Below are 46,801 nucleotides of genomic sequence, written 5' to 3'. Positions count from 1 at the left end.
CTTGGTGGTATTACGGCACTTGTTGGAGCTGGATATTTGCTCTACAAAAATTGGGATACGGTAGTAAGCTTCATAAGCAACTTGTGGAATTCTTTTGCCAACTTATGCCGTAATATTTTCAGTAACCTCTTTACACTCTTTAAAAACTTTTCACCGCTCTCTTGGATTGCAAAAAAAATCAATGCATTAATTGATTGGCTGTTTGGGGTCAATCTCATGGAAGCAGGAGCCAATCTGATTAACGGGCTTTGGGAGGGGATCAAAAGCCAGTGGCAAGCCCTGTCCGAATGGTTTAGCGGCATGATAAGCACATTAACCAGTTGGATGCCCAATTGGGTGAAAGAAAAGTTAGGCTTTAATGTCTCGATCAACAAAACTTCAACCCAAACGATTAAAACCTTTACCGAGGAAACCAATGCTCGGGCAAAAAGAATGGTTGATACAGTAGTGGTTACAAATACCCCGCCTGAAAAACACAAGAGTGGTTTTAATACAAGTGTCGTTGAAACAGGACAAATGCAGGCTACAAATGCAAAAGTGGCTGCCTTTAAAGCTCCAAAGCCCATTACGGTTCATAAACCCGTTGAAGTAGACGCCCGTGTCACCATTACAAATCTCAATATTTCAGTACCAAATGGTCTCAAGGACGAAATCAGAGACGCTGTCAATCAAGCACTTGAACGCTATGCAAAACAGCAACGTTTAGCCATAGCCTCTAGCCTTTCGGATTAAATACCATGATGTTAGCTTTGGGTGTTTTTATTTTTTCCATTGAAACAGCAGCATATCAAACACTCGATATGTCTTATGGCGTTCCATGGGTAGAGCAAGGGCGATTGGGGCGGAAAGCTGCTCTTCAATTGCCAGCTGTTGCAAATGCGGAATTTTCTCTAACTGGTGTGATTTATCCAGATTTTAAAGGTGGTCACAGGCAGATCGAATATTTACGGCAAATGGCACATGAGGGACCTCATATTCTTGTAACAGGTCAAGGCAGGATTTTAGGCAAATTTGTCATTCTTTCTGTGGAGGAAAAACAAAGCGTTTTTCATCATAACGGCACCCCCAAAAAACAAGAATTTACGATAAAATTGAGAGAATATGGGGAAGACCAATGAGTGATCTTTACAGAACCAAAGAGGGCGATATGGTGGATGCCATTTGCTGGAGATATTATGCCAAAGGTCAACAAGCACTTGCTGTTGAACGCGTCTATGCAGCGAATTTTGGGCTTGCAGACTATGGTCCCATTTTAAAAGCAGGTATCACAATTGTTTTGCCTTCTTTGCCTTATCCTAAAGCTACACCAGTAATCAGACTTTGGGGCAGCAAGAAATGAAACCTTTTTGCACGGTTTTGGCAAATGGAGAAGACATTACAAGAACTCTCATGGACTATGTTTTGTCGATTGAAATTACCGATGAAGCAGAAGACAAAAGTGACCGTATCACCATAGAACTTGATGACCGCGCACGTGACAGTGATAATGGCTTTTTAGACATTCCTCTTATCGGAACAGTCATTTCCATAACACTTGGCTATGAAGGCGGCAAAAACCGCGATATGGGAGCCTATTTGATTGATGAAATCTCTGTGAGCAGCCCACCACAAAGCTTAAACGTTACAGGGCGCGCCGCATCAATGAATACATCCTACCGAACACCTAAAAGCCAATCCTATCACCAGCAAACCCTTGGCAGTATTGTTCAAGAGATAGCGCAGCGTAATGGCTATACCCCCAAAGTTGATCCTGCTCTTGCAAAAATTGTTGTGCGTCACATTGATCAAACTGCTGAAAGCGATATGGCTTTTGCCACACGTCTTGCAGGAGAATATGATGCGGTGGCAAAGCCTGTTGATGGCAACCTTGTACTTGCCAAACGGGGGGAAGGCAAAGCCATTACCGGCGAAACACTCCCCATTGTTGTAATCCATGAAAAACATTGTACCTCTTGGGATTTTAAATACAGCGCACGGGATGAAGCAGGTGCGGCAAATGGCTTAGAAACGGATGTGGGGGACGACCAAAAAGCCGCAGCTAATGCACGAGAACCAGAAGAAATGGATGATGATGAAAACTTTATCCATATGGATGACAGTGACAGAGCACCATCACCATCTGAATCGGAAAAAGCAGAAACAACACCTGAGAAAGAAGAAGACAAAGAGAAAAAAGGTGGTGTTATCGCAACCTATTACGATGTACGCAGTGGTGAAAAAAAAGAAGTAAAATCTGGTAACCCGCCGTTTCATGAACTCAAATACACTTATCACAATCAGGCAGAAGCTGTTGCGGCCATTGCCGCTTATCGCAATAAGTCATCACGCGGTAAATCTTCTTTCTCATGTGATATTGGTGGTGATCCCTTTGTGCAAGCAGAAGCAAAGCTTGTTCAAGAGCCGCCTTTCCGACCTTACATTCCGGCAGAATGGCGCATCAAAAGCGTCAAGCACAAACTTGATAAAACAGGTGGTTACACCACAAAAATAGAGTGCGAACTTTTTGATGCATCACAAGAAGATGCGGCTGGAAACGTAGCCAATACCACACCAGATAAAGACGACACCCTTGATTCAAACGCCCCACCCGACGCCTCATACAACGAAGGCGATGGCGTCATCCATATGGATAAAGAAGATATATGAACAAAACTATCTGATAATGATAAAAGCATATTTCTATCCGGAAGAAAAAGAAATCCAATTTTTATTTTACTATTCCTAAAAATACAGCCAAACAACGTTCAATCTCTAGCATTTGCTTTGCTTGAAGAGAGCCAAAAATGGAACTCATTTTGTCACATCTTATCGTCATAATCTTATCAATCATTACTTGCGAAGGCTTTTGCAAACCATTTTTAGCGTTTGGCTGAATCGTAATGCGGAGTAATGGTGCATCAACAAGTGTACTTGTAATTGGTAAAACCGTCATGCTGGTATGTTCACTAAATTGATTAGCTTGAATGATCAATGCGGGTCTTGGTTTACCAAAATCGCCTTGCATAGCTATTGTTACGAGAGAGCCGCGCATCATTCTGTCCAGCCATCAACATCCATTAAAGATTGATCCATAAACAACTGCATAGATGTATCTGTTTTATCCATTTTTGCCACTAAGCGACACTGATGGCGGCATTCTTCTGCAAAATTCGGCTGGCGTGTATCTGGTACCCAAATTTGCATTAAGCGCAATCCCGCTTTCCTTTGTGCGTTGCGATGTTTTTGAACACGTTCATTAACGTGCATTGTAGCCATAATAAAATCTCCTCTTGTTTCATGTAACGTATAACACAGAAAAAAGTTACATGAAACGAGATTTTTAATAAAAGGCAATAATTGCAATTTTTAATATTCACTCATCCCCGCCTTGTGTGGGGATTTTTTTATGGAGCAACATATGAGAAAAATATCACAAGAAGGACTAGCACTCATAAAACAATGGGAAGGTTTGCGTTTAAACGCCTACAAAGACGCCATTGGTGTGTGGACAATCGGTTATGGACATACAAACAGTGCTGGAAAACCTTTTGTTCACAAAGGCATGACAATCACGGAAAAGCAAGCAGAAGAACTGCTTTGCCAAGATTTGCAACAATTTGAAAATGTCGTTGAACGCGCTGTTACAGTTTCATTAACAAATGAACAATTCGCAGCATTAGTGTCCTTTTGTTATAATGTAGGAACAAGAGCCTTTTGTAACTCTACACTATTAAAGAAGCTTAATAGTGGTGAATATGAAGCAGTCCCCTTCGAATTACAAAAATGGACCAAAGCAGGCGGTAAGCGTCTTGAAGGTCTCGCACACCGGCGTGCAGCAGAAGCAGGCTTATGGGCTAAAGGGGCTTATGTTTCCTCCAATTATCAAACAGTAGAAACGCAAGAACCAACGGGGGGCTTCAAAGCAGAAGCCCTTGCACCGATTATTGGTTCTTTTTCAGGGCTTGGTGGTTTGTTAGCAGGCAATGGACCCACCCAATGGGCACTAGCCGCCATTATGGTTTTAGCCGCATGTGCGGGTATTTTCTTTGTTGCTAAACGCTTTCAGGAGCACCGCCTATGATCTTATGGATGAAAAGAAATCTGATGATAACAGCTGCGGCTTTAGCCGCTTTTTTTATTGCATTAGCTAGAGCTTTTACTCTTGGGAAAAAAGCAGAGCAGCAAAAGCAAACAGAAAAAGCTTTAAAAGCAGCAACAACACGACTGGAGGTGGAAAGTGAAATTAATCAAAAAAGTGATGCTGATGTGCGTGCTGCTCTCTCTGATTGGTTGCGCAACAAATAAATACGCTTCTTCTTGTGTTGGCTGGTTGCCAATTTATTTAAAACAGCAAGATCTGAATGCCATCAGTTCCAACTTAGCAAGAGAGATCTTAAAGCACAATAAACAGGGTGAACGCGTGTGTGGGTGGAAACATGGCTAGAAAAAAAACACAAGACGATATAGAACTCACAGAAGCAGAAAAAGAAATACTTCAAGAAATCATCATGACCTACAAGAGTGTAAAAGTGATGTCGCGTTATACGAAATGGATTGTATTCATTATACTCTTATTAGCGCTTGATTTTTCACGTCTTATAGATGCTGTAGGAAATATTTTTACACAAAAACCAAATATCCGACTCTAAACATACTCTGAGACGCGCGAAATCCTTTAGCAAATGGTTTCTTAAATTTTCTCATCTCATGGAGGCTATCAATAATAGCTTTACACATTTAAAATAGTGGCTAACCAAAAACTGAAAGCTTTATCCCCTCCCCGCTTTCAAAGCGGGGAGATGAATCGTGTTTTAAGCTAAGCAGCTTTTACGACAGATCTTGCTAAAACGCGCTTAGCTTCTTTTGTAACTGATTTGTAATGATCAAGCTCTTTTTCGAGTTCATCTATTTTCAAAAGACGACCAAAGATGATACCCATGATTTTAGGATAATTTGTCAAAACATATTGGCGAAAATAGTTAAAATCATCAAAGCGTGTATCACGATCATAATCAACAGATTGGCTTTTTAGTTTCTTTTCACATTCAATAAAGTAACGACGAGCTTGACGTCCTTTCTCATTGCGTTCAACCATTGAAAGCTCTTTCGCCATGTCTAGAGTGAGATGGTACTCTGTCATGTTTACATTTTGACGCTCCCCCGTTTTGGGGAACGTTAAAATATAGTCTTTTGTGTGAACAAATTTATATGTTTTTATGCGGTTTTTAATCCATGTTGTAAAATCGCGACCTACTTCTAAAAATGTATGTAACTCACGTGCATTAACGGTTTGAACAGTTTCCTGATCAATGATTTGTTCCGATATTTCTATAAGAGTGTTCATTGTAAACTCCTGTTGGTTAGAGGTTTTTCATTGACACCCACTAAAGGATGCCGGGCGCTGAAAAACACGGCCAACAGTCCGTCGTTACACTTTTCCCATAAGGGTATTGTATAGCGCAACTACACCCGACAAGGCTATTATACGCACGTGGCATATAATGAGTCAAAGTCTTTAATGTGCGGAAAAGAGATTGTTTCGGCAATCTATCCGCTGCTGGTTTAAGGCGTTTTTCAGGCACCTAATTTGATAGTAGACATACTCATAGTACATTGTCAAGCCTCTCCTGATATAAAAGACGCCCATTGTTCTAAGAGGATACGGCGTTGCTCTAAAAAATCCGTCCGCATGTAGGCTTTTATCACTGAATTCCCGACTGTATGCGCAAGAATAGATTCTGCAATTTCAAATGGTGTTGACGTTGTCTCTGCTATCCAGTCACGTAAGCTTGAACGAAAACCATGGGGACGATAAGTCAAACCGCAAAGTGTCATATATTTTGCCATGGTAGCATCTGAAATCGGTTTGCCTTTAAGACCAGAAAAGAGAAAACCATCCTTTTCAAAGGGGAGAGTTTTTTTCAATAACTCTCAAAGCTTCATCACTTAGTGGCACGCGAAAGTCTGAAACTTTCCCTACAATACCTTTCATGTTTTCTTTTGGTATCATCCATATATTTTTGTCAATTTGTTCAAGGCGAAAATAGCGCAATGGATATGACCGTGCTCCCGTCAAAATGAGTAACTTCAGGGCTAAGTTTGAAAGGATATCATCCTTTAAGTTTTGATAAAAAACCGGCACTTCTTGCCATGGCATAGCAGGAATATTTATTGATGTAGCAGGTGGTTTTCCTAAAAGAGCGCGTGCTTTCATACAAGCCTGTAAATCAACATTTAAACCAAGAGCCGCAGCATATTTCAAGCAAATATTGATACGGTTAAGTGCTTTTCGCGCTGTGTCTGCTTTTTCATGCCAAAGAGGTGCGAGAACATTGCGAATGATATTGGCTGTTAATTTTTCTATAGGTAATTTGCCTATGTGTGGAATAACGTGCAACTGGAGTGGAGAAAACCAGCGGCCGTTTTTGCCTTCATTCTTTAACTCTGCTTTTTTGCTTTCAAAAGCCACTTTTGCAATTTCTTGGAAGATATTGCTTTGCTGTTTTAAAATAGTTTGTTCTCGAAAGACAATAGGATCATTGCCTTCTTTGAGAATATCACTATAATGTCTAGCAAGTTCGCGCGCCTCTTTTAAAGAGAGTTTTGTAACAGGACCAAGTCCCATTTCACGACGCTTATGGTGGTGCGTATAGCGAAAAAACCAAGAACGTGTATTGTCTTTTCGAACATTTAACCATAGCCCTGCCCCGTCACAATATTTACCCTGCAAAGACGACTTTACGAATGATGCTGATAACCGATGAATCGCCCTCACTTAACGTCCCCTCTCGTCCACCTTTTCAGGCATTGCTCGTCCACCTTTTTTGGTCCACCTTTAATTTCTGATTTGAAATTTTTTCTTTAATACTTAATTTTTTATTGAATCATAAAAAGCTATAGACATCAATAAGTCCTTGCGCTTCTTGATACAACTTGATTCTTGTTGCTAAAGCCTGATTCGCCCTCTGGGGGCACCATGCTCTTTTTTATCAAAAATAATTTATTGATTTTCCATATGTTTTTTTAAGTGAGGGATGTGTAAATAAAAGTGAAGGAATAGGATTTTCTAACATTTCTCTATAAAGCACGCTTCGCACAATGTTTCTAATATTTCTTTGAAGTCTGCTAACGTTTCTTGATGTAAGCTATCTAAAAGTCTCATAAACGCAACAACAGTTTCGCGTTGCAACGGAGTAGAAGGCTTTATTATGATGCTTTTTCGACAAGAATAGGCTGCTTTTTTTAAGAGAGAAGCCATAGCTTTATCTAAACCATAGAGCTCTATGATCTTTTCCTCCAGTCCTACAGGAACAGATCTTTTGCCAATTTCTACAGAAGATAAAAATGCTACAGATATGTCTAATTTCTTAGCCATATCTAAGAGACGTTCTGAGTGATCAATGCGAAGTTTGCGTAAAATTTTACCAAAGGATGTAAGTACCAAAAAAATCCTATTAGAGAAGAAATATTTCTTCTGATTCTAACAAATCTTTTTATGATTTTCCTCAATTATTACGAATCAAGAGTTCTTTTCGGGGAGTTTTTTTAGCAAAACCAGAGGTCCAAATGGTCTCTAATTCTAAAAAATCAAAATCTTTAAAGATCTCTCGCACTACATCACAATCATTCAGACTCAAAACAAATTTGCCTTGGAGATCTTTAAGAATGCTTGCCATCTTTACAAAATCATCTTCAACAAAATTCCTAGAGCTGTAACACTTCTTCTTTACAAGATAAGGTGGATCTAGGTAAAACAAACTGTCTGGTGCATCAAAAAGTTCAACAACCCGTTCCCTTTAACAAAAGAAATATATGCACTCCCTAAAAAAGGCGGCGGCATAATCCCTGTTGTTTCTATCGACGGTTGGATAAAGATCATCAAATCAAATCCTGACTTTGATGGTATGACCTTTCAAGATCAACTCGATAAGGACGGTAATCTCATTGCTATCAAATGTGCTATTCGTCTCAAAGGCATTAAGGACCCTATCGAAGTCACCGAATATCTCAAAGAATGCAAGCAAGAAAACAGTGAACCTTGGAAAAAATACCCAGCACGTATGTTGCGCCATAAAGCCACTATACAATGTGCTCGCTATGCTTTCGGGTTTTCCGGTATTTATGAAGAAGATGAAGCCGCACGTATCAATGAAACAAATCATAGCATCCAAAAACAATTGGTTTCTCAAGATATACTTATGAAAATCAGAGAATTAATCGAACAAACACAAACGGATAAAAGTAAGCTTCTCTCTTATGCAAGAGTAGAAAAACTAACAGATATGTCTTGTGAAACAGCAGACGCGGTGTTGAAAATATTAGAAAGCAAGCCAAAAATTCAAAGAAACGGCGCACTAGAATTTCTCCCACAACAAGAGCAAACAGACGTTCCTATACAAGATACCGAATATATTCACGTCCAAGATATCGAATATGCACCAACACAACAACAACAGGCGGTGTGAGATGGAACAAAGAACAGCAGAATGGTTTCAAGCGCGCTTGGGTAAAGTCACCGCATCAAACATTTACAACATACTCAGTAAAACTACAAAAGGATTGCCTACAAGCAAATATGAGGACTACAAAATCAAACTCATAACAGAACGTTTAACAAGGGAAATAAGCCCCTATTATGAAACTGAAGATATGCGTTGGGGCGTTGAACATGAGGATGATGCCTTGAAAGAATATGCATTCATTTATGATGCCGATATAACAAAATGCGGGTTTATCCAACACCCCACAATAGAAATGGCGGGGGCTAGCCCTGATGGTCTTATTGGAGAAGATGGATTAATCGAAGTCAAATGCCCGAGATCAGTAAACCATATGCGCTTTTGTATAAGTGACGAAATCAAGCCTGAATATCACGCACAAATGCAATTCCAAATGGCTTGTACAGGACGAAAGTGGTGTGATTTTGTAAGCTATGACCCACGTTTTGCGGGAGCATCATTTAATTTGCGCATGAAAGTCAAGCGTGTTCACCGTGATGAGAAACAAATTGAAGAGATTAATAAAGCTGTTGAAGCCTTTTTAGCAGAAATAGAACGAGAGATACAACAACTCTCAACAAAAGTTGCTTAAACAACTAAGGGGGTGCTTTTCCCCTCGCACCACCGCCCTTTCATAATTATAATAAAAAGGATCACTTTAAATGAATGAAGAAAAATTAAAAACCTCAATAGAAAAAGTAAGTTTATTTGAACAAGCTTTACTATCAATGCGCTTACAAAGGCTCGACAATATACAAGATCTCTCGATTTATCTTGGAATGTCTATGACCTATATTAGAAAGCTTGTAAAAGCTGGAATTTTTCTTAAACCAATATAAGAAGGACGATACTGAAAATGGGATATCGTTGAAATTTACCGATATATTGAAAGCAAAAAAGCCGAAAGAGACTCTATAGAACTACCACCACTATCGTAACAATCAACGCCCAGTCACAAAAGATGACCATTGCGCTAAAAGAATACGACTCTGTTCTAAAAAGTCAGTCCTCATATAGGCTTTTGTGACTGAATTCCCCACTGAATGAGACAAAGTAAAATCCGCAATTTCAAATGGTGTTGATGTTGTCTCTGCTATCTAATCATGAAGACTAGATCTAAATCCGTGAGGTCGATAAGCAATCCCTCTATTTTTCATAAATTTAGAAAGCATCATATCAGATATAGGCTTTCCAGAATTTCCAACAAACAAAAATCCATTTTTTTTCGATTCTTTTTGCTTTTGCAATGATAGTAATCGCTTCACCTGTAAGCGGCACACGAAAATCAAAAAACTTTCCAACTATCCCCTTCATATTTTTTTTGGAATTATCCATATTGATTGATTAATCTCCTCCAACCGTATACGCTTAATTGGCATTGAACGAACACCTGTTAAAATTAAAAGCTTTAAGGCTAAATTTAATACAATATTATCATCTAAGGGCTGATAAAATTCAAAAACTTCTTTCCATGGCATAGCCGGAATATTTTGAATAAATTTTCCCAATGAAGCTTTTGCTTTTGGTACCAATTGCATATCCACATCTATGCCACGTGTTGCGGCATGTTTTATTAGCAATATTCAAACGCGATAAAGCCTTGCTTGCTGTTTCGTTTTTAGTTTTCCAAATAGGGGATAAGCACTCTTTTATATCAATCTGCGTCAATTCAGTAATTGCTATATCTTCATGCTCAGGAAAAACATGCAATGTAAGAGGTGTTACCACCTTTCTGCTGTTCCTTCATTCTTCAATTCACTTTTCTTAGCTTCAAAAGCGCTTAAAACAATTTCTCTTCAAAAAATACTATCAACCGCCCGCCGTAATTTTTCATTTTCCCTTTTACGAATCGGGTCAATACCTTTGTTTAAAAGATCACGGCAAGCTGTAGTCTTAAACCTTGCTTTTTCAAAGATACAACGCTATAAGATCCTAATCCCATTTCACGACATTTTTTATTGAAAGCGAATCGAAAAACCCAACGCCCTTGATTCTGTGCTGTTTTGATAAACCATAGCCCAGCTCCATCTGCATATTTACCTTTAGGTAAATTTTTACAGATAAGGCGGATAATCTATCACGCGTCCTTGTTTTCTTATTACTTTTTAAACCACCTTTTGAATTGTGCTTTTGACAGATTCATCAGATAGCAAGATTGTATATAAAAGACAATTAATTAAATAAAAACAATAAAAAAGATAAACAACAGCATCAAGTGAGATTGCAGGAAATCTCTAACTGGTGCGGTCGAGAAGACTTGAACTTCCACGGGTTGCCCCACAGCGACCTCAACGCTGCGCGTCTACCAATTCCGCCACGACCGCATGTGGTGAAGCAAAACAATAATTATCTTGGCTTTAACAAATCATAAAGCAAGGTACAAGCCTATTCTCGCTTTCTCATGATTTATTTTACTTGAATAGCCTATAGCTTAAAATGTAGACTTCAAAATAAGGTTTTACTATGGCCTTTGAATCATCATCATAAAATGAGCCTGTATACCTAGATCTTGTTCATAACAACCATGAAAACTTGTTGTAATCGTCGTAGCACCTTGCTTTTGAATCCCCCTCATAGCCATGCACATGTGTTCAGCTTCGATCAATACCGCAACACCGCGGGGCTCAAGATGTTCTTCTAAAGCATGAGCTACTTGAGCTGTCATAGCTTCTTGTGTCTGTAAACGACGAGAAAAAACTTCTATCACACGCGCAATTTTTGAAAGACCAACAACCTTTTTATCTGGAAGATACCCGATATGAGCTCTACCGACAATTGGAATCATATGATGCTCACAATGTGAATAAAAAGAAATATCTTTCACTATTATAGATTCATTATATCCTGAAACCTCTTCAAAAACTGTGCCCAAGATTTCTTCAACCGATTTGCTATAACCTGTAAAAAGCTCGCGATATGCTTTAGCTACACGTTTTGGAGTATCTAAAAGCCCTTCTCGATTTGGATTTTCTCCTACCCATAAAAGCAATGTACGAATCGCCGCTTCCACCTCTTCAAAGCTAGGACGCTTTTTCCCAGATAAAAATGGATCTTTTGTACCTCCTTTAATAACATTATGCATTTAAAAACTCCAAACTCACCCTTTACAAAGCATTTGCCACATATCTGTTTTGTTTTGTATAATCTCTATATAAGTGAATTAAAAGCTTAAACAATCACGACTCTCGAAATTTCAGGCAATGACTCATGATTGACGATATCTATAGTGATAAAATACTTGAATATGCCGCGCATATAAGCAGAATCGGATATCTGAATCATCCAGATGCAACTTCAAAAAAGCATGCACACCTTTGCGGTTCAACAATCACTGTAGATCTAAAAGTAAAAGATTGCATTGTTACAGATTTCGCCCATGAAATACATGCATGTGTGTTAGGACAAGCTTCAGCTTCACTTTTAGCATCTCATATTATAGGACAAACAACAGAAAATCTTAAAATGTTACGTGAAGTTATTTATCATATGCTAACGAAAGGTGGTCCCCCTCCTCAAGCCCCATTTGAAGCATTTTCTTGCTTACAGCCTATTAAAAACTATAAAGCACGTCACCCATCAACAATGCTTCCCTTCGACGCAACCTTAGATTGTATTAAACAAATTGAAGAAAAATAAATGTTCAAATCACAACCTCAACGAAAAAAGAGACAAACTCGAAATTATACGGGATCTTGGCAAAAAACACCTGGACGATTATTGGGCATTTTCTTGATACGTATTTATCAAATAACACTTTCTAGTTTTATAGGAAATCAATGTCGCCATGCTCCAACCTGTTCAGAATACACTTATGAAGCGATCGCACGCCATGGACTATGGGCTGGTGCATGGATGGGGATTTTTCGTATCATGCGTTGTGGTCCATTTGGAACATATGGATTTGATCCTGTCCCCACCTCTCTTGGAAATTCTTGTTGTTTTTATAAACCTTGGAGTTACTGGAAAATTTCTATAAAACATAACAAATAGTTCTTTTCTTTTTTCGTATGTATTGATAAAAAATAAAACTATTGGCCTTAACTGATTATTACGAAGTTTTTACAAGACCATCCGCAATCGTTGGCGGAATTGGATTAAAGGGGTGTTTTATGTCGTGCTCTGTTTCTCTTTTATTTCCCGATGGTTCAAAACGTAATTACCCCACCAAAATGACTGGCTTGGAATTGGCAGAATCAATTTCTAAATCGCTTGCAAAAAAAGCAGTTGCCTATAACCTTAACGGAAGCGTTCGAGATCTCTCGGATCCCATAGAAGAATCTGGCCAAATAGAAATTATTACCCGAGAAGATCCGTGTGCTCTTGAACTCATACGTCATGATTGTGCACACGTCCTAGCTGAAGCAGTACAAGAACTTTTTCCTGAGACGCAAGTAACAATAGGTCCCGTTATTGAAAATGGTTTTTATTACGATTTTGCACGTCAACAACCTTTTACATTAGATGATCTCACCATTATTGAAAAAAAAATGCGTGAAATTATTCAACGCAATAAGCCTTTCAAAAAAGAGATTTGGTCTCGTGAAAAAGCTAGAGAGATTTTTTCTGAAAAAGGTGAATTTTATAAAGTTGAGCTTATTGATAGCATCCCTGCAAATCAAGATATAAAAATTTACTATCAAGGTGATTGGTTTGATCTCTGCCGCGGCCCGCACATGCAATCTACTGGACAAATTGGGAATGCCTTCAAACTGATGAAAGTTGCAGGAGCTTATTGGCGTGGTGATGCTGATAAACCAATGCTAACGAGGATTTATGGTACAGCGTTTATAAACGAAAATGACTTAAAAGCTTATCTACACATGCTAGAAGAAGCTGAAAAACGTGATCATCGCCGCTTGGGACGTGAAATGGACCTGTTTCATTTTCAAGAAGAAGGACCAGGAATGATTTTTTGGCACAAAAAAGGCTGGAAAATGTTCCAAAATTTGATCAACTATATGCGTAGACGTCTTGATGATCATCAATATGCTGAGGTTAATGCACCGCAAGTTCTCGATAGATCACTTTGGGAAATATCTGGCCATTGGGAATGGTATAAGGAGAATATGTTCAAAGTAATTCCAGCAGCTGAAGATTGGAATAATGAAAATGTTTACGCTCTTAAACCAATGAATTGCCCTGGTCATGTACAGATCTTTAAACATGGTTTAAAATCTTACCGCGATTTACCTATAAGGCTTGCTGAATTCGGTCTTGTCCATCGTTATGAACCTTCAGGATCTCTCCATGGTCTTATGCGTGTACGTAGCTTTACACAAGATGATGCGCATATTTTTTGTACAGATGAGCAGTTAGCCGATGAATGCCTCAATATTAATGATTTGATCTTATCTACTTATGCTGATTTTGGATTTAAAGAAATTAGTCTTAAACTTTCAACACGCCCAGAAAAACGAGTTGGATCTGACGCATTATGGGATCATGCAGAAAATATTATGAAATCCGTCCTTAAAACTATTGAAACAAGATTCTCAGGACAAATCAAAACAAATATCCTTCTAGGTGAGGGTGCATTTTATGGTCCAAAATTTGAATACACATTAAAGGATGCTATTGGTCGTGAATGGCAATGTGGAACAACACAAATAGACTTCAATCTCCCCGAACGTTTTGGTGCATTTTATATTGATAAAGATTCAGAAAAACGTCAACCAGTCATGATTCATCGTGCTATTTTTGGATCAATGGAACGTTTTCTTGGTATATTAATCGAGAATTTCGCTGGACACATGCCACTTTGGCTTGCACCTGAGCAAGTGGTTGTAGCGACAATTACATCAGAAGCAAATGAATATGCAAAAAAAATAACGGCAAAACTTAAAGCTGTTGGGCTTTCTGCAAAATCAGATCTTCGTAATGAAAAAATTAACTATAAAATACGAGAACATTCTTTACAAAAAGTTCCCGTAATTTTGGTATGTGGCAAACGTGAGGCTGAGACAAATAGCGTCAACATGCGCCGCTTAGGAACTACGGATCAGGTCTTCTTGTCTATAGAAGAAGCAATTAAGCAACTAGCAGATGAAGCAACAGCACCAGATTTATACCGTTTAATAAACGCTTAACATACGCTAAAAGATAAAAAAAACTATAAAATGAAAAGAGGCATTGTTACCGAGCTCTGTCAAGCACTCGTTTACATTCAATTAATTCAAAAAGTATTTCCTGTAACAATGCTTTATCAGTCTTGTCTTTGTAAACATTAACGGAACCGACAGGCGCCTCTCCTTCACTCCTCATGAAATTCAAAAGCCCAAAAGAAGACTTCTTAGGCTTACTGCTGGTAGATTCGGAAGTTTGTCCTGCATGTTTCTTTTCTATCACGACATTCATGGCATCAAGATCGCCATTACCAAATGCAGTAACAAAAGCAATACCGTTCTCTTTCAAAAGACGCTGCACACCTTTTATCGTATATCCCTGCTCGTATAGTAACTGTTTAATACCATTGAGTAAATCAACATCAACTGGACGATAATAGCGCCTCCCACCACCACGCTTCATTGGCTTAATTTGCCTAAAACGTGTTTCCCAGAATCTCAAGACATGCTGCGGAAGCTCTAATAACTCGGCTACTTCGCTAATTGTGCGAAAAGCATCAGAGCTCTTATCCATTTTGCAACACCCTATCTAAAACACTAGAAACGATTCTATAATGATCTATCAAGTTTCAAATTTCTCAACAAGATTAGTCAAAAATAGGACCATACTTGACTACATTTTAACTAAAAAGCCGTTTACTTAAAACAAGATTCTAAATTCTCATCTTACCTAAATCTCTTTAACAAATACTAGACACAGCAACAGGGCTTATTTAACAGTGTTATTCTTTTGTCTTTCACGATGCGAGTCTAAAATTCTTTGTTTAAGTACATTTGCAGCTTTAAATGTTACGACACGTCGCGGTGGAATCGGTGCTTCAACACCGGTTTTGGGATTGCGTCCAACGCGTTCACTTTTATTGCGGACTTGAAAAGTCGCAAAAGAAGATAATTTAACTGCTTCACCTCTCACAAGCGAATTGCAAATTTCGTCTAAAACCAACTCAACCAAAGCTGCCGATTCAGTGTGTGACAAGCCCACTCTCCTACAAACTACGCTCGCTAAATCTGCACGCGTTACTGTTTTACTTGTCATTATAACCACCTATTTAAATATTTAAAATTACAAAATGACTTATACGTTTTATTCAAATATGGTCAAGCGACTATAATCTACCAACGAATAAGAATTGCCCCCCATGTAAACCCTCCCCCCATAGCTTCTAGCATGATGAGATCGCCTTTTTTAATTTTTCCATCACAAAGAGCCGTTGTTAAAGCCAATGGCACCGACGCTGCAGATGTATTACCGTGTTGATCAACAGTAATTACAACTTTATCTAAAGAAATTCCCAATTTTTTAGCTGATGCTTCAATAATACGTTTATTAGCCTGATGAGGCACAAACCAATCTAATTGTGATGAATCTATACCCGCGGCAGCAAAACAATCATCAACCACATCTGTTATCATGCCTACTGCATATTTAAAAACTTCTCGTCCTTCCATGCGTAAATAACCCGTTGTTTGCGTTGTTGAAGGACCACCATCAACATACAGTTTATCAATATAAGCACCATTAGAGCGCAATTTCGTAGACAATATACCACAATCAAAAGCAACTCTCCCTTCATTTTCCTGCGCTTCCAAAACAGCAGCTCCAGCCCCATCACCAAATAAAACACATGTAGTACGATCTTTCCAATCCAAAATTCGAGAAAATGTATCAGATCCAATAACTAAAATTCTTTTTGCTGCTCCACAGCGTAAATAGCTATCTCCTGTTGTTAAAGCAAAAATAAAACCGGAGCAAACAGCTTGAATATCAAAAGCAAATCCATGGCTCATTCCCAAAGCATATTGAATTTCAACAGCAGAAGCAGGAAAAGTATGGTTTGGTGTTGAGGTTGCTAAAATAATACAATCAATATCTTTTATCGTGAGTCCAGCATTCACAAGTGCTGCTTGTGCAGCTTCAACTCCTAAAGAAACAGTAGTTTCATTCTCATTGGCAATGTAACGTTTGCGTATCCCTGTACGCTGAACAATCCATGAATCAGATGTTTCAACAAACTTCGCAATCTCATCATTCGACAAGCTTTTTTGGGGCAAGGCACTTCCTACACCACGTATAACGGATCGAATCATTCATCCCTAACCTTTTCTTCATACCTTTTGCTTATATTATAAAAGCTTATCATAAGGACTCCTCATTCATCCTCACTTCATCTTCTTGATCAAAAAGTGTTTCTTTATTCTCATGAAAGCGTCGTAAATCAGCTGTTATTTTTCTTAAAAGTCCATTATTAACCATCTCATAACCAACGCGAATAGCAGAAGCAAAACCGTTAGCATTAGCACTGCCATGACTTTTTATGACAACACCATTCAAACCTAAAAGCACCCCACCATTCACCCTATCTGGATCCATTTTGTGTTTCAGCGTACGAAAAGCACCCCGCAACAAAAAGTAACCAAGAGATGAAAAAAAAGAGCTGCGCAGTGCAGAGTTTAAGATTTCCGCTATCTGTCTCGCAGTCCCCTCTGCGGTTTTTAAAGCAATATTACCAGCAAACCCTTCCGTTACAACAACATCCACTGTTCCCTTTCCAATATCATTGCCTTCAACAAATCCTTTATATTCTAATCCTTCTAATTGCACTTCACGCAATATCATTCCAGCTTTTTTAATTTCATAAAGGCCTTTAACCTCTTCAACACCCACATTTAAAAGCCCAACACTTGGCCTTTCAGTGTGATATAAAGCGCGAAACATACCTGCCCCCATCACCGCCAAATCAACTAATTGGCTAGCAGATGCACCAATCGTCGCGCCAATATCCAAAACGATACTCTCACTGCGAAGCGTCGGCCAAATACCCGCAATCCCAGGACGCTCAGCCTCTGCCATCATTTTCAAACAAAAATAAGACATTGCCATGAGTGCACCAGTATTGCCCGCAGAAATGCAAGCATCTGCTTCGCCATTCTTTACTGCTTCAATTGCATACCACATTGATGATTTACCGCGCCCATTGCGAAGTGCTTGACTTGGCTTCTCATCCATACGTGTATAACTTTCTGTATGATAGAAGCGCGACACAGAAGCCAAACAAGGGTATTTCTTTAAAACTGGCTTAACAAGCTCCTCTACCCCATAAAACAGAAAATAAATATTGGAAATTTTTTTTTGTACAATTGCTGCTCCTGCAATAGTTGCTTCCGGACCATAATCACCACCCATTACATCAACAGAAATTCTAATCACGTTCGCATATCCCACATCTTTTTACGCTTTTAAACGCATATTATAACTTTTTGCTATTGAACAACTACAAAGCATAGCATGTGAAAATAGCTCCGCAGAAAATACCGTTTTTATAATGGTATACAATAGATAATTTTTTTATATTTTTACAACTGCTTCCAACTTTTCAAAACAGAAAATGGCGATAATTTTTGCTCTGCTTCTTCCAAATCTTCAAACACACGCATCTTTACCCCCTCTTTGCGTGGATAATGATTAATGGACAACTCAAAAAATTCTTCCATAACTGCACCGATATCAATTTTATCACCATAAAATACCTCTGGAATATCTAACCCTTCCACATCCAAAAACAATTCTCCTGTATCCTCCGACATTTTTGGCTTCATCAAATTTGAATCTTCAGGAACAAAAACAACCTCAATATTTTCACGGAGAATATTTTCTAGTGGTTCTAACGTAACAACACATAACTGCATTATACGCGCCCGCAATAGACCTTTTATACGTACCCCGCGCTTTTTCCACGGAAAAATATGAAATTTTCCCTCACACATCTTTACTTCAACTAAATCATGATTCTTAGCTAAATGAGCACACTCTCGCTGGTTCGCATAAATATGAACCCTTATACCTTTGGCGGGAAGAGAACGTACTGATATTGGATAAGCCAAAGCAAATGTTATTTGAGAAACACTTTGAACATTCATTGACAACTCGCAAATACATAAAGGGTGTAATACACTGCACTTTTATCTAGCCAAAGTACATTTCATTCATTTTTCTCTTTTCTAAAGAAATTCTGTATGGCATAATCTATTTTATAACAGGGAAACTCAATGTATGCTATGGCAGATTAAGCTAAAATGAGAAAAAATTGAGGTTACCTTCTTGTCATATATTTAAGCATAAGGGAGATATCATTGTTTCAGGTGCCTCACATAGTGGCCTTAATCAAACAGAAGTTATTGATTGGTCTATTAATAGCCAGTATGGCAGCAATTGCCGGTTGTAGTGTTCTTGATTCTTCAGGTACAAGCCAACTCTACCAAGAAGGTTACATCCTTGATAAGAATGCTCTTAGTTCCATTTCTGTTGGATCAAGCCAAGAGCAAGTTATTTTAACTTTAGGGACTCCCTCGCTAAAAACAAAATATGATAATGAGGTTTTCTATTATATCTCACAAACTCGCTACCGTGCGATGCAGTTTATGAAAACTAAAATTATTGATCGTAAAGTTTTGGCTATTTACTTCAATAAAAATAATCAAGTTACTAAAATAGCCAACTATGGTCTACAAAATGGTCAAATATTTGATTTCATCGCACAAACAACACCAACTGCTACAAGAGAGCAACCTTTCTTAATCCAAATTATTAAAGGTCCTGCGAATTTACCAACTTATAACTGATTAAAGTATAACGGCTTGCATACAATCCTGGTGATGTTAGAACTGATAACATTGGGATTGTAGCATTGCTTTTAGAAGCGAACTTTTTTTGCCATACTGTCAAGAATTGCATTGACGAGCTTTGGTTCGTCACCGTCAAAAAATGCCTTTGCTATATCTACATATTCATTCGTAACAACAGCAACAGGCACATCTTGACGGTTGATCAACTCCCATAAACCTGCACGCAAAATTGCGCGTAGTATAGAATCAAGGCGCGAAAGCGACCACTCTGCGGAGAGTTGTTGATGAAGCATAGGATCAAGCTGTTTTTGATTCTGTACAACACCCGTGATAATAGCCAAAAACCATTGAAAATCAGCGTCAAGATACTGATCCCCATCAATATCTTTTCCTAAACGATAAGCCTCATATTCAGCTGCCGTTTCCATCACACCAGAACCGACTATATCCATTTGATAGAGTGCTTGAACAGCAGCAAGTCTTGCTGCTCCACGTTTGTTGGCTAAACACGGAGAATGTCTTCCTTTTATATCAGACATATTTAATGATTATCTCCAAATCTCTTTTTTAGAGCGATCATACATAAAGCAGCTTCAGCAGCAAAACCACCTTTATTTTTTTTATCCTGTTTTGCACGCGTCCATGCTTGTTTTTCATCATCAACAGTTAAAATACCATTTCCAATCGCCAAGCGTTTATGAACAGTTAAATCCATTAATGCGCGACAAGAATTATTCGCAACAATTTCAAAATGATATGTTTGACCACGAATAATACAGCCAAGTGCTACATAACCGTCGTAAGATACCTTATTATTATTTTTCTCAGCAAAAGCTATTGCACTTGGTATTTCTAATGCTCCAGGAACTGTTACAATATCATAGCTTGCTTCGGCTTTTTGCAAAGCATTCACTGCACCTGTAAGAAGTGCATCAGAAATTCCATCATAAAAACGTGCTTCAACAATCAGTAAATGTGGCTTTTGATGTATCTCTTTTATCATAACGGAATCTCACAAGAAAAAGGAAGCAAAGAATTTAAAGTCATAGAGTACAAAGTTCTAAAAACTAATAATAAATTTTGCTTATTCATCTTTTATTCTAAAACCTGAAAATTTTGCAGCATAACGAGCAAACTGATCTATTTCTAAGTTGACCTGATCTCCAATCTGAGCTTGCCCCCAAGTCGTCATTTCAAGTGTATGACGAATAATCAGAACATCAAAAATACAATCCTCAACACAATTAACAGTCAAAGACGTCCCATTAAGTGCGATAGAACCTTTATTTACAATAAAGGACGTAAATCGTGTTGGGATTTGTAAGAAAAAACGAACTGCATCACCTTCATTTTTCTTATCAATGATATCAGCCAAACCATCAATATGGCCCAAAACCAAATGTCCACCCACTTCATCACCAAGTCTGAGTGAACGTTCTAAATTAATACAAGTTCCTTTTGTCCATTGTGCAAGATTAGTCAAACGTAATGCTTCTTCCCACGCTTCCACAGCAAACCAACTGGTATTCGCTTGTTTTGATCCTCTCTCAACGATTGTCAGACAAATTCCTGAACACGCAATTGATGCGCCAATTTCTAGACTTTCTACAGCATAGCGTGTAGCAATATTTAAACGCACTCCTTGCACTAAAGGTTGAACATATTCAACACAACCGATATCCGTTATAATCCCTGTGAACATAACGTTTTACGCCTCCATTTATAAAAACGGTCATTTCCAAACATTCTTGACTCAACTTCATAAAATTGCGAGAGATAATTTCCAAAATGAGGGGCTTCAATACGGTTTTTTCCTAAAATAACGGGTGCATAAAAACATATCAAATGATCCACACAACCAGCATTTAAAAACTTTTCTCCTGTCTTTACACCTCCCTCAAGTAAAATGCTATTGATTCCACGTTGATAAAGCAGCTGTAAAATGGCAAAGGGCTGTATGCAACCATTGCTCATTTCTACCGAATACACAGATACACCACACTGCTCCAGCGTACTCATTTTGCTTTTTGGGGAAAGATTTGTATCACAAATAATCCATGTAGGAATTCTTTTTGCTGTTTGGACAACTTTTGCATCAAGTGGGATGCATAAATCTGCATCCAAAATAATACGTATCGGCGAACGCATCTCCATCCCTGGCAAACGACAATTTAATTGTGGGTCATCCGCTAGTATAGTGCCAATACCAACGAGAATAGCATTATTTTGAGCACGTAAAATATGAGTATGCGTGTGAGAAATTGTTCCACTAATTTTTATTCCACCCTGCCCTTTTTTTCCGACACCATTATCAGCAGAAATTGCCATTTTTAAAGTAACAGCACAGCGTTGTAACTTCCTTATACACCAATGCGTACACAATGCTGCAAAAGCTTCTTCAGCCAGAATGCCTTCAACCACTTCAATACCAGCCGCACGTAAAAGAGCAATACCACGACCATCAACCCGCTTATCTAAATCAGTAAGAGCAATAACAACTCGTGAAATACCTGAATCAATAAGCGCATTCACACACGGCGGAGTTTTGCCATAATGCGAACAAGGCTCTAAAGTCACATAAGCAGTAGCACCCTGAGCTAAAGTACCCGCCATTTGCAAAGCCTGCACTTCAGCATGAGGACTTCCGTGAATAGCTGTTACACCATAACCAACAATGGATGTTCCCGTACCCTCATCGTTTCGCACAATCAACGTGCCAACTGAAGGATTCTCACCCGTAAGACCGACATGACGCTCCGCTAAACGGATAGCTGCAGCCATGAACCGTTCATCTTGCACTTTTTTATTCATCAAGACGAGATTCTGTACCAGTTATACTCTTTGACAACTCGTCTATAACATCGTGAAAATCGCTTGCATTACGAAAATCTCGATAGACAGAAGCAAAACGAATATAGGCAATATCATCAATGCTTTTCAAAGCTTCCATCACAAGAAGCCCAATTTTTTCTGAAGGAACCTCAGGTTCTCCTAAACTCTCAAGTTGGCGTACAATGCCAGAAATTGCTCGCTCAATATAGTCTGGATCAATATTGCGTTTACGCACAGCTATATCAACTGATCTCATCAACTTATCGCGATCAAATAGCTCACATCGACCACTTTTTTTACAGACTAAGAGCTCACGTAACTGCACACGTTCAAAAGTTGTAAAACGACCACCACACATAGAACACACACGTCGTCGACGAATAACCGCCCCCTCCTCGGCAGGACGCGAGTCTTTAACCTGTGTATCTTCATATTGGCAGTAAGGACAGCGCATCTGTTTTATGCTCTTAACAAGCGCTAAGATAAGAGTAAAGAGGAAATCTATTCGTTATATCCTCTACCTTTTTCTTAACAGCCATCTCAACGGCATGATTCTCCTCATCGCCTTTTACTACCCTAAGTCCATCAAGAACTTCTGAAATCAACTCACCAACTTGAATAAACTCTTTTTCTGCAAAACCACGCGTTGTCGCAGCTGGTGAACCCAAACGAATTCCTGATGTTATAGATGGTGTTTCAGGATCAAAAGGAATACCATTCTTATTACAGGTAATATGCGCCCGTCCTAAAGCCAATTCAGCACGTTTTCCTGTCACATTTTTGGAACGCAAATCAACCAACAGTAAATGGTTATCTGTACCGCCAGACACAATATTAAAACCATTACTCTGTAATGTTTTTGCCAAGATTTTAGCATTGGCAACAACATTAGCACTATAACTCTTAAAAGAAGGCTGTAAAGCCTCTTGAAATGCAACAGCCTTAGCCGCAATCACATGCATTAAAGGACCACCTTGAAGACCAGGGAAAATCGCCGAATTAACCTTTCTTGCTAAAGCTTCATCATTAGTCAATATCAAACCACCACGAGGACCTCGCAATGATTTATGCGTGGTAGTTGTTACAATATGCGCATGTGGAACAGGTGAAGGATGAACCCCGCCAGCAACCAACCCCGCAATATGAGACATATCAACAAGGAAATAAGCACTGATCTCATCTGCAATTTCACGGAACCGTTTCCAATCCCATAAGCGCGGATAAGACGAACCACCTGCTATAATAAGTTTGGGCTTACGTTCCTTTGCAAGACGCTCAACTGCCTCCATATCAAGAATCTGATCTTCTTGACGCACACCGTAGGACACAACATCAAACCATTTTCCGGACATATTGACGGATGAACCGTGCGTAAGATGACCACCAGCATTTAAATCCAATCCCATAAACGTATCACCAGGCCGAAGTAAAGCTAAAAACACAGCTTGATTCATTTGACTACCAGAATGGGACTGAACATTCGCAAAAGTGGCACCAAAAAGCTGTTTTGCCCTTTCAATTGCTAAATCTTCAACAACATCAACAAATTGACAGCCTCCATAGTAACGCTTTCTTGGATAACCTTCTGCATATTTATTGGTTAAAACGGACCCCTGTGCTTCAAGAACAGCTCTTGAAACAATATTCTCTGAAGCAATCAGCTCAATTTCATGCTGTTGACGCTCAAACTCCCTCCTCATTGCATCAAAGATTTCAATATCAACAGTTTGTAAAGTATCATTAAAAAAGCGCTTTTGTGTGTCATTTTGCTGCTGAGTCATAAAACACATTCCTAACATAAAAAAATAAAGTCATTGAACGATAACATAGCAAATCACGCAAACCAAACATTTTAAACCATTTTCACTCAAAAATGGTATAAATATTTATCTTATCCTTGGTAACATAAACAACAAAGCTCTCCCCACACACAAAAATGTTGCAAAATGGGTATTAAGTTTCCTCTCATCTACTCTTACTTGTCACACTTTTTAAAAGCAAAGAGATATATAATCTCAAGAAATTCAATAATTTAATAACTATCATTTAAATCGGTAATAATTTAAAATAATTGATAATGTGATAAACTGAATATGGCTGCAAAAAATGAATTCAAGGCTAGTAGAATGACAACGAAAGTTTTTATTGATGGTGAACATGGAACAACCGGATTACAGATACAAAAACGGCTAGCAGAGCGCTCAGATTTTAAATTACTCTCTCTTTCTCATACAGATCGGCATAACATTGATATCCGAAGAGACTATCTTAATCAAACCGATATTGCCATTTTGTGTCTTCCAGATGATACTGCACGCGAAACAGTTAACTGGCTTAAAAATAATAAAAATATTAGAATTATTGATAGTTCCACAGCCCACCGTGTTGCAGCAGACTGGGTTTACGGCTTTCCTGAAATGACGGCAGGACAAAAAAAGCGTATCCAAGCAGCACACTACGTGACCAATCCAGGATGTTATCCTACCGGCGCAATTAGTTTGATTCGTCCTCTCCGTGAAGCCGGTCTGCTAGATGCTTATTATCCAATATCAATTAACGCAATCTCTGGCTATACTGGTGGTGGAAAACAATTGATTGCACAAATGGAAAACTTATCTCAACAAAATAATATTCAGGAAAATTATTTTGTTTATGGTCTCAATCTCGCACACAAACATATCCCAGAAATTAAAATTCATGGACAGATCAACCAAACACCAATTTTTGTACCAAGTGTAGGTCGTTTTCCCCAAGGAATAATTGTAAATCTTCCACTACATCGCCATTTATTTACAAAATCAGCCAATTGTTCTAATCTACGTGAAATTCTTGAGAACCACTATGATGGGCAGAACATCATATCAGTTGCTTCACAAGAAGAAACAGATGCTCTCACAAAACTCAATCCAGAATGCTTAGCACATAAAGATGGGATGAAATTATTTGTGTTTGGCAATGAGCGTGAAGGAATTTTCAATCTTTGTGCCATATTCGATAATTTAGGGAAAGGTGCATCCGCAGCTGCTGTTCAAAATCTCGACTTAATGCTTTTAGGAGGATAAACTTCTCTGAGTGCAAACTTTTACTCAACAGCACGGATAGGCTCCTTTTGTTGCTCGCCAATGTGCAACCGAAAAACATAAGATTGCTAATGCAACACTTTGGTGAATGAGCCCCAAACTTATGGGAACTTCATGTAACAGCGTAAGAATACCCAAAAGTGCTTGAATAATAATCATAATACATATAATAAATGCACGGTGAGAATGGGTTGAATGTGGAAGTTTTTTTTGTACATACAGTGCATGCATGACTGCTACAACAAACAAAAAATAAGCAAAAAAACGGTGAACAAATTGAACCGTTAAGGGGTTTTCGAATAAATTGAGCCAAGCAGGATTATGCTGCAACAATCCATCAGGAATAACCTGCCCATCCATAAGTGGCCACGTATTATAAACTTTCCCAGCATGGAGTCCCGCAACTAAAGCACCTAAATAAATCTCTATCAAAATGAAAAAAACAAGCCAACCGGCAAAATATTGAATTCTTTGATTTGTTGGTTTTTCTGAGTATTCTGTGAATCCTCGAGATAAATAAGTAACAAAAATAATAACAAAACATGCTGTTATAAGATGAAATGCTAAACGATATTGGCTTACACTTGTCAAGTCACTTTGACCAATACCTGAAGCCACCATCCACCAACCAATAAAACCTTGAAATGCAATAAGTATCGGCACAATGGTAAGTTGGAGCAAAATATTTTTTTCAATACGCTTCGTCGCCCAAAACCAAATTAAACCAAATAAAGCCACAAGACCAACGAGACGTCCCAACACGCGATGCGCCCATTCCCACCAGAAAATCACCTTAAATGCACTTAACGTCATATCACGATTAAGCAGCTTATATTGCGCTATCTGTTGATATTTTAAAAATTCCTCTTGCCATTGCTCCACACCAATTGGTGGAATGACACCGTGAATAGGCTTCCATTCGGTTATCGATAACCCTGATCCTGTCAGACGGGTAGCCCCTCCCACTAAAACAATTGCCAAACAAAGAAATAAAATAAAATAAAGCCATACTTGAATTTGTTTTCGATATTTCTTTTGCAACGGTGTCAAAACATCATCTTTCAATCTTTTTACAGCCATCTTTAATTGCCCCACGTCTTTCTCCAACCACAACTTATTTCAAAATCTAAATATTAAGTCTTAGCTATTTTTAATATGTACAGCAAGTTTAACACAAGACAAGCATACCACTTACAACATGCTATTAGCATATCTGCGATATTTATGATGTAACCACACGGTAAACAGTTTTTGGAAACCTGCTCACCATTTGCATCATCCAATCCTGTTCACTAAGAGCCATACTACAAATGTAATGGTCTGTTAACTCTGCAAATTGCTCAAATCCATATTTGGGCTCACTCGCCATTTCCAAAATGATAAAATCATAATCTTTTTTAAATTCTTGTACTAGATTAGGGATATCATTTGAAAAATCTTGTGCACAAACAGCACTCGTTATCCCCTGAGGAAGAATATCAACCCCAGTGTCATAATCACGATAAATAACATCCTGCAACTGGGCATTCCCAGTTAAAATATCGCTCAATCCCCGATGTGGACCAATAACTTTTTCTATTTGTTGACCAGAAATATCTACCAATAGAATTGTTTTACGCTCTTTTACGAGATGAAGAGAGAGCTTTGCTGCCGTCCGTGCAGCCTCTAGCCCAATGATTGAAACAACCGTTGAAGCACGATATTTCAAAAAATCAGATAATTCCTCTATTGTAATAAAAGACTCAAGGTTTTTCGTTCTCTTAGATACTAAAACGCTCTCATTGTTTTTGGAGCTATTCTCTTCCAATTTATCTTTTTTTGTTCCAAAGCATTGATGAAACAACAACACGCCTCCCAAAAGAATGATTAAGCTTGCAAACACGCCAATAATAATGTTTTTTCCGTAAAGAGCCATAAAAGAAATTGGCGCTAATGTTGTTGGCATAACCACATGAATCTTTGTATTTTGCAAGAGAGAAGAATTTCTTTTCGTCTCTTTGTTTTGAGCATCTACCACGGCTTTTATTTTATTTTCGAGTTCATTAAATAATTGATTTAAAGATTGAGATTGATCTGTCACAAAAAGGCCAATCCTTTTTTTTAGCTGGTTTTCAAATTCCGTTGCAATGGCTTCGTCTGCATGAACTTGATGAACAATCTGCAAAATTTTATTTTCTAGTTGATGAGAAACTACCTCTAATTCCGCAGTCATTGCCTTAATTTGAGGATGTGTCCAACCTAATTGTGCAACCATATGTGCTCTTTGTGTCTCCAAAAGATCACGCTTAGATTCTAATGCAGAAATCATTGAATTACTTGCAATAAATGATAAAGACAGTAAAGATTGTCCGTTTTCACGCATCATGTTAATAGCTGAGCACAAACTCGTTAAATGAATACGCTTTAAAGTTGCTTCCGTTAATTGCACAGAAAGATCTTTAAGCTCTGTTTGTTTTACATTGCGGTAAATAAAAGAATCAACAGATGAACGAAAGTCTTGCACTATATTTCGTACCGTTGCCTTATCATAGTGCTGGTCCGCTTTCTTTTTCGTTAACAGTACTTTTTCTTTTACAATTGGTTGTGAAAATGCAGAAAACAAATCCTCTAACCCATGTTGAGCAGCTTCAAAAGTTTCAGCTTCAAAAGTAAGATCAATGAGATCACCATTACGAGACAAACGAACATTTTCACGCAAATCTTTCTTCTGATAAATATTTAAAGAAAAATTATGTAAGTTTGAATCATTTAAAAGTATAGGCTGTAAAAATAAAAAGGAGAGAACATCGTTTTGTTTATCAATTGGCAATGGTTTTCCCACAGAATCAGATAACGAAAATGTTAAGGTTGCCCGATATATCCGTGGTTGAATAAAGTAATACAACAAAATCAAAACTGTACATAGCACTACTAACAGCAAAATGGACAAAACATTTTGTAATTTCATGCGTACAAACAGTCTTTTATTATTCTTAAGACTCATCTTTATTTCAACCAGTAAAATACTTCATATCTTTTTATTAAGAGAAAGTAGTAACTATCCTCTTAACTTTAAGTCATATTATTCTGAGATAAGAAAAGCCTAAAAATGAAGAAAAAATGTACAGAAATATCTCAAAAAACTTTAATCCATCTTCTGTTTGATACGATCTAATCGTTTTTTTGCTTCGTAGCTAAGTACTGCTCTAATGGTAACGGAACCATCATCATGTCCTTCCTGCATTATTTCGCCAGAGTTTTCATAAAACCAATCAATAAGAGACATTTCATGAGGTCTTAAGATACATTCAACGTTTTGCATTTTTCCAAAAATTCGCTTTTCAATTGCTATTAATAATTGATCTAAACCATCACTCATGAGCGCTGATACCATTACTGCAGGATTTAACTGTGTTTTTGCGCTTGTTTGCAAAACATTCAATGCGTGCTCATCTAATAAATCAATCTTATTCCAAACTTCTATAATATGCTCTGTGTCATCAACATTGATACCAAGACTCAAAAGCACTTCCAAAACATCTTTGGCATGCGTATAATGATCAACATCTGCCATATCTCTCACATGAAGAATGAGAGAAGCTTCAACTACTTCTTCAAGAGTTGCTCGAAAAGCTGCAATCAAATGCGTTGGTAAGTTAGAGATAAAACCTACAGTATCAAATAAAAGAATAGTTTTTCCATGAGGAAGAACAACTTTGCGCAAAGTTGGATCAAGCGTTGCAAACAACATATCCTTTGCTAGGACATCTGCACGAGTTAAATTATTAAAAAGAGTTGATTTTCCTGTATTGGTATATCCTACTAAGGCTACAACAGGATGGGATGTTTTTTTTCTCTTAGCTCTATGAAGAGCACGTGTTTTAATAACTGTTTCCAATTCGCGGCGGATACGAATAATTTTCTCTTGCAAAATACGCCTATCCGCTTCAATTTGAGTTTCACCAGGACCGCCTAAAAAACCACGTCCACCACGTTGCCTTTCTAGATGTGTCCAACTGCGTACAAGCCTGCTTTTTTGATAAGATAAATGCGCTAACTCGACTTGCAAAACCCCTTCTTTTGTTTGCGCGCGATCTCCAAAAATTTCAAGAATCAAAGCTGTTCTATCAATAACTTTGCAATTCCATAATTTTTCTAAATTACGTTGCTGCACTGGTGTTAAAAAATAATCTATAACCGCAAGCTCAATAGAATATTCACTTATATAATGGGCAAGCGCATCTACTTTACCCTTTCCCAATAAAGTTGCAGGACGAAGCGCAGCAATATTCACCGTTTCATAATGAACAACGTCCAACCTTATAGCACGCGCCAACCCCAATGCCTCTTTAACCCGAGAAGATACTGAGCATCTATTGGAAGCACTTTCACTTCTGTTTTCTTGATAAATTGGTATCAAAACAAGCGAGCGCACCCGTTTTGCAACTTGTGAAGAAAATCCCCAAAATCTCTCATTTTCATTTATCACGGCAATCTAAGAATTTTATCAAACGGAATAAGAAGACTAGAGTAAAGAAACTTGCTTATTCAGAATTTTCACTTTCAAACATCTGTACAGGTCGTCCAGGCATAATTGTAGAAATAGCATGCTTATAAACCAACTGCGCATGACTATCACGACGTAAAAGAACACAAAAATTATCAAACGAGGTTACAATACCCGTCAGTTTAACGCCATTTACAAGAAAAATTGTAAGAGAAATTTTTTGTTTGCGCACCGTATTTAAAAATACATCTTGCAGGTGTTGTGATCGTTCTGCCATTATTCTTACACCTTCATCTCGAATTGCATGAAATATTCGTGCACGCATATCGACTGAAAAATATCCAATTGTCAACGTAGTAGCTTCAAAATTAGCAAAAGACAACTTAATATCGAGAAAAAACTATCCAATTTATAGCAGTGAGCACCACAACTTGTAAAAATTTGTCATTCAATACGAGATTCTCCTTAAGTTGACTTTTTATGAATGAAAATCAAAAATAACCTTTTCAGAAGATATAATGGCTGTTTTCTATCGTTTACAATTAATAGAAATGAGGCAATAGATAAAAGCATGATTTATTAATTTATCATTAACACAAGAAAAGATAGACGGCACAACCACAAACGCACCTACACGCCGCATTTTTTTAATACCGAGCTTAACTGTCATTAAATTGTTTTCACTCAGATATAAAAGTCGCATAATTTTCAACCTGTAAGAGAAAGTTGTAAACAGTATTTTTATTTTTATTATGCTCAAGTACTACCTTGTTTTTATTGCACTTTATACCATTTTTGAACACGATAAAGTAATCGCATTAACTTTATCTTGATAAGTTTTCAAAATTTTGCCCTGAACATATTCCTTTCTAAATAATTAACAGCTAGTATACTAGAATATCTGGAGGAGGACGTATCCCTTTTCCATCTGTAAGAGTACGAGGCGAGTATGGCACGCAGAACCAAATTACAAACATTTGAAGTTGAAGTTGAAGAAGCTCTCACAAAAGCTATGAACTTTGATTTTGATAATGCTGCAATTGAAACGATATCATTCAATAATTCTGAAAATGTCGTTAATGTAGATGATTTGATTCAAAAGATTGCAATGGCAGAAGAAGAAATTTTCACTGAAAATGGTACTTCAACTCTTGTCTCAGATATTCATGACAACGCTGTTATTGATGAATCCGTTGTTGAGCAGCTTTTTGCTCCCAAACCCACACCTGAACTTTCAGGTGGAACTGTTAATAACACATTATTGTCTACAAAACTTCTTCCTGCTAACGATGATATAACAACTCCTTTAAATTTTGAATTATTAAAAGAGCGTTCTACCTCTCGGATCTATTGGTGTACAACAGCACTCAGTGTTTTATGGGCAACAGGAGGTGCGTTTATTGCTCATAAACTAGCTCCTGCTGGTTTTAATTCCTTATCGAATATCACCACCTTTGCCTTATCTTCAACAGGTTTAGCTGTAGCAGCGGGAACGGCAATCCCTATCCTTATATCTTGGGGATTTGCTCAATTAACAAAACGCTCAAACGAATTACATAATATTGCTCTTCTTATGACAAATGCCGCACAGCGCCTCAGTGAACCGCAACATATATCTGAAAAACAAGCTATCGCTATAGGACAAACTATTCGTGAAGAAGTAGTAGCAATGAATGAGGGAATTGAACGTACCCTTGGGCGTGCTGTCGAACTTGAAGCGATTATACAAGGTGAAGTCCATAATCTGGAACAAGCTTATGCTGAAAATGAATCGCGCATTCATACATTAATCAAAGAATTAAGCAATGAACGTATAGCCATTTTGAATCATGCTGATCGCGTACAATCAACAATTAAAGGAACACAGGAACAGCTAAGTGATGAATTTGGCTTAGTTACCTCAAAAATTATAACCAATGTTGAAAAACTTGTGCAAACTCTTTCCCAGACTTTACAAAAACAGGGTGAAGATCTTGTTGCAAAACTTTCCTATGCCGGTGATGGTGTAACAAATAAGCTTGTTGAAAAATTTAATGAAACCACGACACAAATTCAGCGAAAAAACACAGAGTTTTTCTATGAATTAGGGAAAAACTTTGATAGTTTCTCAGAACGTTTCGATAATAATGAAAAACAAATAGAAAAAAACTTTAATGAAACAGCTGCTAAAACTGAAATGCACATCGCTAGAATTGCAACACGTATACAAACGGCCACAGACCAAACATTCCATAATGTTGATGAAAAATTTAAAGCACTGGATGAATCCATTATTAATCGCAATAATCAATTTCTGCAGGGTTTTGATGAAAAAATCATACAACTCGATGAAAAAGCGTACAAACTCTCTTCTAAGTTTGATAATGTCACTTCTGAAGCAATTGAAGCCTTTGAAAACCGTTTAGCAACTGTTGATCTCTCTCTTAAAGAACACAGCGATTCTATAATCGAATCCTTCATAGCTCGCAGCCAAACCCTAGAAGATAATGCTGAAAAACTGAGTAATTTCTTAGAAAATCATATCTTGCAAATTAATACAAATCTCCAAGAAAGAACCGCTGATATTACCGAAGCGTTTACAAATGGGCATGAAACTATTCTTTCCACAATCGACAAAAGCAAAGAAAGGCTCAGAGAGGAAGTTCAATATGTCGATAATGCAATTGTTGATATTATACAGGAGCGTTCGCAAGACTTCAAATTACAACTCTCCGATCAAAGAACTCTGATAGCAGACATGCTCGATAACGAAAAAAATAAAATCGCTGATACATTAAAAAATCAGATTGCTGTTCTAGCTCAAAATACTTCAAGTCTTGAAAAAGTTTTGATTGACAATGTTCAAATCGTTGATCAGCATGCTGAAAGTCATCTCGCAAATATAGTTCAATGTACAGATAAGCTACAAGAAGTCATTGTAGAAAGCTGCAATACAACAAAAGAAGCTTTAGAAGCGCAAGCTAGAAATATTGATATACGTGCTGACGCTCTGCGTGATTCTTTAGCGATTAATAGTTTTTCTCTTAACGAAGTTCTTGCAGATCAAGCGCGCACTCTCGAGCAACGGATGGAAACAATCCATAATCTCATAACCAAAAGTGATATACATGTTGATGCTGCATTAAAACAGCAAATAGGTTTAGTCGAGAATGCAATTGTTTCCAACAATAGGAGCATCACTGAAACTGTGCAAGGTCATATCAAAAACCTCGAAAACCAAGCTGAAATTTTAAAGAATACTCTCTCTCAATCTAGTGGGACATTCTTTGAAACCCTTGAAACACGCATAGAATCTTTCGACGCAAATTTAGAAGTTCGCGCACACAAAATTTTTGAACGTGCAAGCACACTAGAAGAAACATTGTCAGAAAAACTTGGACAAGTATGTGAAACCATCGAGATGCAAGCATCTGCTCTTGACGAGCGCTCTGATACATTAAAAACATCTATCATGCTCAATAATGAACAAAGTCAAATAATGCAACAAGCACTGAAAACAAGCATTGATAATATACGAATCACGTTAGAAGATTCTGTTAACACAGTTACAGGCAGCTTACGTGATAAAGTTTTAGAAGCTTCTGATATTCTTTCTTCTACGGGTGAGCAAATTCTTTCATCTGTAACCGATGTTGCTACGAAAGCGGAAAATGTTCTCTCAACATCTGGGAATCGCATTGTATCAAACGTTAAACAAACAGTTTATGATACCAGTGAAAAAGTTCTGTCTGTACTGTCTGAACAAACCGCTCATACTGTCGAAGCCTTCACAATGGCCAGTCATAATGCACAAGCTTTGTTGAATGAAACAATTCACACTTCAACAACAGTAATTGAACAAGTTCTTAGCGAACGTTGCAATGTTCTACATCACTCCATGCAGAATCTTAAAAATAATTTAGGATATCAGCTTTCTGATGTGAGTAGCCGTTTGGAAGAAGCGAACAATCAAACAGCTGCTCAAATTTCAGAACATGTTGGAAAGATCACAGAGCTTACAAACCACTTAAATCAAGCTGCGCAAAATACAACGGAGTCAATTGGTCATTTAACACAGCATATCGGTGAACAACTCTCCCTCTCAACACAAGATGCTGAACAAAGGATTTATGCTCAGAATGAATCTTTAGTAAATAGCTTGGCACAAACCAACTCTGAAACACTTCAAACAGTAAGTGCTATGAAAGAAGATCTTGTCAAGAATGTCTCATCCATTGTTGCACAATTAAACCAATCAATTTACAGATTCCATGAAAATAGTGATGTTTTATTATCAGCAGTTCAAAATATTGATGGTAAATTTAGTGAAACAGCGAGTAATTTTTTCCGCAATACTAACCAAGTAGCAGAGCATTTATCAGCCTCAAATCAAGCACTCAATAACAATGTTGAAGTTCTGCAAGGAATCTCACAAAATACATTTGAGAAAATTAGTCATATAACAAGTAGTTTTGGTGAGCATGCTAAGACACTTTCTGAGACTGTTCGCGTTCTCGAGCAATCTGAAAACTCACTCAGTATAACACTTGAAGAAAAACACAACACACTTTCTGCATTAAGCAATGCTCTTATTTCAAAGTCTAATGAAATCAATCAATTGATTGAACATTATGAAAATATTCTCAACTCAGCACTTGAACGCACTGACAAAAATGCGCGTAACTCCACGCATTCACTCCAACAATCACTTAATCAGCTTATTAATGAAGCCTCAATACGTTTTTCAGGAGCAGCAGAAGATATACGTCGCTCAGCCGATGAAGTTCGTATAGAACTTTCAAAAATTAATAAGGATATTAATGAGAATGTTCAAAATCTTCCAGCGAAAACGAAAGAAACAACCCAAACGATTCGCACTGCTCTGAATGAACAAATTACAGCATTAAAGGATTTGATAAACGTTATACAAAAAAGCAATCAAAAGAATGTGAAGGAGCCACCAATATCGGCAATTCCTACATCACCAACGCTAAAAAGGAGTGATAATATTTCCTCTGAAGTCATTAAGAAGATAGTGCCACCTAAACCTACTTTGCAGCAAAACCATAGCAAAAAAAGGCCCAATAAATGGGTATCGAATCTTCTAGAGAGAGCTTCACGTGAGGAATCGTGGTATGATGAAATGCCTAATGATGCTGTTTTTGCACAAGTACAAACAAAACCACGTCCTGCAAATGAGTCCCTTAATTCATTAGCAGCAGGTATAGTACGAGCTATTAACCATAATGCTGTTGTTGAACTATGGGATCATTATCAGCGTGGACAAAAAAATATCGCAACAGAGCGCCTTTACACTTTGAATGGGAAAACGATATTTGAAATGATTAAGAAAAAATATATGAACGATATTAATTTTAAACGTTCAGTTAATCAATATATTGCGGATTTTGAAAAACTATTACGTGATGTCTCTTACAGCTCTAGTACTTCGAACTCAGTTCGAAAATATCTGATATCAGATACGGGAAAAGTGTACACTATGCTTGCTCATGCGAGTGGTCGCATTCAATAGATAACAATAGAAGTGGAAAAGATGTTCTTTTCCACTTTTTTCTTTTTCAGTTGTATTCACCACTCATCGTTATGCAACATGCGTGCTAATTGCAAATGTAGTGTTGTATATCAAAAGTGGAATAGATGATTAGCGTTTGTTTTTTTTATGATATTTTAAGCAATAGCCCTATTTAAAACATCATGTCCAATGGAATAAGCATGACCTCTCATACTTCCCTTATTAACCATCTTCAACTACTCCACCTATAAATTATGCAAAGAATGAACTATATGTATAAAATGCTCATCATGATTTTTACTGCTAAATCTTCATTCATTGAAACACATATACTTGCCACACATACATGGCTCTTTTCATCAGTGCTTAAATTCTTTTTTGCTAGCATATTTTACAAAATTGAACCAACTCCAACCAAAAAAATTACTTTTACTTCCCTTTAACAATAAAAAAGTTTTTAAAATTATACGCAGTTTAGGTTTTACAAACAGTGGTTTATAAACCCCATACGCATATGAAGAAATAAAGCATATGTTTACGACACCTAGGTTAAATTAATAAACAACCCTTTTCTGTTTTTTCCTTTCTCGCCGGCATTGCAAAAAAAATAACTGCTTGGTAATGTAAAATTTAATAATGTTTTACTTGTTTTTAATTATCTAACTCCCGCGGATTTTGTAAGGAGAAAAAACTAATCGTGCTGATATCAACGAAATCGTTAATAAGTACAAATGAAAAGAAACATCAAATCGATTTAACGATTTAGAAAAATTTTCTCATGTTTATGCGTTTTTGTATTCAGAAAAATGAGGATCTCTCAGTGAACAAAACCTTATCTTAGATATAGCTTTCATATAAACATACACTAATTTGGATATCGTAAAAATGTCTATAAAACAAAATAGTAACTTCAGTTCACAAAAAGCTGAACTTGATAGTGCTGCTCTTTTTTATCACCAGCATCCAAAACCGGGAAAACTAGAAATACAAGCGACAACACCTCTTGATAATCAACGTGATCTAGCTCTTGCTTATTCTCCAGGTGTCGCTGCACCATGTCTTGCAATTCACAAAGATCCAAATCTTGCCGCTCAATATACTTCCCGTTCTAATTTAGTTGCCGTCATATCAAATGGGACTGCGGTTCTTGGACTAGGAAACATCGGTCCCCTCGCCTCAAAACCGGTTATGGAAGGAAAAGCTGTTTTATTTAAAAAATTCGCGAATATTGATGTTTTTGATATTGAAATTGATGCCCCCAACATTGAACAAATGATACAAACGGTATCTGCCTTAGAGCCCACATTTGGTGGTATTAATCTTGAAGATATAAAAGCTCCTGAATGTTTTGAAATCGAAGAAAAACTCCGTGCTAAAATGAATATTCCAGTTTTCCATGATGACCAACATGGAACTGCCATTATTGTTTCTGCGGCCGTATTAAATGCATTAAATCTTTCAGGAAAAAAAATTGAAAATGCCAAAATAGTTGCCTCGGGAGCAGGTGCCGCAGCTCTAGCTTGTATTAACCTTTTAGTCCGTCTTGGAGCAAAAGTTAAAAATATTTGGCTTAGCGATTTAGAAGGAGTTGTCTATGAAGGCCGCAAGACACTTATGGATCGTTGGAAAATCAATTATGCACAAAAAACTGATGCACGAACTTTATCGGAAATTATAGATAATGCGGATATTTTTCTAGGCGTTTCAGCAGGAGGTGTTTTGAAATCTGAGTATCTAAAAAAAATGGCTCCAAATCCATTAATTTTAGCACTCGCTAATCCAATACCAGAAATTATGCCAGAGGAAGCGCGCTCTGTGCGACCGGATGCAATGATATGCACAGGGCGCTCTGATTATCCTAATCAGGTCAATAATGTTCTTTGTTTTCCTTACATCTTCCGTGGTGCATTAGATGTCGGTGCTACTGCAATCAATGAAGAAATGAAAATGGCTGCGGTTCATGCGATTGCTGCTCTCGCCCGCGAAGAAACTTCAGATGTTGCAGCACGTGCATACTCAAAGAAACCACCCAGTTTTGGTCCAAACTATCTCATTCCCTCTCCCTTCGATCCGCGCTTAATACTACGCATCGCTCCTGCCGTTGCTAAAGCAGCAATGGAAACGGGTGTCGCAATTCGACCAATTGAAAGTATGGAAGCTTATCATGATACCCTTAATCGATTCGTATTTCGTTCTGGATTAACAATGAAGCCTGTTTTTGCTGCCGCAAAAACAGCAAAACGTAAACGCATCATTTATGCCAATGGTGAAGATGAACGCGTGCTTCGAGCCGCACAAATTGTACTTGAAGAACAAACGGCTATTCCTCTCCTCATTGGCCGACCACATGTTATAGAAGCAAGATTAAAACGCTTTGGTCTAAGAATTCGACCCGGTATAGATTTTGAACTTACAAATCCAGAAAATGATCCACGTTTTCGTGATTATGTTAATTTATTTCTTCGCTACACAGGAAGACGTGGTGTTTCACCCGAAGTTGCAAAAACAATTGTTAGAACATCAACAACAGCGATTGCAGCCCTCGCTGTGATGCGTGAAGAAGCCGATGCAATGATCTGTGGATTAGAAGGGCGTTTTGAACGTCATCTTGAATTGATCGAACAAGTTATAGGGCTTGATTCAAATGTTCGTCATTTTTCTGCTGTGAGTTTGCTCATTTCTCCACGTCGTACTCTTTTTTTAACAGATACTTACGTCAATGAAGATCCTTCTGCAGAAGAATTGGCAGAAATGACAGTATTAGCTGCACAAGAAATTGAAGCATTTGGCATAACACCTAAAGCGGCATTATTATCACATTCAAATTTTGGCTCAAAAAATACAGAAAGTGCGCGTAAAATGCGCCGCGCAACTGAAATTCTTGCTGAATTATATCCAAATTTAGAAGCCGATGGAGAGATGCACGGTGATGCCGCTCTTTCCGAAGTTTTTCGTGATCGCGTTTTTCCCGATTCACGTCTCAAAGGCGAAGCTAATTTACTTGTCTTTCCAACACTTGACGCAGCTAATATAACACTCAATCTCGTAAAAAATCTAACCAATGCGCTTCATGTAGGACCTATTTTGATTGGAGCCTCACGTCCTGTCCATATCCTGACACCTTCGGTAACTTCACGAGGAGTTGTTAATATGACAGCTCTTGCAGTCCTCGCCGCAAATAGAAAAAACTCCAAAATGAGATAAATGAAAATAAGCAAACTCACAATAAAACTTCAAAATTTTTCAAAGTTTTGAAATGTAGCATTTCACGCTCTGCAAACGCGCTTTCTCTATAGAAAAGGTAGCTATATTCTGGATTAAGTCTTTTTTTTGAAGGAAAAAAAGTTTAGAAAAGGAATATGTTTATTTTATGATAAGGAATCGGATATTGCCTTCTACGTTTGATAAAGTCGCTGATATTATAGCAGAAATCAGTGAAATTGATCGCTGCACAATCGCACCTGAAAGCCATACAATTAACGATTTGGGAATCGATAGCCTTGATTTTCTTGATATTGTTTTCGCTATTGATAAAGCTTTTGGAATTAAAATTCCACTGGAACAATGGACGCAAGAAATCAACGAAGGTGCAGCTGCAACGGAAGAATACTTTGTTCTAAAAAATCTTTGTGCAAAAATTGATGAACTCGTTGCCTTAAAACAGGCGGAATAATTTTTTACCATGCGTGACCAAGCTGTACTCATTACTGGGATAGGACTTATAAGCTCTCTGGGTGAAGGAATTAATCATCACTGGGATCTCTTAAACAATCCTACAGTTACACCAAATCTTGACTGTACAACTTTTTCACCTTACATTGTCCATCAATTGCCAGAAGTTGATTGGAGTTTACAAATTCCCAAAAAAAGTGATCAACGGCAAATGGGCACATGGCAGCGCCTTGGTACTTATGCCGCTGGCCTTGCTCTTGATGATGCAGGCATGAAAAATGATGAGCAATTAACATCAACAATGGATATGATCGTTGCAGCAAGTGGAGGAGAACGTGATATCGTTGTTGATACACAAATTCTCTCACAAGCACGTAAAGTACCTGATCATGCTTTCATGTTAAATTCGGTTCTTTCGACTGAACTTCGTCCAACTTTATTTTTGGCACAACTCTCAAATCTTTTGGCTGGAAATATTTCAATTGTTCATAAAGTAACAGGATCTTCTCGTACGTTTATGGGAGAAGAAGGCAGCGGACTTTCTGCACTTCAAATTGCTGTAGCTCGTATTCGCTCAGGACAGAGTACACATGCACTGGTGGGAAGCTCTTATAACGCACAAAATTATGATATGTTGTTGTCCCATGAACTTGGAGGGCTCTTAACACGCGGTGGATGGACACCCGTTTGGGACCGTAAAAATTATCCTGGCGGCGGTGTTATAACCGGTTCTGGTGGTATTTTTCTTGTCCTTGAAAGTAAGAAACACGCAAGAAAACGCAATGCACATGCTTATGCTGAAATTAGCCAAATCATCACGGATCAAACGGACAGAAAAAAAATCCCGCTTAAAGAATCAATTGTATCAATGTTGAAAACAATAGAAGCTAAATCTGCTTTAGCTATTTCAACTGCTTCAGGATTTCACGAAGTAACAGCAGCAGAAAAAAGTGCTCTTGAGGCTGCTGATATATCTTACCGCGGAATTACAACATTATTTGGTTATATGCGGGAAGCGCAATTTCCTTTAGCACTTGCGCTTGCCGCACTTACTGTTAAAAAAAGACACAGTTTTCCAGCGTTAAGTGCTCATGAAAAGCCTTTTTCTAAAGAAGTATGTCAAGCGTTTGTGACAACCATTGGTATAAAAAGAGCTGAAGGTATAGCACACCTGACTACTGTTTGAAGGAGATTTCTATTAGTGGAATATAATGATCATTTTGGGCGTCCACTTGTCGCAATAACTGGAGCAGGAATTGTAACATCACTAGGACAAGGTAAACACGAAAATTGGCAAAAGTTAACAAGTGGTGTGAGCGGCATTCATAAAATAACGCGCTTTCCCGTCGAAGGATTAAATACATGTATCGCTGGAACAGTTGATTTTCTTGAAGAAAGCACGCTCGGTGCTGCAGCCCTTTCTGAAAAACTTGCGAATCTTGCAGCAGTGGAAGCTATCGAGCAAGCGGACCTTGATAAAAAAAAATTTAATGGACCACTTTTTTTAGCAGCTCCTCCTGTTGAGCTTGAATGGAAAGCACGTTTTACTCTTGATCAAAAGGGCTCTAATAATGAACCTTCCTATGCAAATCTTCTTAAAGTCTGCCGCCATAAACTCCATGAGGCACTTTTTGAAACCACACAATTTGGAGCAATTGCAGAAAAAATTCAGAAAAGATTTGGAACAAAAGGACTTCCTGTTACACTTTCAACTGCTTGCGCATCTGGTGCAACAGCAATTCAATTAGGTGCCGAAGCCATTAGACGGAAAGAAACAGATCGTGCACTCACGATTGCTACAGATGGTTCAGTTTCAGCAGAATCTCTTATCCGTTTTTCATTATTATCTGCTCTTTCAACCCAGAATAATCCTGCAGAAAAAGCAGCAAAACCCTTTAGCCGTGATCGAGATGGTTTTGTTATGGCAGAAGGGTCAGGGGCTCTTGTTCTCGAATCTCTCAAAAGCGCGTTAGAGCGTAATGCGACAATTTTAGGAATTTTAGCTGGCTGTGGAGAAACAGCAGATGATTTTCACCGTACACGTTCAAAACCCGATGCATCTCCAGCGATTGAATCAGTTCGCAAAGCCTTAGATGATGCAACAATAACCATCAATGAAATTGACTATATTAATGCACACGGAACCTCAACACCTGAAAATGAAAAAATGGAGTATCTCGCATTATCAACAGTCTTCGGTGATATTTTAGAAAATATTCCTGTCTCTTCTAATAAATCAATGATTGGTCACACATTAACTGCTGCTGGTGCTATAGAGGCTGTTTTTTCGCTTTTAACTATTCAATCTGGAATACTTCCTCCTACAATCAATTATGATGATCCTGATCCTACTATCCCTTTAGACGTTGTTCCTAACCATAGCCGTAAAGCCTGTGTCAATGCGGTTTTGTCAAATTCATTTGGATTTGGAGGTCAAAATACAAGTCTTGTTATCACTGCATATAAAGGATAATCATTTTAATATTGATCAAACTTTGTAACAGTTAACTTAACAGCCATATATTAAGGGGGATGATAATGCGTGCACTGCAACTATTGAATGAACGCCGACTTGAAATCACCAATATCGCCACGCCACCACCACCTAACCCTGATGAAGTAACAGTGCATATAAAAGCCGTTGCTCTTAATCATATTGATGTATGGGGCTGGCGTGGTATGGCCTTTGCAAAAAGAAAAATGCCACTCGTAATTGGCGCAGAAGCTTCTGGTAAAGTTACTCAACTGGGGAGTAATGTTAAAAATTTACAACTTGGACAGATCGTCTCAATTTATGGTGCTCAAACCTGCGGAATATGCAAAGCGTGCCGTGAAGGACGTGATAATCTTTGCAATAATGTAAAAGGCGTCTACGGTTTTCATCTTGATGGATTTGCCTGTGAATTCGTCAATTTGCCGGCGCGACTATTGGTCCCAGCTCCTCCAGAATGTGATGAACTGCAAGCAGCTGTTGCTCCGATTACTTTTGGCACTGTAGAACATATGCTTTTCGATAATGCAAAACTACAAGCAGGGGAAACAGTTCTGATACAGGCAGGCGGTTCTGGTATCGGCTCTGCAGCTATTCAACTCGCAAAACACATGAAATGTACAGTTATTACAACTGTAGGTTCAGATGAAAAAATTGAAAAAGCACAATCTCTTGGAGCAGATCACGTTATTAATTACCGTAAAGATCGTTTTGAAGGCGTTGTCCGAAAATTAACCCAAAAAAAAGGTGTTGATGTTGTTTTTGAGCATGTAGGAACTGATACATGGAGTGGTTCTTTGTTGTGTATGAAACGAGGAGCACGCTTGGTAACTTGTGGTTCTACTTCTGGAGTTACAGCACCGCTAAATCTCATGCAATTATTTCAGCAACAACTTAAGATATTTGGTTCATTTGGCTGTCGTATAGAAAATATGCAAAACGCCATGTGGAAAATGGCACAAGGAGTCGTACACCCCGTCATTGATACAATTGTTGGATTTGATGAAATTGATATAGCTTTAAAACGAATGGAAAACCGTGATATTTTTGGTAAAATTATTCTTAAAATTGATTAAATTACGATGAAGCTTTATATTAAAATTGTTGTATACCATATTAAAATTATAACAAAAAAGTCATTTTACTTGTTGTGGGGATATCTACTCATTGGTTCCTTATTTATTTTAAAATATTTTCCTACCAACATTGGGTTTTCTTCGTTTTCTTGGTTAGCAAAAACACTTGGCCCCCTCACACACCGCCACCAGATCACACTCACAAACCTTAGATTTGCATATCCAGAAAAAACAGAAGAAGAGATTCAGAGCATCTCAATAGAAATGTGGCAAAATATAGGACAATTTCTAGCGGAATACATTTTTCTTGATAAAATTTTTGATTTTGATCCTCATGCGGAGAAGCCTGGCCTTATTGAGGTTAAAGGTGCTGAAATATTTAAACGATTAAAAAATGAAAAAAAACCGCATATTTTTTTCACAGCGCATACTGGAAATTTCGAACTTCTTCCTATATGCGCACAAAGTTTTGGACTGAATGTTACGGTGCTCTTTAGACCTCCCAATAATCCTTATATTGCAAAGCGAGTCCTTAAAGCTCGGCAAACTTCCATGGGGCATCTCGTCCCATCTAAGGCAGGAGCAGCTTGGACATTAGCAGCTAAGTTAGCAGAAGGTAAAAATGTTGGTATGCTCGTTGACCAAAAATTTCGCCGTGGTGTTTTAGGAACATTTTTTAACAGACCACTTAAAACAAATCCTTTAATTATAAAACTTGCGCGACAATATAATTGTGATATCTATCCAGCACGTTGTATCCGTCTTGCTGGAGGACGCCATCGTTTAGAGCTATATGAGCGTGTAAAGCTTCCACTTGACGAAAAAAACGAAATCGATATAGCCGCTTCTACACAAAAATTAAATGATATTGTAGAAAGCTGGGTACGAGAATATCCTGGGCAATGGGCATGGCTACACAGACGTTGGGATAGCTAATATATCATAGTAGCATTTATAGGAGAAATATAAGTGTTAGCGTCAAAAGATATCAATGATCTTATCGCAATTGTTGCAGCATTACGAAACCGTGATGGCGGATGTACTTGGAATATAAAACAAACGTTTGATTCTCTCGTACCCTATTTACTTGAAGAAGTTTACGAGGTTATCGATGCCATTGAACGAAAAAACCGAATGGATCTTTGCGAAGAACTTGGTGATCTTCTTTTACAGGTCGTCTATCATACTACAATTGCACAAGAAGAGGGTTACTTTACTTTCAAAGATGTTGTTTACTCAATCACTGCAAAAATGATTCGTCGCCATCCTCACGTTTTCGGAAATGAAGAACAAAAAAAACGTGGCTTTATAGCAGAAGAATGGGAGCATATAAAAAAAAGAGAACAAGCTGCACAAAAAAAGTACTGCGAAGAAGAAAAATTATTAACCAGTTCTACAACAAGCATTCTTACACAAGTAAAAAAGATTCAACCAGCAGACCAAGAAGCACTAGCTTTACAAAAGTCCGCCGCTAAAGTAGGTTTTGATTGGAATAAGAGTCATAAAATTTTTGAAAAAATAGAAGAAGAACTCAATGAGCTCAAAGAAGCAATCAAAGATGATAAAACATCACATATAGAAGAAGAGTTTGGTGATCTCTACTTTGCTTTACTTAATCTCTCACGTCACTTGAATATTGATTCACAAAAAGCATTAAAAAAAACAAATACAAAGTTTCGAAATCGTTTTACCTATATTGAAGAAAATCTATCCGCTCAATCTAAAACACTAGCTGATGCATCCTTAAATGAAATGGAAGATCTCTGGAATAAAGCTAAAAATGGAAGACAAAAAAACATGAGATTTCGCTAACCTAAAAACCAAGAAAATCCTTAATTCATTAAATTCAATTGACTGATTTTGCAAGGGCAGGACGAAGTTCTACCGATTCACCACATCCACATGTAGAAACTTGATTAGGATTTTTAAATACAAAACCGGAACGAAGTGTTGTCACTTCGTAATCTACCTGTGTTCCTAATAAAAATAATACTGCATCATGCGCTATAAAAACACGAGCACCATTCACTTCAACAACATCTGCATTCAGCCTCTCTTCCTTTACAAGGGTAATTGTATACTCCATCCCCGCACAACCACCTTTTTTGATACCAATAAGAATACCACATGCATCTTTAGCATCCATAATCGCTTTAACACGATTTACTGCAGCTTCCGTTAAATTTATTACCGAAAAACGGCTCATCATTTACTCTTTTCTTTACAAACAAAAACTTTAAAAGTGTTTCATTTACAATATTTCATTTATCTGGTACACTTAATGCGAAACGGCAAGATATATATTAAAATGTTTTGATCTTTTTCTATCGGGATGAAAACCTCATATTCGACCATTTGGATTTGTAATTCTGCAACCTGAAAATTCTATTTTTTCTCCTTACATCTTATGCGAAATGCTCATTTTATAAAAAATAAAAACAGAAAAAATTTTTCAATATCGTATATCTGTTACTATACTTATAAAAGTTTTCATATTTTTGAAAAAATCTCAATAAATAAACAGAAACACTAAAAAGGTATCATTTTTCTACAGTATCTCTTAAATATCAGAAAAAATGAATAGAATGAAATATCAAAATGCAAAGTTTTATTTACACTCGCGAAAGCTCTCTTTGAAAGAGTAAGAGCACTTTAGATTTTATTCTATTTATTTTTTCTCTTGCCTTTAAATAAACAGTCATTTAAGCGTTTTACACATTTCGGAGCGTAGCGCAGCTTGGTAGCGCACTTGACTGGGGGTCAAGGGGTCGTGGGTTCGAATCCCGCCGCTCCGACCATTGTAGCTTGACGGCAGGTTTTGTATATTTTGCCACTAGGTTTTGTACCAATTTATTTTTTTCAAAAAGTTTTTTAAGGGGTTCTCAAAGGGTCTTCAAAGGTCTTTCAAAGGGTATTTAAAGAGCCTTTAATGCATATTTTTCTCTTCTCCTAAAAAGTGCAAACTTTACACTTTGAATCTAAGAGTGCTTCACAACCAATCGAAGGTTGAACTTGCCCCTTTGGTGATCTGTTTCCAACAACTTCTATTCTTTGTTGCTTTGTTTTCCCTTGTTTGGAGCTTCGAGGGTGATTTCTGTTGTGTAACCGCTTTGCTTGTCATAGCGGTGGGTAACGGTTGCGGCTTTCCATGAACCATTGATTTCGCCACGAAACCCTTGCAATAAAAGAGGTTGGTCGGCCATGATTTCTGGACGCCCCGCAAGGGACAAAGAACCACTGCCTACAGCACGGCATAATCGGTCTGATTCTGAGGCAGCAGCAGCCAGAGCTTCTTCCTCACAGGTGTAGCAATTGCGCAAGCGACGCATGGGACCGCTAAAACCTGTCTGATGTTTGACTTGCCATTGCTGCCCTTGGGAGCGGTCAAAATAAAAAGCTTCAATGCTGCCATATTGCGTGCGCGGCTCAAGGGTAAATTCCCAGCTGGAACAGTCATGTTTATGGATGTCGAGGGCTGGTAAATTCTCTCCGCTTAAAAATAAAAACTTATTATCCTTGATTAAAAAACGCGCCTGCATCCGATCGGCAAGGCGGGTTAAAAAATCAACAGCCGATTGATCTGTACGAATCACATAAGGCAAAGTTTGTTGAGTGAACTGAGGACTAATCTTTGCTTGATAGCCATGGCGTTTGGCTAATGTCTCAACAATCTCGCCAACAGTTTTGTGGTCAAAATGTTCGCTTGTTTGTTCTTTGAGTTCTTTACGCATCGAAGCGCTTTTGCCACAAAGGCGCAATATCTCTCCCTCACTGCCACCGGAACTGATCACCGATTCGACAACAAAACGCCCCATAGAAGCACTGATGCTGTTCTCATAGCCAAAGATCACTTGCAGTGCACTGTTGCTTTGCGGAACCTCTAAATCATTGCCACTATCGTCAAACTCTGCTTCAAAGCTATCAGCTTCATTGCCGGCATGATCTGTGATGGTTGCCGTTAAAAGACGCTGGTAAAAAACCTCATGAACAGGTTTGTCTCCCACTTTGACCACAATAAAAGGGTGTGTGCGCATTAATCCCATAGCCGCTTCACCATGCTTTGGGGATTGTGAAGTGCAAATTCAGGCAAGAGAACGGTTAAGCCCCGCGGCAAAAGAGCACCATATTTAGCAATCTCTGGATTGGCTTCCAAGGTAGATTCTAAGTAGCCGCTTACAGCTCCAACTTGGATGTGCTCCCCTAACACAGCCATGGCATGTTGAAAGCAGATCAGGTCTAAGCTCATATCCTCTAGCTCTACAACAACGCGCTTTTCTGGTATCTTCATTGCATATATCCTTGCGGTTTTCCCCCATTAAAAAAAGGCAAAAGACTAATGGAATAGCGAATGCGCTGGGATTGACCAGAGCGGGCGATAAAGTCGTGATCTTGACTGATGCTGGTGATCACCACGGGGCCATGGAGAATGG

At 38.0% G+C, this 46,801-nt stretch carries 44 protein-coding genes, 2 tRNA genes and 6 pseudogenes; 24 read left to right on the top strand and 28 right to left on the bottom strand.

The window, feature by feature from the left end; all coding sequences use genetic code 11:
* The 4 genes and pseudogenes from MCO_RS08990 to MCO_RS08975 all read left to right on the top strand — a co-directional run.
* A pseudogene (locus MCO_RS08990) lies at nucleotides 1–732 on the top strand (phage tail protein); the annotation flags it as partial.
* Between the two features lie 5 nt (nucleotides 733–737).
* Nucleotides 738–1,118 carry a phage tail protein gene (locus MCO_RS08985; protein WP_007552691.1) on the top strand — a complete coding sequence of 127 codons (381 nt, stop codon included), beginning with the start codon at nucleotides 738–740 and terminating at the stop codon, nucleotides 1,116–1,118.
* The gene (locus MCO_RS08980) at nucleotides 1,115–1,339 is read left to right on the top strand and encodes a tail protein X (RefSeq protein ID WP_007552690.1); all 225 of its coding nucleotides are present in this window, start codon (nucleotides 1,115–1,117) and stop codon (nucleotides 1,337–1,339) included. The genes MCO_RS08985 and MCO_RS08980 overlap by 4 nt, the downstream gene beginning before the upstream one ends.
* Complete coding sequence (locus tag MCO_RS08975; RefSeq protein WP_007553880.1) at nucleotides 1,336–2,646, top strand: contractile injection system protein, VgrG/Pvc8 family; 1,311 nt, start codon at nucleotides 1,336–1,338, stop codon at nucleotides 2,644–2,646. Before MCO_RS08980 ends, MCO_RS08975 begins: the two co-directional genes overlap by 4 nt.
* 61 nt (nucleotides 2,647–2,707) lie before the next feature.
* On the opposite strand, the gene MCO_RS08970 is transcribed toward MCO_RS08975, so the two are convergent.
* Nucleotides 2,708–3,031: a type II toxin-antitoxin system PemK/MazF family toxin gene (locus MCO_RS08970; protein WP_007553879.1), complete on the bottom strand. Its 324-nt coding sequence runs from the start codon at nucleotides 3,029–3,031 to the stop codon at nucleotides 2,708–2,710.
* Nucleotides 3,031–3,255 carry an antitoxin MazE family protein gene (locus MCO_RS08965; RefSeq protein WP_007553878.1) on the bottom strand — a complete coding sequence of 75 codons (225 nt, stop codon included), beginning with the start codon at nucleotides 3,253–3,255 and terminating at the stop codon, nucleotides 3,031–3,033. Before MCO_RS08965 ends, MCO_RS08970 begins: the two co-directional genes overlap by 1 nt.
* Before the next feature lie 142 nt (nucleotides 3,256–3,397).
* On the opposite strand from MCO_RS08965, the gene MCO_RS08960 reads away from it, so the two are divergent.
* The 3 genes from MCO_RS08960 (at nucleotide 3,398) to MCO_RS08950 (ending at nucleotide 4,628) form a co-directional block, all read left to right on the top strand.
* Nucleotides 3,398–4,060 (top strand): lysozyme, encoded by a 663-nt coding sequence (locus tag MCO_RS08960; RefSeq protein WP_007553877.1) that lies wholly within the window; start codon nucleotides 3,398–3,400, stop codon nucleotides 4,058–4,060.
* A complete protein-coding gene (locus tag MCO_RS08955) occupies nucleotides 4,057–4,284 on the top strand; it encodes a hypothetical protein (RefSeq protein WP_007553875.1) in 228 nt (75 codons plus the stop codon). Before MCO_RS08960 ends, MCO_RS08955 begins: the two co-directional genes overlap by 4 nt.
* A gap of 131 nt (nucleotides 4,285–4,415) precedes the next feature.
* Nucleotides 4,416–4,628 carry a hypothetical protein gene (locus MCO_RS08950; protein ID WP_007553873.1) on the top strand — a complete coding sequence of 71 codons (213 nt, stop codon included), beginning with the start codon at nucleotides 4,416–4,418 and terminating at the stop codon, nucleotides 4,626–4,628.
* Between the two features lie 167 nt (nucleotides 4,629–4,795).
* Here the strand turns inward: MCO_RS08950 and MCO_RS08945 are convergent, their stop codons facing one another.
* The 4 genes and pseudogenes from MCO_RS08945 to MCO_RS08930 all read right to left on the bottom strand — a co-directional run.
* Nucleotides 4,796–5,323 carry an antA/AntB antirepressor family protein gene (locus MCO_RS08945; protein WP_007554030.1) on the bottom strand — a complete coding sequence of 176 codons (528 nt, stop codon included), beginning with the start codon at nucleotides 5,321–5,323 and terminating at the stop codon, nucleotides 4,796–4,798.
* 272 nt (nucleotides 5,324–5,595) lie between these two features.
* A pseudogene (locus MCO_RS08940) lies at nucleotides 5,596–6,754 on the bottom strand (tyrosine-type recombinase/integrase).
* 291 nt (nucleotides 6,755–7,045) lie between these two features.
* Complete coding sequence (locus MCO_RS08935; RefSeq protein ID WP_007554024.1) at nucleotides 7,046–7,423, bottom strand: helix-turn-helix domain-containing protein; 378 nt, start codon at nucleotides 7,421–7,423, stop codon at nucleotides 7,046–7,048.
* A 61-nt stretch (nucleotides 7,424–7,484) separates the two neighbouring features.
* A pseudogene (locus tag MCO_RS08930) lies at nucleotides 7,485–7,772 on the bottom strand (DNA adenine methylase); the annotation flags it as partial.
* Here MCO_RS08930 and MCO_RS08925 point away from each other — a divergent pair.
* The 3 genes and pseudogenes from MCO_RS08925 to MCO_RS11400 all read left to right on the top strand — a co-directional run.
* A pseudogene (locus MCO_RS08925) lies at nucleotides 7,773–8,444 on the top strand (recombinase RecT); the annotation flags it as partial.
* Nucleotide 8,445: 1 nt separating this feature from the next.
* Nucleotides 8,446–9,069, top strand: coding sequence for a lambda exonuclease family protein (locus MCO_RS08920; RefSeq protein WP_007554019.1), 624 nt, complete (start codon nucleotides 8,446–8,448; stop codon nucleotides 9,067–9,069).
* A gap of 70 nt (nucleotides 9,070–9,139) precedes the next feature.
* A complete protein-coding gene (locus tag MCO_RS11400; RefSeq protein ID WP_007554018.1) occupies nucleotides 9,140–9,316 on the top strand; it encodes a hypothetical protein in 177 nt (58 codons plus the stop codon).
* Nucleotides 9,317–9,418: 102 nt separating this feature from the next.
* Here MCO_RS11400 and MCO_RS11395 read toward each other — a convergent pair.
* From MCO_RS11395 to folE, 3 genes and pseudogenes are all read right to left on the bottom strand, one after another.
* Nucleotides 9,419–10,616, bottom strand: a pseudogene (locus MCO_RS11395) (tyrosine-type recombinase/integrase).
* Between the two features lie 100 nt (nucleotides 10,617–10,716).
* Nucleotides 10,717–10,801: transfer RNA gene (locus tag MCO_RS08905), tRNA-Leu, on the bottom strand.
* 137 nt (nucleotides 10,802–10,938) lie between these two features.
* Entirely contained in the window at nucleotides 10,939–11,559 is a 621-nt protein-coding gene (gene folE / locus MCO_RS08900) for a GTP cyclohydrolase I FolE (protein ID WP_007554013.1), read from the bottom strand.
* Nucleotides 11,560–11,684: 125 nt separating this feature from the next.
* Here folE and MCO_RS08895 point away from each other — a divergent pair, with 125 nt between their 5' ends.
* The 3 genes from MCO_RS08895 to thrS all read left to right on the top strand — a co-directional run bounded on the left by MCO_RS08895 (nucleotide 11,685) and on the right by thrS (nucleotide 14,563).
* The gene (locus tag MCO_RS08895; protein WP_007554011.1) at nucleotides 11,685–12,113 is read left to right on the top strand and encodes an iron-sulfur cluster assembly scaffold protein; all 429 of its coding nucleotides are present in this window, start codon (nucleotides 11,685–11,687) and stop codon (nucleotides 12,111–12,113) included.
* Entirely contained in the window at nucleotides 12,114–12,467 is a 354-nt protein-coding gene (gene yidD / locus MCO_RS08890; protein ID WP_007554009.1) for a membrane protein insertion efficiency factor YidD, read from the top strand. It abuts the gene before it with no gap.
* Between the two features lie 119 nt (nucleotides 12,468–12,586).
* Nucleotides 12,587–14,563: a threonine--tRNA ligase gene (gene thrS / locus MCO_RS08885; protein WP_007554007.1), complete on the top strand. Its 1,977-nt coding sequence runs from the start codon at nucleotides 12,587–12,589 to the stop codon at nucleotides 14,561–14,563.
* 46 nt (nucleotides 14,564–14,609) lie between these two features.
* Here thrS and MCO_RS08880 read toward each other — a convergent pair whose 3' ends face one another.
* The 5 genes from MCO_RS08880 to MCO_RS08860 all read right to left on the bottom strand — a co-directional run bounded on the left by MCO_RS08880 (nucleotide 14,610) and on the right by MCO_RS08860 (nucleotide 18,517).
* A complete protein-coding gene (locus tag MCO_RS08880; RefSeq protein ID WP_007553998.1) occupies nucleotides 14,610–15,113 on the bottom strand; it encodes a MerR family transcriptional regulator in 504 nt (167 codons plus the stop codon).
* 195 nt (nucleotides 15,114–15,308) lie between these two features.
* Nucleotides 15,309–15,635, bottom strand: coding sequence for an integration host factor subunit alpha (locus MCO_RS08875; RefSeq protein ID WP_007553997.1), 327 nt, complete (start codon nucleotides 15,633–15,635; stop codon nucleotides 15,309–15,311).
* A gap of 77 nt (nucleotides 15,636–15,712) precedes the next feature.
* Entirely contained in the window at nucleotides 15,713–16,687 is a 975-nt protein-coding gene (locus MCO_RS08870; protein ID WP_007553996.1) for a beta-ketoacyl-ACP synthase III, read from the bottom strand.
* Between the two features lie 49 nt (nucleotides 16,688–16,736).
* Nucleotides 16,737–17,807: a phosphate acyltransferase PlsX gene (gene plsX, locus MCO_RS08865; RefSeq protein ID WP_007553995.1), complete on the bottom strand. Its 1,071-nt coding sequence runs from the start codon at nucleotides 17,805–17,807 to the stop codon at nucleotides 16,737–16,739.
* Between the two features lie 146 nt (nucleotides 17,808–17,953).
* Complete coding sequence (locus tag MCO_RS08860) at nucleotides 17,954–18,517, bottom strand: DUF177 domain-containing protein (RefSeq protein WP_007553994.1); 564 nt, start codon at nucleotides 18,515–18,517, stop codon at nucleotides 17,954–17,956.
* 222 nt (nucleotides 18,518–18,739) lie between these two features.
* Between MCO_RS08860 and MCO_RS08855 the strand changes: the two genes are divergently transcribed.
* The gene (locus tag MCO_RS08855; protein WP_040299153.1) at nucleotides 18,740–19,219 is read left to right on the top strand and encodes an outer membrane protein assembly factor BamE; all 480 of its coding nucleotides are present in this window, start codon (nucleotides 18,740–18,742) and stop codon (nucleotides 19,217–19,219) included.
* A gap of 71 nt (nucleotides 19,220–19,290) precedes the next feature.
* On the opposite strand, the gene nusB is transcribed toward MCO_RS08855, so the two are convergent.
* The 6 genes from nusB to glyA all read right to left on the bottom strand — a co-directional run bounded on the left by nusB (nucleotide 19,291) and on the right by glyA (nucleotide 23,835).
* Nucleotides 19,291–19,761, bottom strand: a complete 471-nt coding sequence (nusB, locus tag MCO_RS08850) for a transcription antitermination factor NusB (protein ID WP_007553991.1) — start codon at nucleotides 19,759–19,761, stop codon at nucleotides 19,291–19,293.
* A gap of 2 nt (nucleotides 19,762–19,763) precedes the next feature.
* Nucleotides 19,764–20,225 (bottom strand): 6,7-dimethyl-8-ribityllumazine synthase, encoded by a 462-nt coding sequence (locus MCO_RS08845; protein ID WP_007553990.1) that lies wholly within the window; start codon nucleotides 20,223–20,225, stop codon nucleotides 19,764–19,766.
* 81 nt (nucleotides 20,226–20,306) lie between these two features.
* Nucleotides 20,307–20,924, bottom strand: a complete 618-nt coding sequence (locus tag MCO_RS08840) for a riboflavin synthase (protein ID WP_007553989.1) — start codon at nucleotides 20,922–20,924, stop codon at nucleotides 20,307–20,309.
* On the bottom strand, nucleotides 20,906–22,033 hold the full coding sequence (gene ribD / locus MCO_RS08835) for a bifunctional diaminohydroxyphosphoribosylaminopyrimidine deaminase/5-amino-6-(5-phosphoribosylamino)uracil reductase RibD (RefSeq protein WP_007553988.1): 1,128 nt from the start codon (nucleotides 22,031–22,033) through the stop codon (nucleotides 20,906–20,908). Before ribD ends, MCO_RS08840 begins: the two co-directional genes overlap by 19 nt.
* Nucleotides 22,026–22,508 (bottom strand): transcriptional regulator NrdR, encoded by a 483-nt coding sequence (nrdR, locus tag MCO_RS08830; RefSeq protein ID WP_007553987.1) that lies wholly within the window; start codon nucleotides 22,506–22,508, stop codon nucleotides 22,026–22,028. The genes ribD and nrdR overlap by 8 nt, the downstream gene beginning before the upstream one ends.
* Before the next feature lie 13 nt (nucleotides 22,509–22,521).
* Entirely contained in the window at nucleotides 22,522–23,835 is a 1,314-nt protein-coding gene (gene glyA, locus MCO_RS08825; RefSeq protein ID WP_007553982.1) for a serine hydroxymethyltransferase, read from the bottom strand.
* A 345-nt stretch (nucleotides 23,836–24,180) separates the two neighbouring features.
* Here glyA and argC point away from each other — a divergent pair, with 345 nt between their 5' ends.
* Nucleotides 24,181–25,116 carry an N-acetyl-gamma-glutamyl-phosphate reductase gene (argC, locus tag MCO_RS08820; protein ID WP_007553981.1) on the top strand — a complete coding sequence of 312 codons (936 nt, stop codon included), beginning with the start codon at nucleotides 24,181–24,183 and terminating at the stop codon, nucleotides 25,114–25,116.
* 24 nt (nucleotides 25,117–25,140) lie between these two features.
* Here argC and MCO_RS08815 read toward each other — a convergent pair whose 3' ends face one another.
* The 4 genes from MCO_RS08815 to hfq form a co-directional block, all read right to left on the bottom strand.
* Entirely contained in the window at nucleotides 25,141–26,229 is a 1,089-nt protein-coding gene (locus MCO_RS08815; RefSeq protein ID WP_007553980.1) for a COX15/CtaA family protein, read from the bottom strand.
* Between the two features lie 127 nt (nucleotides 26,230–26,356).
* The gene (locus tag MCO_RS08810; RefSeq protein ID WP_007553979.1) at nucleotides 26,357–28,117 is read right to left on the bottom strand and encodes a hypothetical protein; all 1,761 of its coding nucleotides are present in this window, start codon (nucleotides 28,115–28,117) and stop codon (nucleotides 26,357–26,359) included.
* 141 nt (nucleotides 28,118–28,258) lie between these two features.
* Nucleotides 28,259–29,602, bottom strand: coding sequence for a GTPase HflX (gene hflX / locus MCO_RS08805; protein ID WP_007553978.1), 1,344 nt, complete (start codon nucleotides 29,600–29,602; stop codon nucleotides 28,259–28,261).
* A gap of 55 nt (nucleotides 29,603–29,657) precedes the next feature.
* Nucleotides 29,658–29,897, bottom strand: a complete 240-nt coding sequence (gene hfq / locus MCO_RS08800) for an RNA chaperone Hfq (RefSeq protein WP_040299148.1) — start codon at nucleotides 29,895–29,897, stop codon at nucleotides 29,658–29,660.
* 672 nt (nucleotides 29,898–30,569) lie between these two features.
* Here hfq and MCO_RS08795 point away from each other — a divergent pair.
* The 8 genes from MCO_RS08795 (at nucleotide 30,570) to mazG (ending at nucleotide 44,183) form a co-directional block, all read left to right on the top strand.
* The gene (locus tag MCO_RS08795; RefSeq protein WP_007553975.1) at nucleotides 30,570–35,132 is read left to right on the top strand and encodes a hypothetical protein; all 4,563 of its coding nucleotides are present in this window, start codon (nucleotides 30,570–30,572) and stop codon (nucleotides 35,130–35,132) included.
* Nucleotides 35,133–36,017: 885 nt separating this feature from the next.
* Nucleotides 36,018–38,336: an NADP-dependent malic enzyme gene (locus MCO_RS08790; RefSeq protein ID WP_007553974.1), complete on the top strand. Its 2,319-nt coding sequence runs from the start codon at nucleotides 36,018–36,020 to the stop codon at nucleotides 38,334–38,336.
* Between the two features lie 184 nt (nucleotides 38,337–38,520).
* Complete coding sequence (locus MCO_RS08785) at nucleotides 38,521–38,805, top strand: acyl carrier protein (RefSeq protein ID WP_040299145.1); 285 nt, start codon at nucleotides 38,521–38,523, stop codon at nucleotides 38,803–38,805.
* A 9-nt stretch (nucleotides 38,806–38,814) separates the two neighbouring features.
* Complete coding sequence (locus MCO_RS08780; RefSeq protein ID WP_007553972.1) at nucleotides 38,815–39,990, top strand: beta-ketoacyl-ACP synthase; 1,176 nt, start codon at nucleotides 38,815–38,817, stop codon at nucleotides 39,988–39,990.
* 15 nt (nucleotides 39,991–40,005) lie between these two features.
* The gene (locus MCO_RS08775) at nucleotides 40,006–41,277 is read left to right on the top strand and encodes a beta-ketoacyl-ACP synthase (protein WP_007553971.1); all 1,272 of its coding nucleotides are present in this window, start codon (nucleotides 40,006–40,008) and stop codon (nucleotides 41,275–41,277) included.
* Between the two features lie 65 nt (nucleotides 41,278–41,342).
* A complete protein-coding gene (locus MCO_RS08770; protein WP_007553970.1) occupies nucleotides 41,343–42,371 on the top strand; it encodes a zinc-binding dehydrogenase in 1,029 nt (342 codons plus the stop codon).
* A gap of 6 nt (nucleotides 42,372–42,377) precedes the next feature.
* Nucleotides 42,378–43,307, top strand: coding sequence for a lipid A biosynthesis lauroyl acyltransferase (locus MCO_RS08765; protein ID WP_007553969.1), 930 nt, complete (start codon nucleotides 42,378–42,380; stop codon nucleotides 43,305–43,307).
* A 33-nt stretch (nucleotides 43,308–43,340) separates the two neighbouring features.
* Nucleotides 43,341–44,183: a nucleoside triphosphate pyrophosphohydrolase gene (gene mazG / locus MCO_RS08760; RefSeq protein ID WP_007553968.1), complete on the top strand. Its 843-nt coding sequence runs from the start codon at nucleotides 43,341–43,343 to the stop codon at nucleotides 44,181–44,183.
* Between the two features lie 34 nt (nucleotides 44,184–44,217).
* Here the strand turns inward: mazG and MCO_RS08755 are convergent, their stop codons facing one another.
* Complete coding sequence (locus tag MCO_RS08755) at nucleotides 44,218–44,577, bottom strand: iron-sulfur cluster assembly accessory protein (protein WP_007553967.1); 360 nt, start codon at nucleotides 44,575–44,577, stop codon at nucleotides 44,218–44,220.
* A gap of 515 nt (nucleotides 44,578–45,092) precedes the next feature.
* On the opposite strand from MCO_RS08755, the gene MCO_RS08750 reads away from it, so the two are divergent.
* Nucleotides 45,093–45,169 (top strand) — tRNA-Pro (locus MCO_RS08750).
* A gap of 246 nt (nucleotides 45,170–45,415) precedes the next feature.
* Here MCO_RS08750 and MCO_RS08745 read toward each other — a convergent pair.
* The 3 genes and pseudogenes from MCO_RS08745 to MCO_RS11390 form a co-directional block, all read right to left on the bottom strand.
* Complete coding sequence (locus MCO_RS08745) at nucleotides 45,416–46,405, bottom strand: phage late control D family protein (RefSeq protein ID WP_007553509.1); 990 nt, start codon at nucleotides 46,403–46,405, stop codon at nucleotides 45,416–45,418.
* The gene (locus MCO_RS08740) at nucleotides 46,405–46,659 is read right to left on the bottom strand and encodes a tail protein X (RefSeq protein ID WP_007552461.1); all 255 of its coding nucleotides are present in this window, start codon (nucleotides 46,657–46,659) and stop codon (nucleotides 46,405–46,407) included. Before MCO_RS08740 ends, MCO_RS08745 begins: the two co-directional genes overlap by 1 nt.
* A pseudogene (locus MCO_RS11390) lies at nucleotides 46,656–46,801 on the bottom strand (phage tail protein); the annotation flags it as partial. The pseudogene MCO_RS11390 and the gene MCO_RS08740, both read right to left, overlap by 4 nt.

Origin of the sequence: Bartonella sp. DB5-6 (genome assembly GCF_000278115.1) — a bacterium.
GTDB classification, from domain to species: Bacteria; Pseudomonadota; Alphaproteobacteria; order Rhizobiales; family Rhizobiaceae; genus Bartonella; species Bartonella refiksaydamii.
Note: the sequence above shows the minus strand (reverse complement) of the source record. Positions and strands in the feature narration are given on the sequence as shown.

What these genes read in the sequence shown, in the direction of transcription:
- MCO_RS08985 (WP_007552691.1), top strand. Translation starts at nt 738, where the DNA reads ATGATGTTAGCTTTGGGTGTTTTTATTTTTTCCATTGAAACAGCAGCA.
- MCO_RS08980 (WP_007552690.1), top strand. Translation starts at nt 1,115, where the DNA reads ATGAGTGATCTTTACAGAACCAAAGAGGGCGATATGGTGGATGCCATT.
- MCO_RS08975 (WP_007553880.1), top strand. Translation starts at nt 1,336, where the DNA reads ATGAAACCTTTTTGCACGGTTTTGGCAAATGGAGAAGACATTACAAGA.
- MCO_RS08970 (WP_007553879.1), bottom strand. Translation starts at nt 3,031, where the DNA reads ATGCGCGGCTCTCTCGTAACAATAGCTATGCAAGGCGATTTTGGTAAA.
- MCO_RS08965 (WP_007553878.1), bottom strand. Translation starts at nt 3,255, where the DNA reads ATGGCTACAATGCACGTTAATGAACGTGTTCAAAAACATCGCAACGCA.
- MCO_RS08960 (WP_007553877.1), top strand. Translation starts at nt 3,398, where the DNA reads ATGAGAAAAATATCACAAGAAGGACTAGCACTCATAAAACAATGGGAA.
- MCO_RS08955 (WP_007553875.1), top strand. Translation starts at nt 4,057, where the DNA reads ATGATCTTATGGATGAAAAGAAATCTGATGATAACAGCTGCGGCTTTA.
- MCO_RS08950 (WP_007553873.1), top strand. Translation starts at nt 4,416, where the DNA reads ATGGCTAGAAAAAAAACACAAGACGATATAGAACTCACAGAAGCAGAA.
- MCO_RS08945 (WP_007554030.1), bottom strand. Translation starts at nt 5,323, where the DNA reads ATGAACACTCTTATAGAAATATCGGAACAAATCATTGATCAGGAAACT.
- MCO_RS08920 (WP_007554019.1), top strand. Translation starts at nt 8,446, where the DNA reads ATGGAACAAAGAACAGCAGAATGGTTTCAAGCGCGCTTGGGTAAAGTC.
- MCO_RS11400 (WP_007554018.1), top strand. Translation starts at nt 9,140, where the DNA reads ATGAATGAAGAAAAATTAAAAACCTCAATAGAAAAAGTAAGTTTATTT.
- folE (WP_007554013.1), bottom strand. Translation starts at nt 11,559, where the DNA reads ATGCATAATGTTATTAAAGGAGGTACAAAAGATCCATTTTTATCTGGG.
- MCO_RS08895 (WP_007554011.1), top strand. Translation starts at nt 11,685, where the DNA reads ATGATTGACGATATCTATAGTGATAAAATACTTGAATATGCCGCGCAT.
- yidD (WP_007554009.1), top strand. Translation starts at nt 12,114, where the DNA reads ATGTTCAAATCACAACCTCAACGAAAAAAGAGACAAACTCGAAATTAT.
- thrS (WP_007554007.1), top strand. Translation starts at nt 12,587, where the DNA reads ATGTCGTGCTCTGTTTCTCTTTTATTTCCCGATGGTTCAAAACGTAAT.
- MCO_RS08880 (WP_007553998.1), bottom strand. Translation starts at nt 15,113, where the DNA reads ATGGATAAGAGCTCTGATGCTTTTCGCACAATTAGCGAAGTAGCCGAG.
- MCO_RS08875 (WP_007553997.1), bottom strand. Translation starts at nt 15,635, where the DNA reads ATGACAAGTAAAACAGTAACGCGTGCAGATTTAGCGAGCGTAGTTTGT.
- MCO_RS08870 (WP_007553996.1), bottom strand. Translation starts at nt 16,687, where the DNA reads ATGATTCGATCCGTTATACGTGGTGTAGGAAGTGCCTTGCCCCAAAAA.
- MCO_RS08860 (WP_007553994.1), bottom strand. Translation starts at nt 18,517, where the DNA reads ATGAATGTTCAAAGTGTTTCTCAAATAACATTTGCTTTGGCTTATCCA.
- nusB (WP_007553991.1), bottom strand. Translation starts at nt 19,761, where the DNA reads ATGTCTGATATAAAAGGAAGACATTCTCCGTGTTTAGCCAACAAACGT.
- MCO_RS08845 (WP_007553990.1), bottom strand. Translation starts at nt 20,225, where the DNA reads ATGATAAAAGAGATACATCAAAAGCCACATTTACTGATTGTTGAAGCA.
- MCO_RS08840 (WP_007553989.1), bottom strand. Translation starts at nt 20,924, where the DNA reads ATGTTCACAGGGATTATAACGGATATCGGTTGTGTTGAATATGTTCAA.
- ribD (WP_007553988.1), bottom strand. Translation starts at nt 22,033, where the DNA reads ATGAATAAAAAAGTGCAAGATGAACGGTTCATGGCTGCAGCTATCCGT.
- nrdR (WP_007553987.1), bottom strand. Translation starts at nt 22,508, where the DNA reads ATGCGCTGTCCTTACTGCCAATATGAAGATACACAGGTTAAAGACTCG.
- glyA (WP_007553982.1), bottom strand. Translation starts at nt 23,835, where the DNA reads ATGACTCAGCAGCAAAATGACACACAAAAGCGCTTTTTTAATGATACT.
- argC (WP_007553981.1), top strand. Translation starts at nt 24,181, where the DNA reads ATGACAACGAAAGTTTTTATTGATGGTGAACATGGAACAACCGGATTA.
- MCO_RS08810 (WP_007553979.1), bottom strand. Translation starts at nt 28,117, where the DNA reads ATGAGTCTTAAGAATAATAAAAGACTGTTTGTACGCATGAAATTACAA.
- hfq (WP_040299148.1), bottom strand. Translation starts at nt 29,897, where the DNA reads ATGGCAGAACGATCACAACACCTGCAAGATGTATTTTTAAATACGGTG.
- MCO_RS08795 (WP_007553975.1), top strand. Translation starts at nt 30,570, where the DNA reads ATGGCACGCAGAACCAAATTACAAACATTTGAAGTTGAAGTTGAAGAA.
- MCO_RS08790 (WP_007553974.1), top strand. Translation starts at nt 36,018, where the DNA reads ATGTCTATAAAACAAAATAGTAACTTCAGTTCACAAAAAGCTGAACTT.
- MCO_RS08780 (WP_007553972.1), top strand. Translation starts at nt 38,815, where the DNA reads ATGCGTGACCAAGCTGTACTCATTACTGGGATAGGACTTATAAGCTCT.
- MCO_RS08770 (WP_007553970.1), top strand. Translation starts at nt 41,343, where the DNA reads ATGCGTGCACTGCAACTATTGAATGAACGCCGACTTGAAATCACCAAT.
- MCO_RS08765 (WP_007553969.1), top strand. Translation starts at nt 42,378, where the DNA reads ATGAAGCTTTATATTAAAATTGTTGTATACCATATTAAAATTATAACA.
- MCO_RS08755 (WP_007553967.1), bottom strand. Translation starts at nt 44,577, where the DNA reads ATGAGCCGTTTTTCGGTAATAAATTTAACGGAAGCTGCAGTAAATCGT.
- MCO_RS08745 (WP_007553509.1), bottom strand. Translation starts at nt 46,405, where the DNA reads ATGCGCACACACCCTTTTATTGTGGTCAAAGTGGGAGACAAACCTGTT.
- MCO_RS08740 (WP_007552461.1), bottom strand. Translation starts at nt 46,659, where the DNA reads ATGAAGATACCAGAAAAGCGCGTTGTTGTAGAGCTAGAGGATATGAGC.